Origin of the sequence: Rubrivivax sp. JA1026, assembly GCF_011065555.1 — a bacterium.
In the GTDB taxonomy this organism is placed as follows: domain Bacteria; phylum Pseudomonadota; class Gammaproteobacteria; order Burkholderiales; family Burkholderiaceae_C; genus Rubrivivax; species Rubrivivax benzoatilyticus.
The window spans coordinates 220583-266475 of the sequence record NZ_JAALCQ010000006.1 but is presented as its reverse complement, the minus strand read 5'-3'; the positions used below and the strand labels follow the sequence as shown (position 1 = coordinate 266475).

49 protein-coding genes, 1 other RNA gene and 1 riboswitch (1 of these 51 cut by a window edge) are annotated in these 45893 nt (G+C 71.4%); of the genes, 35 read left to right on the top strand and 15 right to left on the bottom strand.

What is annotated here, in order from left to right:
* Positions 1 to 73: 73 nt before the first annotated feature.
* The 9 genes from G5B56_RS12575 to G5B56_RS12535 all read right to left on the bottom strand — a co-directional run bounded on the left by G5B56_RS12575 (position 74) and on the right by G5B56_RS12535 (position 7277).
* On the bottom strand, positions 74 to 868 hold the full coding sequence (locus G5B56_RS12575; RefSeq protein ID WP_164963406.1) for a lysozyme inhibitor LprI family protein: 795 nt from the start codon (positions 866 to 868) through the stop codon (positions 74 to 76).
* A gap of 64 nt (positions 869 to 932) precedes the next feature.
* On the bottom strand, positions 933 to 2222 hold the full coding sequence (locus G5B56_RS12570) for an NYN domain-containing protein (protein ID WP_164963405.1): 1290 nt from the start codon (positions 2220 to 2222) through the stop codon (positions 933 to 935).
* Positions 2223 to 2289: 67 nt separating this feature from the next.
* Positions 2290 to 2451 (bottom strand): VOC family protein, encoded by a 162-nt coding sequence (locus G5B56_RS12565; protein WP_164963404.1) that lies wholly within the window; start codon positions 2449 to 2451, stop codon positions 2290 to 2292.
* A 135-nt stretch (positions 2452 to 2586) separates the two neighbouring features.
* Positions 2587 to 2913: a GNAT family N-acetyltransferase gene (locus G5B56_RS12560; protein WP_164963403.1), complete on the bottom strand. Its 327-nt coding sequence runs from the start codon at positions 2911 to 2913 to the stop codon at positions 2587 to 2589.
* A gap of 18 nt (positions 2914 to 2931) precedes the next feature.
* Complete coding sequence (locus G5B56_RS12555) at positions 2932 to 3309, bottom strand: GFA family protein (RefSeq protein ID WP_240920807.1); 378 nt, start codon at positions 3307 to 3309, stop codon at positions 2932 to 2934.
* 97 nt (positions 3310 to 3406) lie between these two features.
* Entirely contained in the window at positions 3407 to 4135 is a 729-nt protein-coding gene (locus G5B56_RS12550) for an anti-sigma factor domain-containing protein (RefSeq protein WP_164963402.1), read from the bottom strand.
* Complete coding sequence (locus G5B56_RS12545; protein ID WP_164963401.1) at positions 4132 to 4674, bottom strand: sigma-70 family RNA polymerase sigma factor; 543 nt, start codon at positions 4672 to 4674, stop codon at positions 4132 to 4134. The genes G5B56_RS12550 and G5B56_RS12545 overlap by 4 nt, the downstream gene beginning before the upstream one ends.
* A gap of 73 nt (positions 4675 to 4747) precedes the next feature.
* Positions 4748 to 5296 (bottom strand): DUF3455 domain-containing protein, encoded by a 549-nt coding sequence (locus tag G5B56_RS12540; protein WP_164963400.1) that lies wholly within the window; start codon positions 5294 to 5296, stop codon positions 4748 to 4750.
* Between the two features lie 256 nt (positions 5297 to 5552).
* Positions 5553 to 7277, bottom strand: a complete 1725-nt coding sequence (locus G5B56_RS12535) for a methyl-accepting chemotaxis protein (protein WP_164963399.1) — start codon at positions 7275 to 7277, stop codon at positions 5553 to 5555.
* Positions 7278 to 7597: 320 nt separating this feature from the next.
* On the opposite strand from G5B56_RS12535, the gene G5B56_RS12530 reads away from it, so the two are divergent.
* Positions 7598 to 8170, top strand: a complete 573-nt coding sequence (locus G5B56_RS12530; protein WP_009858335.1) for a CBS domain-containing protein — start codon at positions 7598 to 7600, stop codon at positions 8168 to 8170.
* Between the two features lie 18 nt (positions 8171 to 8188).
* Here G5B56_RS12530 and G5B56_RS12525 read toward each other — a convergent pair whose 3' ends face one another.
* Positions 8189 to 8656 (bottom strand): glycine zipper 2TM domain-containing protein, encoded by a 468-nt coding sequence (locus G5B56_RS12525; protein WP_009858336.1) that lies wholly within the window; start codon positions 8654 to 8656, stop codon positions 8189 to 8191.
* Positions 8657 to 8803: 147 nt separating this feature from the next.
* Positions 8804 to 9361 carry an HNH endonuclease gene (locus G5B56_RS12520; RefSeq protein WP_164963398.1) on the bottom strand — a complete coding sequence of 186 codons (558 nt, stop codon included), beginning with the start codon at positions 9359 to 9361 and terminating at the stop codon, positions 8804 to 8806.
* Positions 9362 to 9532: 171 nt separating this feature from the next.
* Here G5B56_RS12520 and G5B56_RS12515 point away from each other — a divergent pair, with 171 nt between their 5' ends.
* The 8 genes from G5B56_RS12515 to G5B56_RS12480 all read left to right on the top strand — a co-directional run bounded on the left by G5B56_RS12515 (position 9533) and on the right by G5B56_RS12480 (position 18883).
* Positions 9533 to 10186 carry a TetR/AcrR family transcriptional regulator gene (locus tag G5B56_RS12515; protein ID WP_164963397.1) on the top strand — a complete coding sequence of 218 codons (654 nt, stop codon included), beginning with the start codon at positions 9533 to 9535 and terminating at the stop codon, positions 10184 to 10186.
* Between the two features lie 33 nt (positions 10187 to 10219).
* Entirely contained in the window at positions 10220 to 12007 is a 1788-nt protein-coding gene (locus G5B56_RS12510; protein ID WP_164963396.1) for an acyl-CoA dehydrogenase C-terminal domain-containing protein, read from the top strand.
* A gap of 47 nt (positions 12008 to 12054) precedes the next feature.
* On the top strand, positions 12055 to 12489 hold the full coding sequence (locus G5B56_RS12505; protein WP_164963395.1) for a DUF2147 domain-containing protein: 435 nt from the start codon (positions 12055 to 12057) through the stop codon (positions 12487 to 12489).
* A gap of 20 nt (positions 12490 to 12509) precedes the next feature.
* Positions 12510 to 14906, top strand: coding sequence for a 3-hydroxyacyl-CoA dehydrogenase/enoyl-CoA hydratase family protein (locus tag G5B56_RS12500; protein WP_164963394.1), 2397 nt, complete (start codon positions 12510 to 12512; stop codon positions 14904 to 14906).
* Positions 14907 to 15012: 106 nt separating this feature from the next.
* On the top strand, positions 15013 to 16212 hold the full coding sequence (locus G5B56_RS12495; RefSeq protein WP_043813667.1) for an acetyl-CoA C-acyltransferase: 1200 nt from the start codon (positions 15013 to 15015) through the stop codon (positions 16210 to 16212).
* A gap of 151 nt (positions 16213 to 16363) precedes the next feature.
* Positions 16364 to 17137: an enoyl-CoA hydratase gene (locus G5B56_RS12490; RefSeq protein WP_164963393.1), complete on the top strand. Its 774-nt coding sequence runs from the start codon at positions 16364 to 16366 to the stop codon at positions 17135 to 17137.
* Positions 17138 to 17303: 166 nt separating this feature from the next.
* Positions 17304 to 18044 carry an SGNH/GDSL hydrolase family protein gene (locus G5B56_RS12485; protein WP_164963392.1) on the top strand — a complete coding sequence of 247 codons (741 nt, stop codon included), beginning with the start codon at positions 17304 to 17306 and terminating at the stop codon, positions 18042 to 18044.
* Positions 18041 to 18883 (top strand): NAD(P)-dependent oxidoreductase, encoded by an 843-nt coding sequence (locus G5B56_RS12480; protein WP_164963391.1) that lies wholly within the window; start codon positions 18041 to 18043, stop codon positions 18881 to 18883. The genes G5B56_RS12485 and G5B56_RS12480 overlap by 4 nt, the downstream gene beginning before the upstream one ends.
* 261 nt (positions 18884 to 19144) lie before the next feature.
* On the opposite strand, the gene G5B56_RS12475 is transcribed toward G5B56_RS12480, so the two are convergent.
* Positions 19145 to 19714, bottom strand: a complete 570-nt coding sequence (locus G5B56_RS12475) for a TMEM165/GDT1 family protein (RefSeq protein WP_009858347.1) — start codon at positions 19712 to 19714, stop codon at positions 19145 to 19147.
* Positions 19715 to 19720: 6 nt separating this feature from the next.
* A riboswitch (yybP-ykoY riboswitch) is annotated at positions 19721 to 19901 on the bottom strand.
* A 93-nt stretch (positions 19902 to 19994) separates the two neighbouring features.
* Here G5B56_RS12475 and G5B56_RS12470 point away from each other — a divergent pair.
* Genes G5B56_RS12470 through G5B56_RS12450 form a run of 5 tightly spaced genes read left to right on the top strand, consistent with a single transcriptional unit; the run spans position 19995 to position 23863 of the window.
* Positions 19995 to 20426 carry a DUF1924 domain-containing protein gene (locus G5B56_RS12470; RefSeq protein WP_164963390.1) on the top strand — a complete coding sequence of 144 codons (432 nt, stop codon included), beginning with the start codon at positions 19995 to 19997 and terminating at the stop codon, positions 20424 to 20426.
* 7 nt (positions 20427 to 20433) lie between these two features.
* The gene (locus tag G5B56_RS12465; RefSeq protein WP_164963389.1) at positions 20434 to 20958 is read left to right on the top strand and encodes a diheme cytochrome c; all 525 of its coding nucleotides are present in this window, start codon (positions 20434 to 20436) and stop codon (positions 20956 to 20958) included.
* Positions 20955 to 21671, top strand: a complete 717-nt coding sequence (locus G5B56_RS12460; RefSeq protein ID WP_164963388.1) for a cytochrome b/b6 domain-containing protein — start codon at positions 20955 to 20957, stop codon at positions 21669 to 21671. The genes G5B56_RS12465 and G5B56_RS12460 overlap by 4 nt, the downstream gene beginning before the upstream one ends.
* 30 nt (positions 21672 to 21701) lie before the next feature.
* The gene (locus G5B56_RS12455) at positions 21702 to 22361 is read left to right on the top strand and encodes a winged helix-turn-helix domain-containing protein (RefSeq protein WP_164963387.1); all 660 of its coding nucleotides are present in this window, start codon (positions 21702 to 21704) and stop codon (positions 22359 to 22361) included.
* A complete protein-coding gene (locus G5B56_RS12450; protein WP_164963386.1) occupies positions 22358 to 23863 on the top strand; it encodes an ATP-binding protein in 1506 nt (501 codons plus the stop codon). Before G5B56_RS12455 ends, G5B56_RS12450 begins: the two co-directional genes overlap by 4 nt.
* 40 nt (positions 23864 to 23903) lie before the next feature.
* On the opposite strand, the gene G5B56_RS12445 is transcribed toward G5B56_RS12450, so the two are convergent.
* Positions 23904 to 24326, bottom strand: coding sequence for an acyl-CoA thioesterase (locus G5B56_RS12445; RefSeq protein ID WP_009858353.1), 423 nt, complete (start codon positions 24324 to 24326; stop codon positions 23904 to 23906).
* A 93-nt stretch (positions 24327 to 24419) separates the two neighbouring features.
* Here G5B56_RS12445 and G5B56_RS12440 point away from each other — a divergent pair, with 93 nt between their 5' ends.
* The 12 genes from G5B56_RS12440 to G5B56_RS12385 all read left to right on the top strand — a co-directional run bounded on the left by G5B56_RS12440 (position 24420) and on the right by G5B56_RS12385 (position 36477).
* Positions 24420 to 26261 (top strand): ABC transporter ATP-binding protein/permease, encoded by a 1842-nt coding sequence (locus G5B56_RS12440; RefSeq protein WP_009858354.1) that lies wholly within the window; start codon positions 24420 to 24422, stop codon positions 26259 to 26261.
* Between the two features lie 24 nt (positions 26262 to 26285).
* Positions 26286 to 27194: a LysR family transcriptional regulator gene (locus tag G5B56_RS12435; RefSeq protein WP_009858355.1), complete on the top strand. Its 909-nt coding sequence runs from the start codon at positions 26286 to 26288 to the stop codon at positions 27192 to 27194.
* 131 nt (positions 27195 to 27325) lie between these two features.
* Positions 27326 to 28213: an amino acid ABC transporter substrate-binding protein gene (locus tag G5B56_RS12430; protein WP_009858356.1), complete on the top strand. Its 888-nt coding sequence runs from the start codon at positions 27326 to 27328 to the stop codon at positions 28211 to 28213.
* Between the two features lie 65 nt (positions 28214 to 28278).
* Positions 28279 to 29016 (top strand): amino acid ABC transporter permease, encoded by a 738-nt coding sequence (locus G5B56_RS12425; protein ID WP_009858357.1) that lies wholly within the window; start codon positions 28279 to 28281, stop codon positions 29014 to 29016.
* A gap of 4 nt (positions 29017 to 29020) precedes the next feature.
* Complete coding sequence (locus G5B56_RS12420; protein ID WP_009858358.1) at positions 29021 to 29686, top strand: amino acid ABC transporter permease; 666 nt, start codon at positions 29021 to 29023, stop codon at positions 29684 to 29686.
* Between the two features lie 12 nt (positions 29687 to 29698).
* Positions 29699 to 30433: an amino acid ABC transporter ATP-binding protein gene (locus tag G5B56_RS12415; RefSeq protein ID WP_009858359.1), complete on the top strand. Its 735-nt coding sequence runs from the start codon at positions 29699 to 29701 to the stop codon at positions 30431 to 30433.
* A 69-nt stretch (positions 30434 to 30502) separates the two neighbouring features.
* Entirely contained in the window at positions 30503 to 31675 is a 1173-nt protein-coding gene (locus G5B56_RS12410) for a diguanylate cyclase (protein WP_164963385.1), read from the top strand.
* 185 nt (positions 31676 to 31860) lie between these two features.
* The gene (locus G5B56_RS12405; protein ID WP_164963384.1) at positions 31861 to 33033 is read left to right on the top strand and encodes a diguanylate cyclase; all 1173 of its coding nucleotides are present in this window, start codon (positions 31861 to 31863) and stop codon (positions 33031 to 33033) included.
* Positions 33030 to 34070: a dihydroorotase gene (gene pyrC, locus G5B56_RS12400; RefSeq protein WP_164963383.1), complete on the top strand. Its 1041-nt coding sequence runs from the start codon at positions 33030 to 33032 to the stop codon at positions 34068 to 34070. Before G5B56_RS12405 ends, pyrC begins: the two co-directional genes overlap by 4 nt.
* Entirely contained in the window at positions 34067 to 35269 is a 1203-nt protein-coding gene (locus tag G5B56_RS12395) for an NYN domain-containing protein (RefSeq protein WP_240920803.1), read from the top strand. The genes pyrC and G5B56_RS12395 overlap by 4 nt, the downstream gene beginning before the upstream one ends.
* Positions 35270 to 35382: 113 nt before the next feature.
* Positions 35383 to 36258, top strand: coding sequence for a protease HtpX (gene htpX / locus G5B56_RS12390; protein WP_029718672.1), 876 nt, complete (start codon positions 35383 to 35385; stop codon positions 36256 to 36258).
* Positions 36259 to 36300: 42 nt separating this feature from the next.
* Positions 36301 to 36477, top strand: coding sequence for a hypothetical protein (locus G5B56_RS12385; protein ID WP_164963382.1), 177 nt, complete (start codon positions 36301 to 36303; stop codon positions 36475 to 36477).
* Positions 36478 to 36530: 53 nt separating this feature from the next.
* On the opposite strand, the gene cysK is transcribed toward G5B56_RS12385, so the two are convergent.
* Entirely contained in the window at positions 36531 to 37448 is a 918-nt protein-coding gene (gene cysK / locus G5B56_RS12380) for a cysteine synthase A (RefSeq protein WP_164963381.1), read from the bottom strand.
* A gap of 28 nt (positions 37449 to 37476) precedes the next feature.
* Between cysK and rnpB the strand changes: the two genes are divergently transcribed.
* The 3 genes from rnpB (at position 37477) to G5B56_RS12365 (ending at position 40181) form a co-directional block, all read left to right on the top strand.
* An RNA gene (rnpB, locus tag G5B56_RS12375) (RNase P RNA component class A) lies at positions 37477 to 37812 on the top strand.
* Positions 37813 to 37914: 102 nt separating this feature from the next.
* Positions 37915 to 39120 carry a multidrug effflux MFS transporter gene (locus G5B56_RS12370; RefSeq protein WP_009858077.1) on the top strand — a complete coding sequence of 402 codons (1206 nt, stop codon included), beginning with the start codon at positions 37915 to 37917 and terminating at the stop codon, positions 39118 to 39120.
* Positions 39121 to 39167: 47 nt separating this feature from the next.
* Positions 39168 to 40181, top strand: coding sequence for a carbonic anhydrase (locus tag G5B56_RS12365; RefSeq protein WP_310733806.1), 1014 nt, complete (start codon positions 39168 to 39170; stop codon positions 40179 to 40181).
* Here G5B56_RS12365 and G5B56_RS12360 read toward each other — a convergent pair.
* Positions 40165 to 40500 (bottom strand): hypothetical protein, encoded by a 336-nt coding sequence (locus G5B56_RS12360; RefSeq protein ID WP_009858075.1) that lies wholly within the window; start codon positions 40498 to 40500, stop codon positions 40165 to 40167. The genes G5B56_RS12365 and G5B56_RS12360 overlap by 17 nt on opposite strands.
* A 402-nt stretch (positions 40501 to 40902) precedes the next feature.
* Between G5B56_RS12360 and mraZ the strand changes: the two genes are divergently transcribed.
* The 6 genes in view from mraZ to murF are tightly spaced (at most 43 nt apart) and all read left to right on the top strand, a layout consistent with a single transcriptional unit that may run on beyond the window.
* Positions 40903 to 41346: a division/cell wall cluster transcriptional repressor MraZ gene (gene mraZ, locus G5B56_RS12355; RefSeq protein WP_029718671.1), complete on the top strand. Its 444-nt coding sequence runs from the start codon at positions 40903 to 40905 to the stop codon at positions 41344 to 41346.
* Positions 41343 to 42284, top strand: coding sequence for a 16S rRNA (cytosine(1402)-N(4))-methyltransferase RsmH (rsmH, locus tag G5B56_RS12350; RefSeq protein ID WP_009858073.1), 942 nt, complete (start codon positions 41343 to 41345; stop codon positions 42282 to 42284). Before mraZ ends, rsmH begins: the two co-directional genes overlap by 4 nt.
* Positions 42281 to 42577, top strand: a complete 297-nt coding sequence (gene ftsL, locus G5B56_RS12345) for a cell division protein FtsL (protein WP_009858072.1) — start codon at positions 42281 to 42283, stop codon at positions 42575 to 42577. The genes rsmH and ftsL overlap by 4 nt, the downstream gene beginning before the upstream one ends.
* Complete coding sequence (locus tag G5B56_RS12340) at positions 42574 to 44340, top strand: penicillin-binding protein 2 (RefSeq protein WP_009858071.1); 1767 nt, start codon at positions 42574 to 42576, stop codon at positions 44338 to 44340. Before ftsL ends, G5B56_RS12340 begins: the two co-directional genes overlap by 4 nt.
* A gap of 43 nt (positions 44341 to 44383) precedes the next feature.
* Entirely contained in the window at positions 44384 to 45859 is a 1476-nt protein-coding gene (locus tag G5B56_RS12335; protein ID WP_164963380.1) for a UDP-N-acetylmuramoyl-L-alanyl-D-glutamate--2,6-diaminopimelate ligase, read from the top strand.
* Positions 45856 to 45893: the beginning of a UDP-N-acetylmuramoyl-tripeptide--D-alanyl-D-alanine ligase gene (gene murF, locus G5B56_RS12330; protein ID WP_164963379.1), read on the top strand. It continues 1309 nt past the right edge of the window; 38 of the gene's 1347 nt are visible here — the first part of the coding sequence; its start codon is at positions 45856 to 45858; its stop codon lies beyond the right edge, outside the window. Before G5B56_RS12335 ends, murF begins: the two co-directional genes overlap by 4 nt.

Genomic DNA, 45893 nt, shown 5'->3' with positions numbered 1-45893 from the left:
GGGGTTCGAGCCCCCGACGGCCTACCAACACCTGCCGGCTGCAGGGCCGCGGCCTCGGCACAGGGCACAGGTCTCACCTCGCCGCCGTCGCGCCGACCGGCACCAGGTACAGCTCGCTCGGTTTGTCCAGCAGCCAGCTGCTGAAGACGAAGCTGCAGCGGATCTCCTCGCCCAGCGGCAGGTCTTGGCCCAGCGTCATGCGCATCAGGCGGAAGCCCTGCCGTTCACCCCGCCGGATCGGCGCGATCGCCGGCCCGGCCTTGCGCTGCTGGAAGCTGAAGCGCGGCGCGTAGCCTTCGCGCGCGTCGGGCGGGCGGCACACGACCTCGGTGAGCGGCCCGCCGGTGAACAGGTGCCGGTGGTCGTCCGGGTCGGGATAGAACTCCCACTGCAGGGTTTGGCGCTGCGTCGCTGCCGGGATCGTCATGCGCAGCACCCGCGTGTCGTCGATGCGCTCGATGCGCCAGGTGCTGCTCGCCGGTGGCGTCGTCCACGGGAAGGGGCCCAGGTCCGGCACCTGCGCCAGCGCTCGTGCCAGCACCGCGTTGCGGGCCGCATAGGCCGCGGTCACGCACGCGGTGTCGGCGCCGCAGGCGTTGCGCTCGCGCAGCCAGCGGCGCTGCGTGCGGCGCAGGCTGCGGTCTTCCTCCCAGCGTTGGGTCAGCGCGCTGTAGGCCGCCGCCATGCGCGCATCCGCCCGGGCCAGGTCGGGGTCGGCGCAGACCAGGCGCTCGACGGGCGTGCGCGCGCGCTGGCAGTCGAAGCCGGGTTGCGCGTCGGCGCGCGGGCCGGCGTCTTGGGCCCGGGCCGTCGCCGACAGCAGCAACAGGCCGAAGAGAGCAAGCAGCGAAGAGGGCGTGGAGTTCATCAGGGTGTGGTGTTGCGAGTGTTCGAGCTTCTTGCCGAATCAGCGGCCAGCCAAGGGGCGCCGGTCAGGCCGCTTCTTCGACCGCTTCCACCCCCACCCACGCCCGGATCTGCGCCAGCTCGTCGGCGTCCAGCACCTTCTGCTCGCGCTCGCACAGGAACTGCACCTGGTTCACCAGCCGCGAGCCCAGCGTCGGCACGCTGTCCTGGCCCTGGCCGAAGACGTGGCCGTTGAGCTGCATGCCGCGCACCAGGAAGCTGACGTCGCGCTGGCGCACGCGCATGCCGGCCGTCTCGTGGCAGCGGCGGCAGACCTGGTGCGCGGTGGCCGCGGCCTCGAAGCCGCGTTCGGCCAGCAGCTCCGACAGCGTGCGCAACACGAGCTGCAGGTCCGGCGGCGCCAGCATCGGCGCGCCGGTCAGCGCGCACACCTCGCGCACCACGGCGAAGGTGGCGCCGCGGCCGTGCCAGGGCGACTCCGGGTCCTGCTCGACGGCCGCGGCCTCGACCTCGTGGCGCGCCGGGTCGACGATGCGCCCGCCCGAGCCGCTCACCCACAGCAGCCGCGCCAGCCCGAGCGAACGGAAGAAGGCCTTGAACGTGCCGCCGCCGTTCCAGTTCTCCATGATGTCCGGGTGCTCCTGGCGCAGCCGCGACGCCAGCATGCCGGCGCTCACCGGCAGCGCCGACTCGTCGACCGTGGCCCAGATGCGCGTGGCGATCAGGCCCAGTTCGTCGTCGGTGGCCGGGCGTGGCGTCTCGCGCGCCGGCTCGGGCCGCGGCGCGGCGGCGGCACGCGCTTCGCCCGCTTCGGCCACGGCCTCGGGCGCCGGCTGCGCCAGCGCCAGCGCGTCGCGCAGGAACACCCGTTCGTCGATCAGCAGGTCGGCCGAGGCCTGGTAGGCCGCCGACGGGAAACCGATCGCCAGCACCGTGGTGCGGCGGTCGTAGCGGCGCAGCTTGCGCAGCACCGGCGTGAAGTCGGCATCGGCCGAGAAGACGATGAACTCGTCGCAGCGTGTCTCGTGCTGCAGCAGGTCGACGATGTCCAGCACCATGTGGATGTCGGTGCTGGTCTTGCCCTGGCTGGTCACCGGCGGGCAGTCGACGATCTCGAAGCCGGCGCGCAGGAAGGCGTGGCGGTAGGTCTGGTACCAGTTCGGGTTCAGGTAGCAGCGGCGCACCAGCAGCCGGCGGCGCTCGCCGTCCTCGTGCGGCTCGGGCAGCGCCAGCGCGCTGGTCAGCCAGCCGATCCACTCGGAGGGATGCCGCGCGAAACGTTCGGCGGCGTCGGGCTGCAGCTGGCGCAGCTGCGAGAACACGTTGTCGAAGTCGACGAACAGGGCGCTCTTCATGGCGGTGGGGGCTCCCGGATGCGCGGGCGGCCGGCAGGTTAGCCGATCCGCCGCCGCCTGAGGCGCCTCACGGCCCGGGCGGCGGCTCCCAGAGCTCGATCTTGTTGCCTTCGGGGTCCAACACCCAGCCGAACTTGCCGTACTCGGAGTCGTCGGTCTTCTCCGGCACCTGGCAACCTTCGGCACGCAGGGCCTGCAGCAGCGCGGCCAGGTCGGCGACGCGTTTCATCCTGGCCTCTGATCGATTGCCCCGCAGACGCCGCGCAGGGTGGGCAGCGGGTGCCGGTCTGCCATCCCCGAGGTCGGTGCGGGGACACGGGCCGGGGCACCACCACGGCTGCGCCTCGCGACGCGGCGTGCGGCCTCAGCGCGGGGTGTGCCGCAACGCCCACTCGCGCCGCAGCAGCCCGTAGATCGCGCTGTCCGACACCTCGCCGCCGACGATCCAGCGCCCGCGCAGCCGGCCTTCGAGGCGGAAGCCCAGGCGCAGATGCCGGCCGCTGTGCAGCGCTTGCAGGTCGCTGTCGATCGCCTCCTCCGCCTGCGCCGTCGAGGTCCACGGCGGCGTGCTCCAGAAGCGCATCACCTGCGGGTCCGAGAAGATCGTGAAGACCGCCTCGGCGTCGTCGTGGCGGTAGGGGCGCAGCGTCAGGCGCTCGGTCTGCAGCGGCAGCGCCGGAAAGCGCGTCATGGCTGCGTCATCGGCAGCTCAGGGTTTGCGGTCCGCCGGGTGGTGCACGCCGTTGCTGACCGGCACGTTCTCGATCAGGAACGGGTCGATGCCTTCCAGGCAGCCGACGTTGTAGCCGTACTGGTCGGGGCGCGAGCGCCGCTGGTGGTGGGTGTAGATGCCGCAGCGCGAGCAGAAGTAGTGCTTCGCGACACGGGTGTTGAACTGGTAGAGCGTCAGCGCGTCTTCGCCCTGCACGATGCGGATGCCGGCCAGCGGCACCGAGCCGACGACGGCGCTCTTGCGCCGGCAGATCGAGCAGTTGCAGCGCCGCGGGTCGACGATGCCGTCGGGCAGATGCAGCTCGAGCACCACGGCGCCGCAATGGCAGGACAGCCGATGGCGGGTTTGCACCAGCACGCCGCCGACGGACTGGATCGTTCTGAGCTGGCTCACGGCGCCTCGCGAAATGAGGGGAAGGCGCGCTGATCACAGGCGCCGGCGGGCCGCGGTCTCAGGTCGTCAGCTGCACGGCTCGCCCGATGAACAGCACCGGGCCGGTCGGGCGGTCCAGCGGCGAGCCGCCTTCGGGTTCGAGCGTGATCTCGAACAACTGCTCGGCGCGCATGCCGGGCAGGCGTTCCAGCGGCAGCGCCACTTCACCGCCGGCCCGCAGCAGGCCCAGCGAGCGCGGGCCTGGCGCGCCCGGCGCCTTGGTCCAGAACTGCAGGCTGCGGCCTTGCGGCGGCGTGTCGCCCGGTGCGACCGGCTGCAGCCGCAGCTGGCCGCGGCCTTGCGCGTCGACACGCACGTCGACGAGCCAGCCGTTGCCGCCGCCTTGCGGCGCCTGCAGCACCGCGACGTAGCGTTCCGCGGGGGCCGTCGGCCGCGTCAGCAGGGTGCCCCCCAGCAGCACGCTGGCTGCCAGTGCTGCGCCGCTGAGCGACTGCCAGAACACCAGCCGCTGCCACCAGCCGGGCGCGCCCGCGGGCCTTGGCCGGGCGGCGGGCGCCGCCGGGCCCAGCCGGGCCTCGATGGCTGGCCACAGACCGGGCGGCGGCTCCACCGGCGGGGCGTGCCGTGCCAGCGGCAGCAGCCGGTCCTGCCACCCGGCGACCTCGGCGCGCAAGGCCTGATCGCCTGCCAGCGCAGTCTCGAAGGCGCGCCGCTCGTCCGGCGCGAGCGTGCCGAGCACGTACTCGCCGGCGGCGGCACTGCGTTCGTCGGGTGTGTCGAGCTTCATGCCAGGCACTCCCGCAGCGACAGCAGGCTGCGCCGGATCCAGGACTTGATCGTGCCCAGCGGTGCGCTCAGCTGGCGCGCGATCTGCTCGTGCGTGTAGCCGTCGACGAAGGCGTGCAGCACGCAGGCGCGGCGCTCGGCGTCCAGGCGGTCCAGGCAGCGCTCCAGGCTCGCTGCGTCCAGCGCCGGCTCGTCGGTGGCAGGCAGGCGTTCGGCCAGCCCGGCGAGCTCGTCCGGCTCCAGGGCTTCCACCGGCTCGCCGCTGCGCACGACCTTGATCGCCTGGTGGCGCACGACGGTGTAGACCCAGCCGCGGCCGGAGCCGAGCGCCGGGTCGAAGGTCGCCGCGCGCTGCCAGATCTGCAGGAACGCGTCCTGCAGCACGTCTTCGGCCACAGCCGCGTCGCGCACGATGCGCCGCGCCACGCCCAGCAGCCATCGCCCCTCGCGCTCGTACAGCGCCCGCAGCGCAAAACGTTCACCGCGCGCGCAGGCCTGCAGCGCGGCGTCGTGGTCGAAGGCGTCTGAACGGACGGGCATCGGCGACCTCGTGCCCGGGCCGGGAACCCGGGTCGAGGCGATTCCAGGCAGCGGTTCCGAGCGCGTGCAGCGCTCAGACCGGCTTCCAGAAGATGTAGTCGGCCTGGTAGCCGACGACTTCACGCTGGCCGGCCGTGGTGGCGTCGCAGGTCCTGGCCGGGGCGACGCCGCCGCGCGTGGCGACACGCTGCACGTGGCTGACGCCGGCCAGCGGGCCTTGCATCGGCGCCGTGGCCTTGACGAGCTGCAGCGGGATCGAGCCTGCGGCCGCCGGTGCCACGGCGAGCTGGCTGCCGGTCAGGCGCTGGCCGTCCGCCGTCTCCCAGGTGGCCGGCGGGCCGTAGTAGCGGCCCACGGCCTTGCCGTCGCGCGCGCGCAGTTCGGCGTCGGGGCCGACGAACGCCCATTCGTTGCCGGCTCCGCCGGTCTTGGCGCGGCACTCGTAGGTGATGCGGCCGACGCCCACCGTCTCCCAGACGACGCGGTGGCCGGCCGGCACCTGCACGGCCGCGGGCAGCATGCCCTGGTCGAAAGCAGGTGCGGCGGTCCTGGCCATGCCGCCGCAGGCGGCAAGCGTGAGGGTCAGACCCAGGGCGGTGATGGCGGTCAAGGCGGTGTGCATGCAGGAGTCTCCGGTGCTTGGTCCAGGTGGGGCCGGTGCCTTGGGGCGCCGGCCGAGGCCGATCGTTTCGGCTCTCGTCAGGGACTAGCCGCCGGATGCACGCTTGGATGCAGCGGAGAAAGAAATATTTACGCCAGGGGCCATGCGGCGTGCGGTCAGGCGCGCACGCCGGCCCTGCGGCGCGGTGCCGCACCGCAGTGGCCGCCGCCGGCGGCTGCAGGCCGAGCGTGCCGCAGCGTCACACGGCCGACCGGCCTCAGAAGGTCTGCCAGTCGTCGTCGGCGGTCTCGGCCTTGGCGGTCGTGACCGGCGCTGCCGCGGCGACCGGCGCCGGGCGCGCCGCGGCCGGACGGGGCGCCGCCGGGCGTTGTGCGGGGGGCGCCGTCGGCGTCGTCACCGCCGGGGCCGCGGTCGGCGCCGCCGCCACCGCGGGCGCCGCGGCCGTTCGGCCGGCGACGCGGAACACCGCCACGGCGTCGACCAGCTGGCGTGCCTGGGTGCGCAGGCTCTCGGCGGCGGCGGCGCTCTCCTCGACCAGCGCGGCGTTCTGCTGCGTCGCCTGGTCCATCTGCGCCACGGCTTCGCCGACCTGGGCGACACCGTCGCTCTGCTCGGCGCTGGCGCTGCTGATCTCGCCGACGATGTCGGCCACGCGGCGGATCGACGCCAGCACGTCCTGCATCTTCGCGCCGGCCTGATGGACCAGCGCATTGCCGCTGTCCACGCGTTCGACGCTGGTGCCGATCAGCGACTTGATCTCGCGTGCCGCCTCGGCCGAGCGCTGCGCCAGGATGCGCACCTCGCCGGCGACGACGGCGAAGCCGCGGCCCTGCTCGCCGGCACGCGCCGCCTCGACGGCGGCGTTGAGCGCCAGGATGTTGGTCTGGAACGCGATGCCGTCGATGACGTTGATGATCTCGGTGATGCGGCGCGAACTCTCGCTGATGCCGTCCATCGTCTGCACGACCTGGCCGACCATCTGCCCGCCTTCGGTGGCGACGGCGCTGGCCGCGGCGGCCAGCTGGTTGGCCTGCATCGCGTTGTCGGCGTTCTGGCGCACCGTGGCGTTGAGCTCCTCCATCGACGCGGCGGTCTGCTGCAGCGCGCTGGCCTGCTGCTCGGTGCGCGCCGACAGGTCGGCGTTGCCGTGCGCGATCTGGTGGCTGGCGGTGGCCACGCCGTCGGCCGACTCGCGCACCTCGGCGACGATGCGTGCCAGGCTGGCCTGCATGCCGGCCAGGGCCTGCAGCAGGCGGGCGGTCTCGTCGCGGCCCTCGGCGACGATGGTCGCCGACAGGTCGCCGGCGCCGATCGCTTCGGCGGTGCGCACGGCGCGTTCGATCGGCCGCGTGATCGACCGCGTCGCGACGATGGCGAAGCCGGCGCCCAGCAGCGTGGCCAGCAGCGCGCCGATGGCGATCGTCCACTGGCTGCGTTCGGTCGCCGCGGCGAGCCCGGCCTGGCTGGCCTCCAGCAGCTCCTGCGAATGCGCGGCCACCGCGTCCAGCGCCTTCTGGTAGTCCTGGGCCACCGGCAGCAGCAGGGTGTCGACGTCGGCATACACCGACTCGCCGCGTTCGACCCGCTCGTTGAGCTCGCGGCGCACGTCGGTGTAGCGCACGCGCACGTCGGCGACCTTGGCGATCAGCGCCTTGCCTTCGGCGTCGTCGACCATCGCCACCAGCGCCTTGTGCACCACCGCGGTCTCGGTCGAGATCTGCTCGACGTCCTGCTTCATCTGGGCCTGCAGCGCCGGGTCGGAGCTCTTCAGCGAGGCCGAGACCTTGGTCCAGCTGATGCGGAGGTTGGTCGCCCACTGGCTGGCGAGCTTGCTGCGCTGCTCGTCCTTCTGCACGATGGCCTCGCTGGCGGCGCGCAGCTCGCCGAGTTGCCAGATGGCCGCCGCCGCGACGGCGACGGTGATCGTCAACACGAGCCCGAAGGCCAGTCCCAGGCGGGCGCCGATGCGCAATTGGTTCATGCTGCTCCAGAAATGCTCGGTGAACGGCGTGAGCGTCGACTGGCGGACGCCGCAACCACTGCCTTCGGTATCGGCGCCGCCTTGACGCACTTCATGCGCGCGGACCGAAGTGGGGGTCGAGCGTGAATTCCTGCACGCCCGAAATCCACGAAAAGCATGCAGTCAATGAAAACGCAATTGCTTGCGGTGGCGTTGTGGCTCGCGATGCTTGAGCAATGTCATGCGATGCAAGCGGGAATCCATGATGTCCTCGGCGCAGCCGAGCGCGTACCGTGTCCGCGTTGGAACCTGCGGAGGTGCCCATGAGCCTGGAGACCCCCTTGTCCACCCGCAGCCTGGAGGCCGGCGCCGTGCTGGCGCAGGCCCAGCCGTGGCAGAGCTTCCCGGTGACGCTCGATTCGGCGGCGGTGTCGGTGATGACCGACCTCACGCAGGTCAAGGCGGCCACCGTCGCGCCCGGCGCGACGCTGCGCCAGGCCGAGCAGACGATGATCTACCAGGGGGTCCGGCTGCTGTTCGTCGTCGCCGAGTGGCCGGCGATCGAGGGCCTGATCACGAGCACCGACCTGCGCGGCGAACGTGCGCTGCGTCTGGTGCAGGAACGCGGCCTGCGCTGGGCCGAGATCACCGTCGGTGACGCGATGACGCCGCGTTCGCGGCTCGACGCCATCGAGCATTCCCGGCTGCAGGGCGCGCGGGTGGGCCATCTGGTGGCCACGCTCAAGCGCCTGGGGCGCAACCACCTGCTGGTGGTCGACGGCGGCGGCCCGGGCGTGCCGCCGCGGCTGCGGGGGATCGTCTCGCGCTCGCAGATCGAGCGCCAGCTGGGCCGGCCGGTCGACGTGGTGCCGGTGGCGACCAGCTTCGCCGACCTGCCGCAGATGCTGGCCTGAGCCGGCCGCGCCCGCGTGTTACTGGGCGCGCGTGACCTGCGGCGCCTTGCTCACGCGCACCTTGCCGCCGGTGGTCACGATGATGACCGCGTCGCCGGGCTGGAGGTTCTCGTTGCCCTTGGCCTGCACGATGGCGCGGCGTTCGCCGCTGCGCAGCTGCACGAGGATCTCGACCGCGTCCTCGCGCGTGCCCATGCGCTCGACGGCGTTGCCGACGACGGCGCCGGCCACCGCGCCGAGCACGCCGACGGCGACGCTCTCGCGCCGGCCACCGACGCTGGAGCCGGCGATGCCGCCGATCACGCCGCCGCTGACGCCGCCGATGCCGCTCTGCGAGCCTTCGACGACGACCGGCCGGGTCGACAGCACGGTGGCGTCGATGACGGTGCTCATGCGCTGCGCGTCACCGGGGCTGATGACGTCGGGGCTGGTGGTGGAACAGGCCGCCAGTGCCAGCACGGCGGCGGCGGCGATCAGGCGCTTCATCGCGGGGAACCTCCTCATGACAGTGCAACGTCCCCGGCCGGGGCGCGTTGACACGCCGATGGTGCCGCAAAGCCGCGCCGTGGAAGGCGCGGCTGAAGACCGGAGGCGGTAAAGATACGTTGCGCGCCGCGGCGTCGCGGCGGCCGTTCAGCCGTGCAGCCGGCTGCTGCGCGGCACCGAGGCCAGCAGGAAGTCCATCTGGTCGGCGACGATGCGCCGGCCGCGCAGGATCATGTCCTCATGCAGGCTGGGCACGTAGGGCAGGTACAGCAGCGTCATGTGCGCCTCTTCGGGCAGGCGGTCGGCCTTGTGGCCGTTGCAGCCGCGGCAGGCGGTGATGCAGTTCATCCAGCTGTCGGCACCGCCGCGCGAGACCGGCACGATGTGCTCGCGCGTCAGGTCGTCGAACGCGAAGTGGCCGCCGCAGTAGGCGCAGATGCCGCGGTCGCGCACGAACAGCTTGTGGTTGGTGATCGCCGGCGTGTGCCGCCAGGCGCGGCTGGGGATCGCGCCGCGCACCGCGATGATCGGGTGCACCTCGATGCGCGACTGCAGCCCGGTGGCGCGCTGGATGCCGCCGCGCAGCACCTGGAAAGCCTTGCCCAGCGTCCAGGCGATGCCGTCGCTGGCATAAAGGACCGCGGCCTCGCGAGGCGTGATCCACGCCTGTGGCCGACCCGACACATCGAGTTGCAGCACATCCATGAACGGGCAGCGTAAACAAGATCCGTGCCCGTCGCAACCACGCTTTGATGACAGGCAGGGGGGGCTCGCGACCCTCTAGGGACTTTCCCGGGGCAATGCCCCCAATGGCTGGTCGGCGCAAGCCCGAATCGGCAAAATAGAACGATCGTTCGATTTTTTGCCCATCGAAACTTGGCCTCTTCCACCACCTCCCGCCAGCCGTCGGCGAAATCGCTGCAGAAGGGCCAGCAGACCCGCGCCGCGATCCTCGACGCGGCGCTGGGCCTGGCCTCGCACATGGGGCTGGAGGGGCTGTCGATCGGCACGCTCGCCGAGATGATGCAGATGAGCAAGTCGGGCGTCTTCGCCCACTTCGGCTCGCGCGAGGAGCTGCAGATCTCGGTCATCCGCGAGTACCACGCGCGTTTCGAGGAAGAGGTCTTCTTCCCGGCGATGGCCGAGGCGCGCGGCCTGCCGCGGCTGCGGGCGCTGTTCGAGCGCTGGATCCGCCGCGTCTCGGTCGAGCTGGACTCGGGCTGCATCTACATCAGCGGCGCGGTCGAGTTCGACGACCGGCCCGGCCCGGTGCGCGATGCGCTCGTCTCGATGGTGCGCGCCTGGCACCTGGCGCTGCAGCGCGCGATCGCGATGGCCGTCGAGGAAGGCCATCTTCGTCCCGAAACCGACCCGTCGCAGCTGCTGTTCGAGATGCACGGGCTGATCCTCGCGCTGCACCACGATGCCCGGCTGCTGCGCAACACCGGGGTGCTCGACCGCGCGCGGCGCGGCTTCGAGCGCCTCGTCGCCGACTGGCAGCCGCCGGCGGCCCCCGAAACGCGGACCTGAACTCCGTCTCACATCCTCTCCAGGAGCGCTTCCATGTCTTACACCCCGCCGCTTCGCGACCTGCAGTTCGTCATGCACGAGGTGCTCGACGTCGCCTCGACGCTCAAGCAGCTGCCGCGTCACGCCGAGATCGACGCCGACACGATCAACGCCGTCATCGAGGAAGCCGGCAAGTTCGCCGCCGGCGTGGCCGCGCCGATCAACGCCAGCGGCGACGCCGAAGGCTGCACGCTGGATCCCGCGACGCACGCGGTGCGCACGCCCAAGGGTTTCAAGCAGGCCTACGAGCAGTACGTCGAAGGCGGCTGGCCCGCGCTGAGCTGCGACCCGGCCTTCGGCGGCCAGGGCCTGCCGGTGCTGCTGAACCAGTGCCTCTACGAGATGCTGAACTCGGCCAACCAGGCCTGGACGATGTACCCCGGCCTGTCGCACGGCGCCTACGAGTGCCTCAGCGCGCACGGCACCGAGTGGCAGAAGAACACCTTCCTGCCCAAGCTGACCAGCGGCGAGTGGACCGGCACGATGTGCCTGACCGAGCCGCACTGCGGCACCGACCTCGGCATGCTGCGCACCAAGGCCGAGCCGCAGCCCGACGGCACCTACAAGATCACCGGCCAGAAGATCTTCATCTCCGCCGGCGAGCACGACATCACGCCGAACATCGTGCACCTGGTGCTGGCGCGCCTGCCGGACGCGCCGGCCGGCAGCAAGGGCATCTCGCTGTTCGTCGTGCCCAAGTTCCAGGTCGCGGCCGACGGCTCGATCGGCGAGCGCAACGGCATCTACTGCACCGCCGTCGAGCACAAGATGGGCATCCACGGCAACGCCACCTGCCAGCTGTCGCTGGAAGGCGCCGTCGGCACGCTGGTCGGCGAGCCCAACCGCGGCCTGCAGGCGATGTTCGTGATGATGAACGCCGCCCGCCTGGGCGTTGGCTGCCAGGCCCTGGGCCTGACCGAGACCGCCTACCAGATGGCCGTGGCCTACGCCAAGGACCGCATCCAGATGCGCAGCCTGACCGGCCCGAAGGCGCCGGACAAGCCGGCCGATCCGATCATCGTGCACCCCGACGTGCGCAAGATGCTGCTGACCGCGCGTGCCTACGCCGAAGGCGGCCGCGCGCTGGCGCTGTACACCGCGCTGCTGCTGGACCGCGAGATCGCCTCGGACGACGAGGACGAACGCGCCGAGTGCGCCGACCTCGTCGCGCTGCTGACGCCGATCGTCAAGGCCTTCATGACCGACAACGCCTGGATCGCGACCTCGCACTGCATGCAGGTCTTCGGCGGCAGCGGCTACATCCGCGGCACCGGCATCGAGCAGTTCGTGCGCGACGCGCGCATCAACATGATCTACGAAGGCACGAACACCGTGCAGTCGCTGGACCTGCTGGGCCGCAAGGTGCTGGGCGACAACGGCAAGAAGCTGAAGAAGTTCGGCAAGATCGTCGCCGAGTTCATCGAGGAGGAAGGCGTCAACGAATCGATGCAGGAGTTCGTCAATCCGCTGGCCGACCTGGGCGACAAGGTGACCAAGCTGACGACCGAGCTCGGCATGAAGGCGATGCGCAACACCGACGAGGTCGGCGCCGCCGCGGTCGACTACCTGCGTGTCTGCGGCCACCTCGTGTTCGCCTACTTCTGGGCGCGCATGGCCAAGGTGGCGCTGGAGAAGCAGGGCTCGGGCGACCCGTTCTACACCGCCAAGCTGCACACCGCGCGCTTCTACTTCGCCAAGCTGCTGCCCGAGACCGCCGGCCTGATCCGCACGGCGCGTTCGGGTTCCGACGCGCTGATGGCGATGGACGAATCGCTGTTCTGACCCCCGACGGGCCCGCCCGAGTCCCGCGACAACGAAGGAGACAAAGCATGCACAAGCGCAACTGGATCGCTCTCGCACTCGCCGCCGCGTCGTCGGTGGCGATGGCCCAGGCCACGCCGCAAGGCCTGTGGCGCACGATCGACGACGAGACCGGCAAGGAGAAGTCGCTGGTGCGCATCGTCGACAACGGCGGTGTCTTCGGTGGCCGTATCGAGAAGCTGCTCGACCCGGCCAAGCAGGACAGCAAGTGCGACAAGTGCAGCGACGCCCGCAAGGGCCAGCCGGTGCTGGGCATGACCATCCTCGAGAACGTGCGCAAGAACGCCGACGAGCCCTACTGGGACGGCGGCACGATCCTCGACCCGAACAACGGCAAGAGCTACCGCGTGCGCCTGACGCCCAAGGATGGCGGCAAGACGCTCGAGGTGCGCGGCTTCATCGGGCCCTTCTATCGCAACCAGACCTGGCAGCGGGTCGAATGAACACCAACCAGGAGCAATCCGTGAATCGATTCCACGTCCGCAAGGTCGCCGTGCTCGGCGCCGGCGTGATGGGCGCGCAGATCGCCGCCCATCTGGTCAACGTCAACGTGCCGGTCGTGCTGTTCGACCTGCCGGCGAAAGAGGGCCCGAAGAACGGCGTCGTGACCAAGGCCGTCGACGGCCTGAAGAAGCTGAAGCCCGCGCCGCTGGGCGTGCCCGAGGACGCCGCGCGCATCGTCCAGGCCAACTACGAGGAGCACCTGCACCTGCTCGCCGAGTGCGACCTCGTCATCGAGGCCATCGCCGAGCGCATGGACTGGAAGCTGGCGCTGTACGAGCGAATCGCCGGCTCGCTGGCGCCGCACGCCATCGTCGCCAGCAACACCTCGGGCCTGTCGATCACCAAGCTCGCCGAGGCGTTGCCGGAAGCCATCCGCCCGCGCTTCTGCGGCATCCACTTCTTCAACCCGCCGCGCTACATGTACCTCGTCGAGCTGATCGCCACCCCGGCGACGCAGCCCGAGGTGCTGGACCAGCTCGAGGCCTTCGTCACCACCGCGGTCGGCAAGGGCGTCGTGCGTGCCAAGGACACGCCGAACTTCATCGCCAACCGCGTCGGCATCGCCGGCATGCTGGCGACGATCCACGAGGCGCAGCAGTTCGGCCTGACGGTCGAGGTCGTCGACGACCTGACCGGCAAGAAGCTCGGCCGCGCCAGCTCGGGCACCTTCCGCACCGCGGACGTGGTCGGCCTGGACACGATGGCGCACGTCATCAAGACGCTGCAGGACAACCTCGCCGACGACCCTTTCTACCCCAGCTACGCCACGCCGCCGGTCCTGAAGGCGCTGATCGACAAGGGCGCGCTGGGGCAGAAGTCGGGCGCCGGCTTCTACCGCAAGGACGGCAAGACCATCCTGCGGCTGGACTTCGCCAGCGGCGAGTACGTGCCCTCGACCGGCAAGGCCGACGAGATCGTCGCGCGCATGCTGAAGAAGGCGCCGGCCGACCGCCTGAAGCTGCTGCGCGAGAGCAGCAACGCGCAGGCGCAGTTCCTGTGGGCCATCCTGCGCGACGCCTTCCACTACGCCGCGGTGCACCTGGAGGCGATCGCCGACAACGCGCGCGACGTCGACTTCGCGATGCGCTGGGGCTTCGGCATGCAGCAGGGCCCGTTCGAGCTCTGGCAGGCCGCCGGCTGGAAGCAGGTCGCGGAATGGGTCAAGGCCGACATAGCCGCCGGCAAGGCGCTGTCGTCGGCGCCGCTGCCGGCCTGGGTCTTCGAGGGCCCGGTCGCCGAGGCCGGCGGCGTGCACACCGCCGCCGGGTCGTGGAGCCCGTCGCGCCAGGCCTTCGTGCCGCGCAGCGCGCTGGCGGTCTACGGCCGTCAGCACTTCCCGGAGAACGTGCTCGGCTCGGGCGCCAAGGGCGCGCTCGAATCCGGCACCGAGGTCTTCCGCAATGAAGACGTGCGCGTCTGGACGCTCGACGGCGAGGTGCTGATCCTCAGCATCACCTGCAAGCTGCACCTGATCAGCCAGCAGGTCACCGAAGGCCTGGTGAAGGCCATCGAACTCGCCGAAGCCGGCTACAAGGCGCTGGTGATCTGGTCGCCGGACGACGTGTTCTCGGCCGGCGCCAACCTCGAGTCGATGCTGCCGGTGTTCATGAAGTCCGGCTCCAAGGGCATCGCGCCCGAGGTCAAGAAGCTGCAGGACGCGGTGTTGAAAATGCGCTACGCGCAGGTGCCGGTGGTCGCGGCGATGCGCGGCCTGGCGCTGGGCGGCGGCTGCGAGCTGTCGGTCTACGCCTCGCGCCGTGTCGCGGCGATGGAAACCTACGTCGGCCTCGTCGAGGTCGGCGTCGGCCTGCTGCCGGCGGGCGGCGGGCTGACCTACATCGCGCGCCGCGCCGCGCAGATGGCGGCGGCCGGCAACGCCAACGCCGACATCCTGAAGTTCCTGACCGACGGCTTCACCAACGCCGCGATGGCCAAGGTGGGCACCAGCGCCATCGAGTCGCGCAAGCTCGGCTACCTGATCGACGGTGACGTCATCGTGCCGAACAAGGACGAGCTGCTGTACGTCGCCACGGCCCAGGCCAAGGCGATGGCCGACAGCGGCTGGCGCCCGCCGGCGAAGGTGGCCTTCCCGGCGGCCGGCCGCAACGCGCTGGCGACGATCAAGGGCCAGCTCGCCAACATGCGCGACGGCGGCTTCATCAGCGCGCACGACTTCCACATCGCGACGCTGATCGCCGAGGTCTGCTGCGGCGGCGACATCGACGCCGGCTCGCTGGTGACCGAGGAGTACCTGATGACGATGGAGCGCGAGCGCTTCTGCTCGCTGCTGGACAACCCCAAGACCCAGGAACGCATCATGGGCATGCTGCAGACCGGCAAGCCGGTGAGGAACTGACCCACCCCCGTAGCGGCTTCGCCGCTCCCCCTCAAGGGGGCGCCGCCAGCGGCCCGGCAGAGCCGGAACCGCGGCGGCCACTTGGTAAAGCAATACGGAGCTTCAAATGAGCAAGCAAGTGCAAGACGCCTACATCGTCGCCGCCACGCGCACCCCGATCGGCAAGTCCGGCCGCGGCTATTTCAAGAACACGCGGCCCGACGACCTGCTCGTCGCCGCGGTGCGCCACGCGCTGTCGCAGGTGCCGTCGCTGGACCCGAAGGCCATCGAGGACGCGGTCATCGGCTGCAGCTTCCCCGAAGGCGAGCAGGGCATGAACATGGCGCGTGCCGCGATGGTGCTCGCCGGCCTGCCGCATTCGGTGGGCGGCGTCACCGTCAACCGCTTCTGCGCCAGCGGCATCACCGCGCTGCAGATGGCCGCCGACCGCATCCGCGTCGGCGAGGCCGACGTGATGATCGCCGGCGGCGCCGAGAGCATGAGCCTGGTGCCGATGGGCGGCAACAAGCCCAGTTTCAACCCCGAGGTCTTCGCCAAGGACGAGAACATCGGCATCGCCTACGGCATGGGCCTGACGGCGGAGAAGGTCGCCCAGCAGTGGAAGGTCGGCCGCGAGGCCCAGGACGCGTTCGCGCTCGAGTCGCACCAGCGCGCGATCCGCGCGATGGACGCTGGCGAGTTCGCCGACGAGATGACCCCGGTCACCGTCTACGACCGCCAGCCCGACCTCGCCACCGGCCAGGTGATCACGAAGACGCGCACCGTCGCTTTGGACGAAGGCGCGCGCCGCGACACCTCGCTCGAAGGCCTGGCCAAGCTGAAGCCGGTGTTCGCCGCCAAGGGCAGCGTCACCGCTGGCAACAGCTCGCAGACCAGCGACGGCGCCGGCGCGCTGATCGTCTGCAGCGAGAAGGCGCTGAAGACCTTCGACCTGAAGCCGCTGGCGCGTTTCGTCAGCTTCGCGGTGCGCGGCGTGCCGCCGGAGATCATGGGCATCGGCCCGATCGAGGCCATCCCGGCGGCGCTGCGTGCGGCCGGCATCAGCCAGGACGACCTGGACTGGATCGAGCTGAACGAAGCCTTCGCCGCGCAGTCGCTGGCGGTGATCGATTCGCTGAAGCTCGACCGCGCCAAGGTCAACCCGATGGGCGGCGCGATCGCGCTGGGCCACCCGCTGGGCGCCACCGGCGCGATCCGCGCCGCCACCGTCGTGCACGCGCTGCGCCGCAAGCAGCTCAAGTACGGCATGGTGACGATGTGCATCGGCATGGGGCAGGGCGCCGCCGGTATCCTGGAGCGCTGCTGAGCCGGGACGCAACCGGTCCGGTGGACCGGTTGCGCCAGGCGAAGGGCCGGGCCACTGGCCCGGCGCGGCCTGCAAGGCTGAGTCCGCGCCCACGCCCACGCCCGCGCCGCGGCGGCCCGGCGCGGGCCCCCCAACCCCGGAGGAGACACGCATGAGCATCAAGACCGCCACGCTCGCGGGCGTCGCGACGATCGAGATCGCGCGCCCCGAGAAGAAGAACGCGCTGACGATCGCGATGTACGAGACGATGGCCGCGGCGCTGGAAGCCGCGGTCGCCGACCCGGCCGTGCGCGCGGTGCTGATCACCGGCCAGCCCGGGATCTTCACCTCGGGCAACGACATCGAGGACTTCATGGCGCGGCCGCCGGCCGAAGGCCCCGAGGCGATGGACTCGCCGGTCTTCCGCTTCATGCGCGCGCTGCTGAACTGCGACAAGCCCGTCGTCGCCGCCGTCACCGGCGCGGCCATCGGCATCGGCACGACGATGCTGCTGCACTGCGACTTCGTCTACGTCAGCGACGAGGCGCGGCTGGCGATGCCGTTCACCAGCCTGGGGCTGGTGCCGGAGTTCGCGTCCAGCCTGCTGGTGCCGCAGCTGATGGGCCACGCCCGTGCCGCCGAGAAGCTGCTGCTCGGTGACGCCTTCACGCCCGAGCAGGCGGTGGAGTGCGGCATCGCCAATGCCGTGCTGCCGGCCGGCGAAGTGGTCGCTCACGCGCGCCGCGTCGCGGAGCGTTTCAACGCGTTGCCGCCGGGCGCGGTGCGCGAGAGCAAGCAGCTGCTGCGCGGCCCGACGCGCGCCGCGGTGCTGGAGGCGATGCGCACCGAAGGCGAACGTTTCACGCGCCGGCTGCGCAGCCCCGAGGCGATGGAGGCCTTCCAGGCCTTCTTCCAGAAGCGCAAGCCCGACTTCAGCAAGTTCTGACCCGCGGGGTGGCGTCACGCCGCCCCCCTCGAACCGAATCCCGGTCTGGCACGCGCCTCGCATCGCATGACCCGACCGAACCGGCGCCCGCGTGGCGCCCTGCCAGGAGTGTTTGCCCGCCGCGAATCCCCGCGTTGACCCCACCGTCCTTCGGAAGGAGCCGACCATGTCCCGTGCCGTGACGCTGATGCTGACCCCGCTGCTGCTGGCCCAGGCCGTGCACACCCGCCAGCGAATGCCCAAGCTGCCCGAGGCCGACGGGGAACGACACGGAAGCTGCGGCGAAGGCCCGCGGCTGCGGCTGCTGATCGCCGGCGACTCGTCGGCCGCCGGCGTCGGCGTGCTGCACCAGCGGGCGGCGCTGGCGCACCCGATGGCCGAGCTGATCGCCGAACGTGCCCAGGCGCGGGTCGAATGGCGCCTCGTCGCGCGCTCCGGCATGACGACGGCGCAGACGCTGCACCTGCTGCAGCGCGAGGACCTGCCGAGCTTCGACGTTGCCGTCATCGTCACCGGCGTCAACGACATCGTCGACCGCGTGCCGCTGCACCACGCGATCGCCGCGCGCGAGCGCCTGGCGGACTGGCTGCGCGGTGCGCTGCACGTGCGCCACGTTGCCTTCGCCGCGCTGCCGCCGGTGCACCAGTTTCCCGGCCTGCCGCAACCGCTGCGCTGGTGCGCCGGCAGCGAGGCGGTGCGCCACGACCGGGCGCTGGACCGCTGGGCTGCGGCCTACCCGGGTGTGTCGCGTGTCGACATGGGGCTGCAGCTCGAGCCCCAGGTCATGGCCGTCGACGGTTTCCATCCCGGCGAGCCGGCGTACCGCTACTGCGCCGCCGTCATCGCCGAACACGTCGCCGGCCAGGTCTGGCCGGCCATCAGAAAGAAAGAGGAGACGACCGCATGAGCGATACCCGCAGCCTGCAGGGCCGCACGCTGTTCATCACCGGCGCGAGCCGCGGCATCGGCCTGGCGATCGCGCTGCGCGCGGCGCGCGACGGCGCCAACGTCGTGCTGGTGGCCAAGACCAGCGACCCGAACCCCAAGCTGCCCGGCACCGTGCACGAGGCCGCCGAGCAGGTGCGTGCCGCCGGCGGCCAGGCGCTGGCCGTGCCGACCGACATCCGCGACGACGCCGCCGTCGCCGCCGCGGTGGCCGCAGCCGTCGAGCGTTTCGGTGGCATCGACATCCTCGTCAACAACGCCAGCGCGATCAGCCTGACGCCGACCGCGGCGACGCCGATGAAGCGTTTCGACCTGATGTTCGGCGTCAACGTGCGCGGCACCTACGCCTGCACCCAGGCCTGTCTGCCGGCGCTGACCGCCAGCGCGCGCGCCGGGCGCAACCCGCACGTGCTGAACATGAGCCCGCCGCTGGCCATGCGCGAGCACTGGTTCAAGGGCCACGTCGCCTACACGATGGCCAAGTACGGCATGAGCGAATGCACGCTGGGCCATGCCGGCGAGTTCCGCCCGCTGGGCATCGCCGTCAACAGCCTGTGGCCGCGCACCGCGATCGCCACCGCGGCGCTGCAGATGATCCCGGGTGTCGACGTCAAGCTCTGCCGCAAGCCCGAGATCCTGGCCGACGCCGCCTGGTTCATCCTGACCAGCGATGCCCGGGCGACGACCGGCAACTTCTTCATCGACGACGAGCTGCTGGCCGCGAACGGCGTGACCGACCTCGACCCTTACGCCGTCGTCCCGGGGACGAAGAACTTCATCCCCGACTTCTTCATTGATTGAGCCCCCAAGCTCGCATTCGCTCGCTACGCCCGAGGGGCCGGGCCATGTGGCCCCGCGCGGCCTGCAAGGCCGTCCGCCGACGCCCCAGAAGACGGGGTCAGGTCTCACGAGACCTGACCCCAGCGGCGCCCGGCGCGGCCTGCAAGGCCGTCCGCCGACGCCTCAGAAGACGGGGTCAGGTCTCGTGAGACCTGACCCCCAGTGGCGCGTGACCCCAGCGGCGGCTGAAGGCCCGCCCGGTGCGGGCCGCGCCCGGGCGTCTCAGAACAAGCTGCCGACGTTCAGCAGCGTCAGCACGCCCAGCACCGCGAAGATCGCGGCGCTGACGGCGTGCACGACACGCATCGGCACCAGGCGGCTGACGCGGTCGCCGAAGAAGACCGCCGGCACGTTGGCCAGCATCATGCCGAAGGTGGTGCCGGCGACCACCGCCCACAGGTCGCTGAACCGGGCCGCCAGCGCGACGGTGGCGATCTGCGTCTTGTCGCCCATCTCGGCGAGGAAGAACGCGATCACCGTCGTGCCGAAGACGCCGAAGCGCCCGGTGCCGCCCTCGACCTCGTCGGCCTCGTCGGGGATCAGCATCCACACCGCCATCGCGAGGAAGCTGCCGCCGATCACCCAGCGCAGCAGGTCCGGGCCCATCCAGCGTGCGACGGTGTCGCCGACGATGCCGGCCAGCGCGTGGTTGACGAGGGTGGCGACGAGCACGCCGAGGATGATGGGCACCGGGCGCTTGAAACGCGCGGCCAGCAGCATCGCCAGCAACTGCGTCTTGTCGCCCATTTCGCCGAGCGCGACGAGGCCGGTGGAGATCAGGAAGGCTTCCAAGAGACGAATCCGATACGGGCCGGCATGACCGGAGCTTGACCACGCCGCGACCCCGGCCCATTCGGAGGCGGCGCAGTCAGCGGTCTTGCCAGGCTGGGGGCTGTCCGGACCATGGCCCCTGAGGGCCAAGCGTGTTGGTGCGGACCCCTGCCGGGCGGCAGGGCGGCTACTCCCCGATGACGAGTGCGGGCGCGATTCTAGGCGCAAGCCGCGGCGCGGCCGCGAGCTTAAGAGGACCCTAAGACGCCCCCGGCAGCATCCCGTGCCAAGGAGAGCTGCCATGAACCACCCGTCACCATCCCGCCGATTCCGCCTGCCCTCGCGCGCCGTCGTCGCCACCACCGCGGTCGCCGTTGTCGCCGTGCTCGCCGCCTGCCCGACGCTGGCCGCCCCCAACGACCTGCTCGCGCGCTACGCCGCCGAAGCCGGCCGCGCGCCCGACGCCGCGCGTGGCCAGCAGTGGTACGCCGCGCGCCACGCCAACGACTGGAGCTGCGCGTCCTGCCACGCCGAGCGCCCCACCGCCGAAGGCCGACACGCCAGCACGAACCGCACGATCGCGCCGCTGGCGCCCGCCGCGAACCCGAAGCGTTTCAGCGACGAGGCCAAGGTCGAGAAGTGGTTCCGCCGCAACTGCAAGGACGTGCTCGAACGCGCCTGCACCCCGGCCGAGAAGGCCGACGTGCTGGCCTGGCTGCTGACGCTGAAGTGAGGCCACGATGAAGAAGCTGTTTGCGACCCGCAGCCTCGCGCTGGCCAGTGCCGCACTGCTCGTCGCCGGTCTGGCCGGCGCCGCCGCCGCCTGGGCTCACCGCCACGGCGACGACGAGCACGAACGCCACGAGCGCCGCGACCGCCGCGCCGCCGTCGCCCCGCTGCCGGCCTACGAGCAGGAATGCGGCGGCTCCTGCCACATCGCCTACCCGGCCGGCATGCTGCCGGCGGAGTCCTGGAAGCGCCTGATGGCCGGCCTGGACCAGCACTACGGCAGCGACGCCTCGATCGACGCCGCGACGCGGGCGAGCATCGCCGCCTGGCTGGACGCCAACGCCAGCCGCCGCGCGCGCACCGCGCCGCCCGAGGACCGCATCACGCGCAGCGCCTGGTTCGAGCGCAAGCACGACGAGGTGCGCGCCGCGGTCTGGAAGCGCAAGGCCGTCGGCAGCCCGGCCAACTGCGCCGCCTGCCATCCGCGCGCCGAACAAGGCGATTTCGAAGAAGACGACGTGAAGATCCCGAAATGAACGCTTCCAACGACCGCCAGCGCCGTCTGGTCTGGGACCTGCCGGTGCGCCTGTTCCACGGCCTCATCGTCGTCTGCTTCGCCGGTGCCTGGCTGACGTCAGAGAGCGAGCGCCATGCGCTGCTGCACGAGACGCTGGGCTACACGCTGGCCGGGCTGATCGTCTGGCGCCTGGTCTGGGGCCTGGTCGGCACGCGCCACGCGCGTTTCGGCGACTTCGTCACCGGCCCGGGCGCGGTGCTGCGCTACCTGAAGAACGTCGCCCGGCGCACACCCGAGCACCACGTCGGCCACAACCCGGCCAGCGCGCTGGCGATCGTCGTGCTGCTGGTGATGGGCCTGGTGCTCGGCGCCAGCGGCTGGGCGCTGCAGCAGGACGTCGGCGGCGAATGGGTCGAGGAGCTGCACGAGCTGGCCGCCAACGTCTTCCTGCTGACCGCCATCGGCCACGTCGTCGGCGTGCTGCTGGCCAGCCGCATGACCGGCGAGAACCTGCCGCGCAGCATGGTCGACGGGCTGAAGATCGCGCCGCCGGAGCAGGCCATCCGCTCGTCGTGGCGCAGCGTCGCGGCACTGCTGCTGGCTGCGGTGCTGGGCTTCTGGGTGCTGCAGTGGCGCGATGCCGGCGCCGCGGACGCCGACGCTGCGGTGGCCTCGGCCGGCCACCACGGCCCGGCGCGCCAGGGTGGCGCGCCCGACGGCGACGACGACTGAACCGGCCCCGTCCGCCTTAGCATCCCCACCATGCGCATCCTGCTCGTCGAAGACGATCCGCTGCTCGGTGACGGCCTTCGCGCCGGGCTCACGCAAGCCGGCTTCCAGGTCGACTGGGTGCGCGACGGCGAGGCCGCGTCGCGCGAGCTGCGCTCGGCGGTGCACGCCGCCGCGGTGCTGGACCTGGGCCTGCCGCGCAAGGACGGCCTGGAGGTGCTGGCCGAGACCCGCCGGGCCGGCGTGCGCCTGCCGGTGCTGGTGCTGACCGCGCGCGACGCCGTCAGCGACCGCGTCATCGGCCTGGACGGCGGCGCCGACGACTACGTCGTCAAGCCGGTGGACCTGGACGAGCTGGCTGCGCGGCTGCGTGCGCTGATCCGTCGCGCCCACGGCCAGACGCAGGACCTGCTGGCCGCCGGCGAGGTCGTGCTCGACCCGGCGGCGCGCACCGTCACGCGCGCCGGCGAGCCGGTCGTGCTGTCGCAGCGCGAGTTCGACCTGCTGCACGCGCTGATGCTCAACGCCGGGCGCGTGCTGACGCGCGAGCAGCTCGAGCAGCATCTGTACCGCTGGGGCCGCGAGGTCGAGAGCAACGCCGTCGAGGTGCACGTGCACCACCTGCGGCGCAAGCTCGGCGCCGAGCTCGTGCAGACGGTGCGCGGCGTCGGCTACCTGCTGCCCGGCGAATGAGGCGCCTCGTGCCGCGTTCGCTGCAGGGCCGGCTGCTGCTGCTGGTGCTCGGCCTGGTGGCCGTGCTCTGGCTGGCGACGCTGGCCATCACCTTCCGCGACACGCGGCGCGAACTGAGCGAACTGCTCGACGCCCATCTCGCGCAGGCCGCGACGCTGCTCGTCGCCCAGCAGGTGCGCACGATCGAGGACGCGGACGACGACGATGACGACGACGATCATCGCGACCGCGCCGCCGAGCAGCGCCGGCGCGAAGCGCGCGACGCCGCGCACGCCGCGCGTCACGCCGCCAAACGCGAGGCCAAGCGCCAGCGCCACGACCACGAGGACGACGACCGTTTCGGCATCGCCGCGCTGCGCCACTATTCGCCGCGGGTGGCCTTCCAGGTCTGGCACGAAGGGCGGCTGGTGCAGCGTTCGGCCAACGCGCCCGAGGCCCGGCTCGACGGTCTGGGGCCGGGCGGGCGGCCGCTGCGCCAGGACCGCGACGGTTTCGGCCTGGTGCGCATCGACGGCGAGGTCTGGCGCCTGTTCAGCGCCCGCGGCGCCGAGCGCGACGTGCAGGTCTTCGTCGCCGAGCACCTGGACTCGCGCCGCTCGATCCTCGGCGCGCTGCTGTGGGGCACGCTGTGGCCGCTGGCGCTGGGCCTGCCGTTGCTCGGCCTGGGCGTCTGGTGGGCGGTGCGTGCCGGCACCGCGCCGCTGCGCCGCCTGGGCGCGACGCTGGCCGAACGCGAGCCGCAGGCGCTGCAGCCGGTCGAGGTGACCGACGCGCCCAGCGAGATGCGGCCGATGCTCGACGAGCTCAACAGCCTGTTCGAGCGCATCGCGCGCATGGTCGAGACCGAGCGCCGTTTCACCGCCGACGCCGCGCACGAGCTGCGCACGCCGATCGCCGCGATCCGCACCCAGGCCCAGGTGGCGCTGGGCGAGGCCGACGGCGAACGCCGCCGCCACGCGCTGCAATCGACGATCGAAGGCTGCGACCGCGCCGTGCGCCTCGTCGAGCAGCTGCTGACGCTGGCCCGGCTGGACGCCGGCGGCCAGGCGCCGGCCGTGGCGCCGGTGGCGCTGGACGCGGTCGCGCGGCGTGTCGCCGCCGCGCTGGCGCCGCAGGCGCTGGCGCGCCGTCAGCAGCTTGAGCTGGACGCCGACGGCGATCTGCGTGTCGACGGCGTCGAGGCGCTGCTGTCGGTGCTGATCCGCAACCTCGTCGAGAACGCGCTGCGCTACAGCCCGGCCGGCGCGACGGTGCGCGCCACGGTCGCGCGCCACGGCAGCACCGTCGTGCTGACCGTCGAGGACAGCGGCCCCGGCATGGCCGAGGCCGACATCGCGCGCCTGGGCGAACGATTCTTCCGTGTGCTCGGCCAGGAGGCCAGCGGCAGCGGCCTGGGCTGGTCCATCGTGCGGCGCATCGTCGCGCTGCACCACGCGCAGTGCGAAGTCACGCGTTCGGCCACGCTCGGCGGGCTGGCGGTGAGGGTGTTGCTGCCGGCGTGATGCCGTCCCCGGCGCCCGCCAGGCGGCCGGAGGGCCACGGTCAGCGGGGGATCGTGCGCGGCTTGCCGTCGTCGGTGATCGCGACGTAGGTCAGGTTGGCCTCGGTCACCTTGACGATCTGCGGGTCGGCCGGGTTGCGCTCGGCCCAGACCTGCACGTGCACGGTGACCGAGGTGTTGCCGATGCGCTCGACGTGGGCATAGAAGCTCAGCAGGTCGCCGATCGACACCGGCTGCTTGAAGACGAACTGGTTGACGGCCACCGTCGCGATGCGGCCGCGCGCCACGCGCGCCGGCAGCACGGCGCCGGCCAGATCCACCTGCGCCATGATCCAGCCGCCGAACACGTCGCCGTTGGCGTTGGCGTCGGCGGGCATCGGCATCACGCGCATCACGAGTTCGGCACCGTCGGGCAGCGTGGCCGGGGGCATGTGCGGGACGGCCGAGGCTGCGGGGGCGTTCATACGGGACAGGCTCCAGGAAAGACGACGGCCGGCATTGTGGCCTGCCGGGCCGCGGCCGGCGCCGCGCCGGCTGCGCGGCGACAATCCCGGCCCATGCGTTCCGCCTCCCGTTCCATGCGAGCTCCCCCGGCGCCGGCCCCCGAACCGGGCGCGCCGCGCTCGGACTGGCGGACGCTCGCGCGCCTGCTGCCCTTCCTCTGGGTCTACCGCTGGCGGGTGTCGATCGCGCTGGCCTGCCTGGTCGCGGCCAAGGTCGCCAACGTCGGCGTGCCGGTGCTGCTGAAGGAGCTGGTCGACGCGATGTCGATCAAGCCCGGCGACACGATGGCGCTGCTGGTCGTGCCGGTCGGGCTGATCGTCGCCTACGGCGCGCTGCGCCTGTCGACCTCGGTGTTCACCGAGCTGCGCGAGCTGATCTTCGCGCGCGCCACCGAAGGCGCCTCGCGCAGCATCTCGCTGAAGGTGTTCCGCCACCTGCATGCGCTGTCGATGCGTTTCCACCTGGAGCGCCAGACCGGCGGCATGACACGCGACATCGAGCGCGGCACGCGCGCCGTGCAGGCGCTGATCTCGTACTCGCTCTACAGCATCCTGCCGACGCTGATCGAGGTCGGCCTGGTGCTCGGCCTGCTGGCGCTGAAGTTCGACGCGCTGTTCGCCTGGATCACCGCCGGCGCGCTGCTTTTCTACATCGTCTTCACGATCGTCGTCACCGAGTGGCGCACGCAGTTCCGGCGGCAGATGAACGAGCTGGACTCGAGCGCGCACTCGCGCGCCGTCGACGCGCTGCTGAACTACGAGACCGTCAAGTACTTCAACAACGAGGAGTTCGAGGCCCGGCGCTACGACGAGAGCCTGGAGCGGCTGCAGCGCGCCAAGATCAAGAGCCAGGGCACGCTGAGCCTGCTCAACACCGGGCAGCAGCTGATCATCGCCGCGGCGCTGGTGGGCATCCTGTGGCGCGCCACCGCCGGCGTCGCCGAGGGCCGGCTGACGCTGGGCGACCTGGTGATGATCAACGCCTTCATGATCCAGCTGTACATCCCGCTGAACTTCCTCGGCGTGATCTACCGCGAGATCAAGCAGGCGCTGACCGACCTGGACAAGATGTTCAACCTGCTCGAGCGCGAGCGCGAGGTCGCCGACGCGCCCGGTGCCGCCGAGCTGAAGGTCGCCACCGGCACGGTGCGCTTCGAGGGCGTGGACTTCGCCTACGACCCGGCGCGGCCGATCCTGCACGGCGTCAGCTTCGAGATCCCGGCCGGGTGCACGGTGGCCGTGGTCGGCGCCTCGGGCGCCGGCAAGTCGACGCTGGCGCGGCTGCTCTACCGCTTCTACGACGTCACCGGCGGGCGCATCACGGTCGACGGCCAGGACATCCGCGCCGTCACGCAGCAGAGCCTGCGCCGCGCGATCGGCATCGTCCCGCAGGACACGGTGCTGTTCAACGACACGGTCGAGTTCAACATCGCCTACGGCCGCCCCGGCGCCACGCGCGAGGAGGTCGAGGCGGCGGCGAGGTCGGCGCACATCCACGATTTCATCGCCGCCACGCCCAAGGGCTACGAGACGATGGTCGGCGAGCGCGGCCTGAAGCTCTCCGGCGGCGAGAAGCAGCGTGTGGCGATCGCGCGCACGCTGCTGAAGAACCCGCCGATCCTGATCTTCGACGAGGCGACCTCGGCGCTGGACTCGGCCAATGAGCGTGCGATCCAGGCCGAGCTGAAGAGCGCGGCGCAGGGCAAGACGGCGCTGGTCATCGCCCACCGGCTGTCGACGGTGGTCGACGCGCACGAGATCGTCGTGCTCGACCACGGCCGCGTCGTCGAGCGCGGCGCCCACGCCGAGCTGCTGGCGCGCGACGGCCGCTACGCCGAGATGTGGCGGCTGCAGCAGGCCGCGCGCGACGATGCCGGCGAGCCGGCCGGCGCCTGACGCCGCACTGCATACACTGGCCCGATGGAAACCAAGTGGCTCGAGGACTTCGTGAGCCTCGCCGAGACCCGCAGCTTCTCGCGTTCGGCGCAGCTGCGCCACGTCACGCAGCCGGCGTTCTCGCGCCGCATCCAGGCGCTGGAGGCCTGGGCCGGCATCGACCTCGTCGACCGTTCGTCGTACCCGACGCGGCTCACGCCCGCCGGCGAGACCTTCCACGCCCAGTCGCTGGAGATCCTGGGTTCGCTGGCCTCGGCGCGCAACATGATGCGCTCGTACCAGGCCGCGGGCCTGGACATGATCGAGTTCGCGGCGCCGCACACGCTGGCCTTCACCTTCTTCCCGCACTGGCTGATGGACCTGCGCCAGCGCTTCGGCAACATCAAGAGCCGGCTCACCGGCCTGAACGTGCACGATGCGGTGCTGCGCCTGACCGAAGGCGGTTGCGACCTGCTGATCGCCTACCACCACCCGTCGCAGCCGCTGCAGCTGTCCACCGACCGCTACGAGATGCTGAGCCTGGGCACCGAGACGCTGGCCGCCTATGCCAAGCCCGACGCCGACGGCCAGCCGCTGTTCCGCCTGCCCGGCCACGAGCGTGTGCCCTGGCTGAACTACGCCTCGGGCGCCTACATGGCGCGCCTCGTCGAGCTGATCCTCAAGCAGGCGCCGGTGCCGGCGCAGCTCGAGCCGATCTACGTCACCGACATGGCCGAGGGCCTGAAGGCGATGGCGCTCGAAGGCCACGGCCTGGCCTTCCTGCCGGCCAGCTCGGTGCACAAGGAGCTCGAGGCGCGGCGCCTGGTGCCGGCGGCGGCGCCCGGCAGCTTCGAGCTGACGATGGACGTGCGCATCTACCGCGAACGTCCCGAGTTCGCCCGCCATCCCAAGCCCGGCGTGCAGGCCTTGTGGGACTTCCTGCAGCGAGGCTGAAGCGCGACGATCGGGGGGCACGGTGGCCCGATTCATGCATTCCACGGGGTTGCACGCTTCGTTCGTCCGTGTGCTATCCCTAAAATGAGCGATTCCGCCTTTCCCCTGCTTCTCACTGCGAAGGAGAGTTCATGAAGAAGACGCTGCTGGCTGCAGCCACGCTGCTGGCCGTCGGTGCCGTCCAGGCCGACACCCTGTCCAAGATCAAGGAGACCGGCACGGTCACGATGGGTGTGCGCGAGTCCTCGGGCCTGTCGTACACGCTGGGTGACGGCAAGTTCGTCGGCTATCACATCGACGTCTGCCAGAAGGTGCTCTCCGACATCCGCAAGAAGCTCGGCCTGTCGAGCCTGACCATCAAGTACCAGCCGGTCACCTCGCAGAACCGCATTCCGCTGGTGCAGAACGGCACCGTCGACATCGAGTGCGGCTCGACGACGAACAACGTCGCGCGCCAGAAGGACGTGGCCTTCGCCGTCACGACCTTCGTCGAGGAAGTGCGCATCGCCGTCAAGGCCGACTCGGGCATCAACTCGATCGCCCAGCTCGTCGGCAAGACCGTCGCCACGACCACCGGCACGACCTCGGTGCAGACGCTGCGCAAGCACGAGCGCGCCAACGGCGTCGACTTCAAGGAGGTCTACGGCAAGGACCACGCCGACAGTTTCCTGCTGCTCGAGTCGGGCCGCGCCGACGCCTTCGTGATGGACGGCTCGATCCTGGCGAAGAACATCGCCACGTCGAAGAACCCGGCCGGCTTCAAGATCGTCGGCGAAGTGCTGTCGGTCGAGCCGATCGCGATCATGCTGCGCAAGGACGACGCCGCCTTCAAGGCCGCCGTCGACGAGAGCATCAAGGCGCAGATCAAGAGCGGCGACCTGGCCAAGACCTACGACAAGTGGTTCCTGCAGCCGATCCCGCCGACCAACGCCAAGATCGGCATGCCGCTCAACGACGCCACCAAGGCCGCGTGGGCGACCCCGAACGACAAGCCGATGGAAGAGTACGCCAAGCGCTGACGCGTCTTGCGCCGGGCCCGCTCCCGTCTCGGGGCGGGCCCTCGTTTCGTTTTTGAGGAGAGCGCGTGACCTGGGACTGGCAGATCTTCTGCACCGAGACCGTCACCGGTGAAGTGCTGCCGGGCTGCTTCGGCCGCGGCGGCGACATCACCTACCTGAACTGGCTGATGTCGGCCTGGGGCTGGACGCTGTCGGTGTCGGCGCTGGCGCTGATCGTCGCGCTGGTCTTCGGCTCGCTGATGGGCATCCTGCGCACGACGCCCGACCGGCGGCTCGTGTGGTTCGGCAACGCCTGGACCGAGCTGTTCCGCAACATCCCGCTGCTGGTGCAGATCTTCCTCTGGTACCACGCGCTGCCGGCGCTGTTCAAGCCGCTGCAGGCCTTCCCGAGCTTCGTGCTGGTGGTCTTCGCGCTCGGCTTCTTCACTTCGGCGCGCATCTCCGAGCAGGTGCGTGCGGGCATCCAGAGCCTGCCACGCGGCCAGCGCTACGCCGGCCTGGCGATGGGCCTGACGCTGCCCCAGACCTACCGCTACGTGCTGCTGCCGATGGCCTTCCGCATCATCGTGCCGCCGCTGACCAGCGAGGCGATGAACATCATCAAGAACTCGTCGGTGGCCTTCGCGGTCAGCATCGCCGAGCTGACGATGTTCGCGCTGCAGGCCGGCGAGGAGACCTCGCGCAACATCGAGATGTACCTCGCGGTGACGGTGCTCTACTTCTTCTCGGCCTTCGCGATCAACCGCGTCGCGCTGGTCATCGAGAACCGTGTCCGCGTGCCGGGCATGATCGGCGGGAAGTGAAGCGATGAATCTCGACTTCAGCTTCTTCAGCGCCGACGTCATCTCGGGCTTCATCGTCAAGGGCCTGCTGTTCTCGCTGCAGCTGACGCTGGTGGCGATGATCGGCGGCATCATCCTGGGCACGCTGCTGGCGCTGATGCGCCTGTCCGGCAAACCCTGGCTGGTGACGCCCGCGGCGGCCTACGTCAACACCATGCGCAGCATCCCGCTGGTCATGGTGATCCTGTGGTTCTTCCTGCTGATCCCGCTGCTGCTGGGCAAGCCGATGGGCGCCGAGCTCTCGGCCTTCGTGACCTTCACGCTGTTCGAGGCCGCGTACTACTCGGAGATCATGCGCGCGGGCATCCAGAGCGTGCCCAAGGGCCAGGTCTACGCCGGCTACGCGATGGGCATGAGCTACCGCCAGACGATGCAGCTGGTGGTGCTGCCGCAGGCCTTCCGCAACATGCTGCCGGTGCTGCTGACGCAGACCATCATCCTCTTCCAGGACACCTCGCTGGTCTACGCGATCGGCGCCTACGACCTGCTGAAGGGCTTCGAGATCGCCGGCAAGAACTTCAACCGGCCGGTCGAGACCTATCTCGTCGCCGCCGTCGTCTATTTCGTGATCTGCTTCGGCCTGTCGATGCTCGTGCGGCGGCTGCAGGCGCGCATCGCCATCATCCGCTGAGGAACCTTCCGAATGATCCAGATCCAGAACGTGAGCAAGTGGTACGGCTCCTTCCAGGTGCTGACCGACTGCACCACGTCCATCCAGAAGGGCGAGGTCGTCGTCGTCTGCGGCCCGTCGGGCTCGGGCAAGAGCACGCTGATCAAGACCGTCAACGCGCTCGAGCCTTTCCAGAAGGGCGACATCGTCGTCGACGGCATCAGCCTCAGCGACCCGAAGACCAACCTGCCCAAGCTGCGCGCGCGTGTCGGCATGGTGTTCCAGCATTTCGAGCTGTTCCCGCACCTGTCGGTGACCGAGAACCTGACGCTGGCGCAGATCAAGGTGCTCGGCCGCTCGGTCGACGAGGCCAAGACGCGCGGGCTGAAGATGCTCGAGCGCGTCGGCCTGATGGTCCACAAGGACAAGTACCCGGGCCAGCTCTCCGGCGGCCAGCAGCAGCGTGTGGCGATCGCGCGTGCGCTGTCGATGGACCCGATCGTCATGCTGTTCGACGAGCCGACCTCGGCGCTGGACCCGGAGATGGTCGGCGAGGTGCTCGACGTGATGGTGCAGCTCGCCAACGAGGGCATGACGATGATGTGCGTCACCCACGAGATGGGCTTCGCCAAGAAGGTCAGCCACCGCGTGATCTTCATGGACCACGGCAAGATCGTGGAGGACTGCACGAAGGACGAGTTCTTCGGCAATCCGGACGCGCGTTCGGTGCGCGCCAAGGACTTCCTTTCGAAGATCCTGTCGCACTGAGTTCCCGCGGCCACGCCCGCCGGCGTGCCTTCCTGATCCTCCCCGCCCGGGTGCGCGGGCCCCCGTCCGATGACGCTGCACCCGCCGACCATCCTCGTCTTGCTGCTGCTGGGCTACGTGATGCTCGGCCTGCAGCTGGCGATGGTGCGCCGGCGCCTCAACGAGGTCGAGGCGCTGCGGCGCTGGAGCTGGGGCAACAGCCTGCTGCTCGCCGGCCACCTGATGCTGCTGGCGCGCATCGTCGTGCCGTTGCCGGTGTCGGTGATCGCCGGCAACACCCTGATCCTGCTCGGCGAGTGCGCCTACGTCGCGGCGCTGCAGCAGTTCATCGATGACCGGCCGCTGCCGCGCTGGGTGCGCCGGACCTGCGGCTTCTGCGTCGCGGCGATGGTGCCGCTGGCGCTGTTCGACACGCCGACGCGCGTGTTCGTCGCCTCGGTGCTGACGCCGCTGCCGGCGATCTGGGGCGCCTGGCTGGTCTGGCGTGCGCGCCATCGTGTCGAGCGCTCGCTGTGGCCGGTCGGCGCCGGCCTGGCGCTGATCGCGCTGGCGCTGCTGGCACGAGGCGGCCACGCGGCGCTGAACCCGTCCTACTACACCGACCCGATGCTGCCCGGCGGCATGCAGGCGGCCTTGCTGCTGACGAGCTTCGTCGCGCTGCTCGGCTCGGGTTTCGGCTTCGTGCTCGCCTGCACCGAGCGCGCGACACGTTCGCTGGAGCACCTGGCCTCGCACGACCACCTCACCGGGGCGCTGAACCGCCAGCCCGCCGAGCTGCTGCTGACCAACGCGCTGCAGCGCGCGCGCCGCGACCGCAGCACCGTCGCCTACGTGCTGATCGACCTGGACCGCTTCAAGTCGATCAACGACCGCCACGGCCACGTCTTCGGCGACGAGGTGCTGCGCCGCTTCGCCCAGACCGTCGACGCGCGCCTGCGTGCGACCGACGTCTTCTCGCGCTGCGGCGGCGAGGAGTTCGGTCTGGTGCTGCCCGACAGCGACGCGGCCGGCGCGCTGGGCGTGGTCGAGGAACTGCGCCAGGCCTGCGCCGCGATGGGGCTGATGACCGACGACGGCCGCCCCTTCGTGCTGACCTTCTCGGCCGGTGTCGCCCTCAGCCCGTCCGGGCGCGTCGGGGCCGAGGCGCTGTACCGCAATGCCGACCGCGCGCTCTACGAGGCCAAACACGCCGGCCGCGACCGGGTGGTGCTCGCGCAGCCGGAGGCGCCGCAGACCACCTGAGTCCCGCGCCCGGCGGCGGCCCGGCCGCCGCGGCGTGCAGGATTGCGCGGATGCACGGCTAGCGAAGCCGCTGCGGTTGATCGGCGGCACTCCGCGTGCGGGCGCTCGGGGCGATCCTGCTGGCCTGTGCCGGCATCCTCTGTCCGGTGGATGCGACTGGGCTCGCCAGCCGGCGGGCCGTCCCGATGACCCTGCACGAGCCGACCCTCTTCGTCCTGCTGCTGCTCGGCTACGCCATGCTGGGCCTGCAGCTGGTGACCGCCAGCCGCCGGCTCTTCGGCGGCGAGGCGCTGCGGGGCTGGGGTCTGGGCAACAGCCTGATGCTGGCCGGCTACCTGTTCCTGCTGGTCGACGTCGTGGCCCCGCAGCCGGTCTGGGTGGTCGCCAGCAACGGGCTGATCGTGCTCGGCGAGTTCGTGTTCGTCGCCGCGCTCCAGCGTTTCGTCGACCAGGCGCCGCCGCCGCGATGGCTGGTGATGGGCGGATTGGCCTGCGCGCTGTCGATGGCGCCGCTGATGATGCTGGCGACGCCGACCCGCATGGCCATCATGTCGCTGATCGCCGCGGCACCGCTGGCCTGGGGTGGTTGGCTGGTGGTGCGGCAGTGGCGCGAGGCCGAACGTTCGCTGCGTCCGGTCGGCGCGATGCTCGCGCTGGTGGCCGCGACGCTGCTGATCCGCTGCGTGCACGCCGTGCTTCAGCCCTCGGCCTACGTCGACATGACGCAGCCCAACCCGGTGCAGACACTGGTCGCGGGGGCGGCCTACGTCGCGCTGCTCGGCGCCGGCTTCGGCTTCGTGCTCGCCTGCACCGAGCGGGCCTCGCGCTCGCTGGAGCGCCTGGCTTCGCACGACCACCTGACCGGCGCGCTGAACCGCCAGGCGGCCGAGCCGCTGCTCGCCCAGGCCCTGCGGCGCGCGCGCCGCGGCGGCGCCTGCGTCGCCTTCGTGCTGATCGACCTCGACCGCTTCAAGCAGGTCAACGACCGCCACGGCCACGTCTTCGGCGACGAGGTGCTGCGCCGCTTCGCGCAGACGGTGCGCACCCGGCTGCGCGCCAGCGATCTGCTGGTGCGCCTGGGCGGCGAGGAGTTCGCCCTCGTGCTGCCCGACAGCGACGCGGCCGGTGCGCGGCGCGTGCTCGAGCAGCTGCGCGGCGACTGCCGGGAGATGGGGCTGCACACCGAAGCCGGCCAGGCCTGCCCGGTGAGCTTCTCGGCCGGCATCGCGCTCAGCCCGCAGGGCCGCGTCGACGGCGAGGCCCTGTACCGCGCCGCCGACGGCGCGCTGTACGCGGCCAAGCGCGGCGGCCGCGACCGTGCGGTGCTCGCCGGGGCCGATGAGACAATTCCGGCATGAGCGCTGCGCCGACCACCCTGACGATCACCCGCCCCGACGACTGGCACCTGCATCTGCGCGACGGCGCTGCGATGGCCGCCGTGCTGCCGTACACGGCGCGCGAGTTCGCGCGGGCGATCGTCATGCCCAACCTGCGCCCGCCGGTGACCACCGCGGCCCAGGCCACGGCCTATCGCGAACGCATCCTCGCCGCCGGCCTCGAAGGCACCGACTTCGAGCCGCTGATGACGCTGTACCTGACCGACAACACGCCGCCCGACGAGATCGTGCGCGCCCGGGAGGCCGGCGTCGTCGCGCTCAAGCTCTACCCGGCCGGCGCCACGACCAACAGCGATGCCGGCGTCACCGACATCCGCCGCTGCTACCCGACGCTGGAGGCGATGCAGCGCGCCGGCCTGCCGCTGCTGGTGCACGGCGAGGTCACCGACCCGGAGATCGACGTCTTCGACCGCGAGGCGGTCTTCATCGAGCGCGTGATGCGCCCGCTGCGCGCCGACTTTCCCGAGCTGAAGGTCGTCTTCGAGCACATCACGACGAAGGAGGCGGCCGAGTACGTCGCCGCCGCCGACGACTTCACCGCCGCCACCGTCACCGCCCATCACCTGCTGTACGACCGCAACGCGCTGTTCGTCGGCGGCCTGCGCCCGCACTACTACTGCCTGCCGGTGTTGAAGCGTGCCGTGCACCGCCACGCGCTGCTGGCCGCGGTGGCCTCGGGCAGCCGCAAGTTCTTCCTCGGCACCGACAGCGCCCCGCACGCCGCGGCGCTGAAGGAGCAGTCGGTCTGCGGCGCCGGCTGCTTCACCGCGCCGGCGGCGCTGGCGCTGTACGCCGAGGCCTTCGAGCTGGCCGGCGCGCTGGACAAGCTGGAAGCCTTCGCCGCCTTCAACGGCCCCGACTTCTACGGCCTGCCGCGCAACACCGGCACCGTGACGCTGCGTCGCGAGCCGTTCACGCTGCCCGAGGCGCTGCCGTTCGGCGACGCCACGATCAAGCCGCTGCGTGCCGGCGAAACCCTGCCCTGGAGCCTGCAATGAACGCTGGCGTGATGCTGCTGATCGACGCCGACAACGTCTCGCTGGACGTGATGGAGCAGGCTGTCGAGCTGATGATCGAGCGCCACGGCGCGCTGCACGTGCGCCGCGCCTACTGCACCGCCGAGAGCGCGCTGAAGCACCAGGCGGCGTTCAAGCGCCTGGGCATCAAGCCGATGGTCAACCTCGCCGCCGGCAAGAACTCCACCGACATCGCGATGGCCGTCGACGCCATCGACCTGGTGCTCGCGCTGCGGCCGGCGGTCGTCGCGATCGCTTCGTCGGACTCCGATTTCGCGCCGCTGGTGCAGCGCCTGCGCGAGAAGGGCTGCCGCGTCGTCGGCCTCGGCCAGGACGGCAAGACCGGCGACGAGACGATCTCGGTCTACGACGAGTTCACCGTGCTGTCGCATCGCCGCGGCGGCGTGGCCACGACGCCGTCGCGCGGGCGCGGTGGCCGCACCGGCACCTCCTCCCGAGCCGCCGCCGACGGCGGCGCCCGCACCGCGGCCCGCGGCAGCGCCCGCCGCGAGCCGCCGGCGCCGCAGCGCCCGGCCCCGGCGGCCGCACCTGCGCCGCTGGTCGATGCCGCGCCGGCCGAGCCGGCCCTCGCGCCGGCGGCCGAGGCCGCGCCGGCCACCGAGGCCGCGACGCCCGAGCGGGCACCGCGCCGCCGCCGCGGGCGCCGCGATGCCGAGGCCGCCGTGCCCGCTGTGGCGGATACCTCCGCGGCACCGGCCCCCGCGCCGGTGCCCGAGCCCGCAGCGGCCGAGCCCGTGCCGTCCGCTGCCGACGAGCCGGTGGCCGAGGTGCCCGCTGCCGAAGCGCCGGCCCCGCGCCGCGCGCCGCGCCGGCGCAAGACCGTCGAGCCCGCGGCCGAGCCTGCCGGAGAACCCGCTGCCGCGGCGGCTCCAGCTTCCGCGCCCGAGCCGGCGCCGAAGCCGGCGCCCCGGCCTCCGCGGGCGGCGCCCGCGCCGGCTGCGGCCTACCCCGACGAGATCCGCCAGATCCTCGCCGCGCTGCCCGAACTGCTGCGCGGCGACGCGGTGGAACTGCGCCTGGCCGCCGAACGCCTGCGCGACGCCGAGCTGCTGGGCCCGCGCGCGTCGTCGACACGCTTCTTCGCGCCGCATGCCGAGCGCTTCGAGCTGCTGCCGGCCGGCCAGCCGAACAAGGTGCGGCTGCGCCCGATCGAAGGCTGATCCCCCGGCCAAGCCCCCGGTCCTCCGGGGGCAAGTCTTGAATCGCAGGGCCGCGCCCTAACATGCGCGGCTGTTTGGACTATTCCCGCCAACGCGGAAAAGGCGCTACGACGATGAAACGAGTGATGCTGTTCGTTCTGACCAACCTGGCGGTGATGCTGGTGCTGGGCATCACGGCCAGCGTGCTGGGCGTCAACCGCTTCATGACGGCCAACGGCCTGAACCTGGGCTCGCTGCTCGCGTTCGCGGCCATCTTCGGTTTCGGCGGCGCGATCATCTCGCTGCTGATGAGCAAGCCGATGGCCAAGATGAGCACCGGCGCCCAGGTCATCAACAACTCCCAGGACCCGACGCACCGCTGGATCGTCGGCACCGTCGAGCGTTTCGCCCAGAAAGCCGGCATCGGCATGCCCGAGGTCGCGATCTACCCGGGCGAGCCCAACGCCTTCGCCACCGGCGCGTTCAAGAACTCGGCGCTGGTCGCGGTGTCGACCGGGCTGCTGCAGAGCATGACGCGCGAGGAGGCCGAGGCCGTGATCGGCCACGAGGTCGCGCACATCGCCAACGGCGACATGGTCACGATGACGCTGATCCAGGGCGTGATGAACACCTTCGTCGTGTTCCTGTCGCGTGTCGTCGGCTACTTCGTCGACCGCGTGATCCTGAAGAACGACCGCGAAGGCCCGGGCATCGGCTACTACGCGACGACCATCGTGCTCGACATCGCGCTGGGTGTGCTGGCGGCGATCATCGTGGCCTGGTTCTCGCGCGCCCGCGAGTTCCGCGCCGACGCCGGCGCCGCCCAGCTGATGGGCCGCAAGCAGCCGATGATCAACGCGCTGGCGCGTCTGGGCGGCCTCGAGCCGGGCCAACTGCCGCAGCAGGTGCAGGCGATGGGCATCAACGGCAAGCCGGGCGGCTTCATGGCGCTGTTCTCCAGCCACCCGCCGATCGAGGAGCGCATCCGCGCGCTGCAGCAGGCCCAGTAAGCCGCCTTGCCCGGGCGCCGCGCGCCGCCGCATACTGCCGCCATGAGGATGCGCTGGTGGGTGCTGGGCTGGATCGCGGCGGTGGCCGCCGGCGTCGGCCTCGCGCACTGGTGGGCCCCCAAGGTCGTGCTGGTGCCGGCCGCGGCGCAGCCCGAGGACATGGTGCCGCTGCCGGTGCCGCCGATCCAGGCGGCCGCCGCGCCGGCCCTCGAGGCCTAGAAACAAGAAAGCCCCCGCACGCGGGGGCTTCGTCATTCAGCGGGGCAGGGCGCTCAGGCGGGCAGGAAACCGTCGATCGACAGGTAGCGCTCGCCGGTGTCGTAGTTGAAGCCGAGCACGCGGGCGCCGGCCGGCAGCTCGGGCAGCTTCTGCGCGATCGCCGCCAGCGTCGCGCCGCTGGAGATGCCGACCAGCAGGCCCTCCTCGCGTGCGCTGCGCCGCGCCATCTCGCGCGCCGCCTCGGCCTCGACCTGGATCACGCCGTCGAGCAGTTCGGTCCTCAGGTTCTTCGGCACGAAGCCGGCGCCGATGCCCTGGATCGGGTGCGGCGAGGGCTGGCCGCCGCTGATCACCGGGCTGGCGCTCGGCTCGACGGCGAAGACCTTCAGCTTCGGCCAGCGCGCCTTCAGCACCTGGGCGCAGCCGCTCAGGTGGCCGCCGGTGCCGACGCCGGTGATCAGCGCGTCCAGACCTTCGGGGAAGTCGCGTGCGATCTCCTCGGCCGTGGTGCGCACGTGCACGTCGATGTTGGCCGGGTTCTCGAACTGCTGCGGCATCCAGGCGCCGGGGATCTCGGCGACGAGCTCCTGGGCGCGCGCGATCGAGCCCTTCATGCCCTTCTCGCGCGGCGTCAGCTCGAAGCTGGCGCCGTAGGCCAGCATCAGGCGGCGGCGCTCGACGCTCATGCTGTCGGGCATCACCAGGATCAGCTTGTAGCCCTTGACCGCGGCGACCATCGCCAGGCCGATGCCGGTGTTGCCCGAGGTCGGCTCGACGATCGTGCCGCCGGCCTTCAGCGCACCCGAGCGCTCGGCGTCCTCGACCATCGCCAGCGCGATGCGGTCCTTGACCGAGCCGCCGGGGTTGGCGCGCTCGCACTTGACCCACACCTCGTGCGTGCCGCCGAACAGGCGGTTGATGCGGACGTGCGGCGTGTTGCCGATGGTGGCCAGGACGTTGTCGGCTCTCATTCTTGCTCTCCGGGGATAATGGCACGGTGAAGCGGACCAGACCGCCGCCGGTGCATCAGCGGAAACGCCGCACGGGAGGAAGGTCCGGACTGCACAAGGCAGCGTAGCAGCTAACGGCTGTCCACCGCGAGGTGAGGATTAGAGCAACAGAGACGAGTCGGTGCCGGCTTCGGCAGGTACCGGGTGAAACGGGCAATCTCTACGCGCAGCAACACCGAATAGGCCGGCGATGATGTCGCCTGCGGAGCCGGCGGGTAGGTGGCACCGAGCCGTGGAGCGATCCACGGCCAAGAGGAATGGCGGTCACGCCGCGCCTTGAAAGAGGCGCGGTGCACAGAATCCGGCCTATCGGTTCGCTTCACACTTTTTCCTTTCGCCCGGCGCGACGTCGCCGGGTGCCGTGCTTGCCCCTGGACGGGCAGGCTCACGACGCCGTCGATAGACTCGCCGGCTTTTCGCCGCCCCGATGAATCCCGACGCGCCCCGACTCTGGCGCGGCCCGCGCTGGGCGCTGGCCGTGCTGCTGGCCTGCCTGGGCATGCTGGGGCCATTCTCGATCGACACCTACCTGCCGGCCTTCGCCGGCATCGCGCGCTCGCTCGACGCGACGCCGGTGCAGATGCAGCAGACGCTGTCGGCCTACCTCGCCGGCTTCGCGCTGATGAACCTGTTCCACGGCGCGCTGGCTGACAGCTTCGGCCGCCGGCCAGTGGTGCTGGCCGGCCTGGGCCTGTTCACGCTGGCCTCGCTGGGCTGCGCGCTGTCGCCGTCGATCGGCTGGCTGGTGTTCTTCCGCGCGATCCAGGGCATGTCAGCCGGCGCCGGCGTCGTCGTCTCGCGCGCCATCATCCGCGACATGTTCCCGCCGGCCGACGCGCAGCGCGTGATGTCGCAGGTGACGATCTACTTCGGCGTCGCGCCGGCCATCGCGCCGATGATCGGCGGCTTCCTGTTCGTGCACGCCGACTGGCATTCGATCTTCTGGCTGCTGGTGCTGATCGGCGCGGCGCTGTGGGCGGCCAACTGGCGCTGGCTGCCCGAGACGCTGCATGCCGACGCGCGCCAGTCCTTCCACCCGGTGCCGCTGCTGCGCGGCTACTGGGACATGGTGCGCAGCGCACGTTTCATGGCGCTGGTCTTCGCCAGCGGCGTGCCGTTCAACGGCATGTTCCTGTACGTGCTGTCGGCGCCGGTGTTCGTCGGCGAGCACCTGGGGCTGGCGCCACAGCAGTTCTTCTGGTTTTTCCTGTTCACGATCGGCGGGATCATGGGCGGCGCCTGGGCCTCCGGGCGCGCCGCCGGCAAGCTCGGGCCGCATCGCCAGATCCGCTACGGTTTCACGATCATGGCCGTGGTGTCGGTGCTCAACGTCGGCCTGAACCTGGTGTTCAAGGCCGAGGCCTGGTGGGCGATGCCGCTGATCGGCGTCTTCTCGTTCGGCTGGGCGCTGATGGTGCCGGTGGTCACGCTGATGGTGCTGGACCTGGTGCCCGAGCGCCGCGGCATGGCGTCTTCGGTGCAGTCCTGCGTCGGCAGCGCCGCCAACGCGCTGGTCGCCGGCGTCGTGGCGCCGCTGGTGATGCACTCGACGGCGACGCTGGCGCTGGCCTCGTTCGCGCTGATGGCGGTGGGCATCGTCGCCTGGTTCTGGGTCCGGCCGCGCCTGGGGTGATTCAAGCGCGGCCCCGCGGCGGCCGATATCCGGGGCGGAGACCCCGCATGAACCGTTCCCGCCCCGCTGCCGTCCGCCCTGCCGCAAACCCTGCCTGGTACGCCTGGGCGGTGCTGCCCGTGGCCGCGGCGCTGCTGTTCGCGCCGCCGTCGCGGGCGTCCGAGCGGGGCGCGCCGCCCGCCAAGGCGGCGGCCAGCGCGGCCCCCGAGGCCGAGCCGCTGGACCCGCTGGATCGCGTGCGCGAGCGCCTGGCCGAGAAGCTCGGCGCGATGAAGGCGCCCGACACCCCGGGCAACGTGCTGCGCATCTCGTCGCGGGTGCCGGGCGACGCGCCGGCGGCGCGCAAGCCCGCGCCGCGCCCGCGCCCCGAGCCGGTGCCGGCCCCCGAGATCCACTGGAACTACACCGGCGAGGGCGGCCCGGCGCGCTGGGGCGCGCTGCGGCCCGAGTTCGGCCTGTGCGCGCGGGGCCAGCGCCAGAGCCCGATCGACATCCGCGGCGGCATCGCCGTCGACCTCGAGGAGATCGTCTTCGACTACCGGCCGGCCGGCTTCGCGGTGCTGGACAACGGCCACACGGTGCAGGTCAACGTCGGCCCGGGCAATGTCATCGCCGTCGGCGGGCGGCGCTACGAGCTGCAACAGTTCCACTTCCACCGCCCGTCGGAGGAGCGCATCGACGGCCGCCAGAGCGAGATGGTCGCGCACCTGGTGCACCGGGACCCGGAAGGCCGGCTGGCCGTCGTCGCGGTGCTGCTGCAGCGTGGCGAGGAGCAGCCGGTGGTCCAGTCGGTGTGGAACAACCTGCCGCTGGAGAAGCACGACGAGGCGCGGGCTTCCGGCGCGATCGACCTGGGCCAGCTGCTGCCCGCCGATCGTGGCTACTACACCTACATGGGCTCGCTGACGACGCCGCCGTGCACCGAAGGCGTGCTGTGGATCGTCATGCGCCAGCCGGTGGCGGTGTCGCAGGAGCAGATCGACATCTTCGCGCGGCTCTATCCGATGAACGCGCGGCCGGTGCAGCCGTCCTCGGGGCGGCTGATCAAGCAGTCCCGCTGAGGTCGCCGCCGCCGCGGCGGCGCAGCAGCAGCAAGGCCGGCCACAGCCACAGGCTGGCGAACCACAGCGCCACGCGCCCGGCCGACACCGGCCGCGTCTCGTGGCGCGCGACCTTCATGAACAGCACCACCGCCCCGGCGACGACGTAGGCCAGCAGCGCCGCGTAGGTGCCGGCGCGCCAGGCGTAGTCGTCGGCGACCAGGTCGCCGATCCAGCGCCCGAGCAGCGCCGCGGCGGGCACCGACAGCACGACGGCGATCGTCAGCCCGACGAGGGCATGGCGCAGGCGGTACAGCGGGTCTTGGTTCTGCCAGGTCATCGGTTCGGTGCGGTCACGGGCGGCGCGAGTATGGCCCCGGGGCGGTGGCCGCAGGCGCTTGGGCCCGCTCCGGCAGGGCTCTCCGGCGCCCGGCGGCGGCGGGTTGCCGCCCCACCACGCGGCCCTCGCGTCCCGGCGCCCGGCCCGGGCGGGTGTGGAATCGTGGGGGAGATCCACCTTCCCCCACTGCAGCGCTGCCGCGGCCGTCAAGCCCGGCGTCGCTCACAAACCACTTTCAGTGAGGCTTGCAAGTCCTTCATTCTGAAGCACTTTCCGGCTGCAAAAGTCCTTGCGAGAGCGTCGGTAAGTCCTTGATTCCACTGAATTTTTACGCTTCTGCGCCATTGACCCCGAGCCCGGCGCTCAGGTAGAGTGCAGAAAAGTAGATTTCTGTGGGGTTTCGTGGCTGCATTTGCCTTCCGAGGGGGTCCGGTGCTCACGCTGGACGCGAAGGGACGGGTCACCGTCCCGGCGCGTTGGCGTGACGTGCTGATGTCCACCGTCCAGGGGCAGATGGTGGTCGCGAAGAACCACGCCGGCTGCCTGACGCTGTACCCGCGTCCCGTCTGGGACGCGTTCGAGGCCGAGCTCGTGCGTCTGCCGCTGAAGTACGAAGGGTGGCGGCGCGTGTTCATCGGTTCGGCCACGGAAGTCGAGATCGACGCCGCCTCGCGCGTGCTGGTGCCGCCCGAACTTCGGGCCTGGGCCGGGCTGGAGCGCGAGGTCGTCTTCATGGGCGTCGGCGACAAGTTCGAATTGTGGGACAAGGCCCGCTACGAGGCGGCCGAGGCGCAGACGATCGCCAGCGGCATGCCCGAAGAGCTGCAGAACCAGGTCGCAGGATGACCGCCGTGACGCAGACGGGTCGCGCCCACACGACCGTCTTGCTCGCCGAGGCCGTCGAGGCCCTCGTGACGCAGGCGGACGGCCTCTACGTCGACGGCACCTTCGGCCGCGGCGGCCACACGCGTGCGCTGCTGGCCGCGCTGTCGCCGCGCGCGCGGGTGCTCGCCTTCGACCGCGACCCCGAGGCCATCGCTGCCGCGGCGGCGATCGACGACCCCCGTTTCACGATCTGCCACGCCAGCTTCGGCGCGATGCGCGAGGAACTCGCCGCGCGCGGCGTCGGGCAGGTGCAGGGTGTGCTGCTCGACCTGGGCGTCAGCTCGCCGCAGATCGACACGCCCGAGCGCGGCTTCAGCTTCCGCTTCGACGCGCCGCTGGACATGCGCATGGACACGACCCGCGGCGAGACCGCCGCGGACTTCCTGGCCCGCGCCGACGAGCGCCACATCGCACAGGTGATCCGCGACTATGGGGAAGAACGGTTTGCTCTACAGATTGCAAAGGCGGTTGTTGCTCGCCGGCAGGGCGGGGATCAGCTTCGAACCACCGGGGAGCTTTCCGCGCTCGTGGCTCGTGCAGTCAAAACCCGCGAGCCGGGCCAGGACCCTGCAACGCGCACATTTCAGGCTCTTCGGATTTTCGTCAACGCCGAGCTTGAGGCGCTCGAACAGGGACTGAGCGCCGCGCTGCAGCTGCTCGCGCCGGGCGGCCGTCTGGTCGTCATCAGCTTCCATTCGCTTGAAGACCGCATCGTCAAGAACTTCATCACGCGCGAGAGCCGTGACGAGTTCGACCGGCGTGCGCCGATGGCGCCGCCGCGGGCGCTCAAGCTCAAGGCCCTCGCCCGCGTCAAGCCGGGCGACGACGAAGTGCGCGCCAACCCGCGCGCGCGCTCGGCGGTGATGCGCGTGGCCGAACGCACCGAGGTGCCGGCATGAGCAAGCTGCTCAACGCCGTGCTGCTGGTGCTGCTGCTGGGCAGCGCCTTCGCGCTGGTGCGCAACGCCTACGAGAGCCGGCGCCTGTTCGCGGCGCTGGACCGGGCGAAGAACGAGCAGTTCCAGCTCGAGGCCGACTACAAGCGCCTGGACGCCGAGCGCCAGGCGCAGGCGACCAACCTGCGCGTCGAGCGTGTCGCACGCGAGAAGCTGGCGATGCGCCCGGCCACGCCGGCGGTGACGCAGTACGTCGGCGACGGCGCGGCGCCGGCCGCCTCCGGGGGCGCTCGATGATCGGGCGGCGCAAGAACGGCGGCGCCAGCGTGCGCAGCGTCAACTACGCCACCAGCCCGCTGCTGGCGAGCAAGACGCCGCCGTGGCGCTCGCGTTTCGTCGTCGCGATGGTCGCGCTGTCGTTCGCGCTGCTGCTCGGGCGCGCCGTCTGGGTGCAGGTCGTCGGCAACGACTTCTATCAGAAGCAGGGCGAGAAGCGTTACGCGCACACGCTGTCGCTGCAGGCCAGCCGCGGCCGCGTGCTCGACCGCAACGGCCTGGTGCTGGCGTCGAGCGTGCCGTCGCCGTCGATCTGGGCCATCCCCAAGGACTTCCAGGCCGACGGCGGCGAGCGCCGTGCGCTGGCACGTGCGCTGGGCATGTCGCCGACCGAGCTCGACACGCGGCTGGCCGGCAACCCCAACTTCGTCTGGCTGCGCCGCCAGGCCGACGACGCCACCTGGGACAAGGTCAAGGCCATGGGCCTGAAGGGCGTCTACCAGGTGCGCGAGTACAAGCGCAGCTACCCCGAGGGCGAGTCGGCGGCGCACGTCGTCGGCTTCACCAACGTCGAGGAGCGCGGCCAGGAAGGCATCGAGCTGCGTTTCGACAAGGAGCTGCAGGGCCGCGACGGCCTGCGCGCCGTGGTGCGCGACCGCCTCGGCCGCGTCGTCGAGGACATCGGCGACCAGACCGCCGCGCTCGACGGCCGCGACGTGCAGCTGGCGCTGGACTCCAAGGTCCAGTTCTACGCCTACCAGCGCGTGCGCGACGCCGTCGCCCAGCACGGCGCCAAGGCCGGCAGCGTCGTCGTGCTGGACGCGCTGACCGGCGAGGTGCTGGCGCTGGCCAACTACCCCAGCTACGACCCGGGGCAGCGCCGCAACCTCAGCGGCGCGCAGCTGCGCAACCGCGCGCTGACCGACACCTTCGAGCCCGGCTCGACGATGAAACCCTTCGTCGCCAGCCTGGCGATGGAGACCGGCCGCGTGTCGCCGTCGACCGTCATCGACACTGCGCCCGGCACGATCACGATCACCGGCTCGACGATCCGCGACTCGCACCCGCACGGCGCGCTGACCGTCGCCCAGGTGATCCAGAAGTCGAGCAACGTCGGCACCGTCAAGATGGCGATGCAGATGCAGCCGCGCGAGATGTGGGAGGTGTTCTCGGCGATCGGCCTGGGGCAGAAGCCGCAGATCGACTTCCCCGGCGCCGTCACCGGCCGGCTGCGCCCGTACAAGACCTGGCGCCCGATCGAGCAGGCGACGATGAGCTACGGCTACGGCCTGTCGGCGAGCCTGCTGCAGATCGCGCGCGCCTACACCGTCTACGCCCGCGACGGCGACATCGTGCCGGTGTCGATGCTGCGCCAGGACGGCCCGGTCGCCGGCGTCAAGGTGTTCGAGCCCGAGACCGCGCGCACGATGCGCGCGATGCTGGGCCTGGTGACCCAGCCCGGCGGCACCGCCACCGCCGCGGCGGCGATCGGCTACTCCACGGGGGGCAAGTCCGGCACCGCGCGCAAGCAGGAAGGCAAGGGCTACACCAACAAGTACCGCTCCTGGTTCGTCGGCATCGCGCCGATCTCCTCGCCGCGCATCGTCGTCGCGGTGATGGTCGACGAACCGAGCAAGGGCGTGTTCTACGGCGGCGCCGTCGCCGGACCGGTTTTCAGCCAGGTCGTGCAGAACACGCTGCGCATGATGGGCGTGCCGCCGGACATCCCGGTGCAGGCGCAGATCGTCGCCGATCCGGCCGCCGCCGAGCAGGAAAGCTTCTGATGCAGATCCCGTCCCAGCCCTTCGTCGTCACCGGGGAGGCCGCATGCCGCTGACGCGCCTGAAGTCCCCCGAGGCCGCCGCCCGCTGGCTCTCGTCCTGGGTCACCGGCACGCTGCGCACCGACAGCCGCCTCGTGCAGCCCGGCGACGCCTTCATCGCCTGGCCGGGTTACGCCAACGACGGCCGCCGCTTCGTCCAGCAGGCGCTGGACGCCGGCGCGTCGACCTGCCTGGTCGAGCTCGACGGCGTCGAGGCCTTCGGCTTCGAGGACGCGCGTGTCGCGACGCTGCCCGACCTGAAGGCCGTCACCGGCGACATCGCCCACGCCTATTTCGAGCATCCGAGCCAGCGGCTGAAGGTCATCGCGACCACCGGCACCAACGGCAAGACCTCGACCGCCTGGTGGACCGCGCAGGCGCTGACCCGCCTGGGGCAGCGCTGCGGCGTGATGGGCACGCTGGGTGTCGGCGAGCCCGGCGCGGTGCGCGCCACGGGCCTGACGACGCCCGACCCGGTGACGCTGCATGCCGCCTTCCGCGGCTTCGTCGACCAGGGTTTCGCCGCCTGCGCGCTGGAGGCCTCGTCGATCGGCATCGTCGAGCACCGCCTGGACGCCGCCGAGATCGACGTCGCGCTGTTCACCAACTTCACGCGCGACCACCTCGACTACCACGGCACGATGGCGTCCTACTGGGAGGCCAAGCGCCGCCTGTTCGCCTGGCCGGGGCTGAAGGCCGCGGTGATCAACGTCGACGACGAGCAGGGCGCGCGGCTGGCCGCCGAGCCGCTGGCGCTGGACGTCTGGACCTACGCCGTGAACGGCGCGGCGCGCCTCGTCGCGCGCGACGTGCGCTACGTCGACGGCGGCCTGGCCTTCACGCTGCACGAAGGCGACGCCGCCGTCGAGGTGCGCAGCACGCTGATCGGCGAGTACAACGTGCACAACCTGCTGGCCGTGCTCGGCGGCCTGCGCGCGCTGGGCGTGGCGCTGGCCGACGCCGCGGCCGTCGTGCCGGCGCTGACGCCGGTGCCCGGGCGCATGCAGCGCGTGCCCGGCGGGGACGTCGAGGTCGTCGTCGACTACGCGCACACGCCCGACGCGCTGGAGAAGGTGCTGCAGGCCCTGCGCCCGCTGGCCGCCGCACGCGGCGGCAAGCTGTGGTGCGTGTTCGGCTGCGGCGGCAACCGCGACGCCACCAAGCGGCCGCTGATGGGCGCCATCGCCGCGCGCCTGGCCGACCGCGTCGTCGCCACCAGCGACAACCCGCGCGACGAGGCGCCGTGCTTCATCCTGTCGCAGATCCTGGCCGGCGTCGCCGGCCACGACGAGGTCGACGTCATCGAGGACCGCCACGAGGCGATCGCCTATGCGGTCGCCAACGCCGCGCCGGGCGACGTCGTGCTGCTGGCCGGCAAGGGCCACGAGGACTACCAGGAGATCAAGGGCGTGCGCCGCCCGTTCTCCGACGAGACCGAGGCGCGTGCCGCGCTGGCGCGCCGCACGGAGGTGCGCGGATGAGGTCGACGCTGGCCCAGGCGCTGCCCTTCGTGCC

Coding starts and splice junctions, on each gene's coding strand:
- G5B56_RS12575 (WP_164963406.1), bottom strand. CDS start 868: ATGAACTCCACGCCCTCTTCGCTGCTTGCTCTCTTCGGCCTGTTGCTG.
- G5B56_RS12420 (WP_009858358.1), top strand. CDS start 29,021: ATGAATCTCGACTTCAGCTTCTTCAGCGCCGACGTCATCTCGGGCTTC.
- G5B56_RS12520 (WP_164963398.1), bottom strand. CDS start 9,361: ATGGATGTGCTGCAACTCGATGTGTCGGGTCGGCCACAGGCGTGGATC.
- G5B56_RS12570 (WP_164963405.1), bottom strand. CDS start 2,222: ATGAAGAGCGCCCTGTTCGTCGACTTCGACAACGTGTTCTCGCAGCTG.
- G5B56_RS12385 (WP_164963382.1), top strand. CDS start 36,301: ATGAGGATGCGCTGGTGGGTGCTGGGCTGGATCGCGGCGGTGGCCGCC.
- G5B56_RS12435 (WP_009858355.1), top strand. CDS start 26,286: ATGGAAACCAAGTGGCTCGAGGACTTCGTGAGCCTCGCCGAGACCCGC.
- G5B56_RS12505 (WP_164963395.1), top strand. CDS start 12,055: ATGCACAAGCGCAACTGGATCGCTCTCGCACTCGCCGCCGCGTCGTCG.
- G5B56_RS12525 (WP_009858336.1), bottom strand. CDS start 8,656: ATGAAGCGCCTGATCGCCGCCGCCGCCGTGCTGGCACTGGCGGCCTGT.
- G5B56_RS12395 (WP_240920803.1), top strand. CDS start 34,067: ATGAACGCTGGCGTGATGCTGCTGATCGACGCCGACAACGTCTCGCTG.
- G5B56_RS12485 (WP_164963392.1), top strand. CDS start 17,304: ATGTCCCGTGCCGTGACGCTGATGCTGACCCCGCTGCTGCTGGCCCAG.
- G5B56_RS12480 (WP_164963391.1), top strand. CDS start 18,041: ATGAGCGATACCCGCAGCCTGCAGGGCCGCACGCTGTTCATCACCGGC.
- G5B56_RS12440 (WP_009858354.1), top strand. CDS start 24,420: ATGCGTTCCGCCTCCCGTTCCATGCGAGCTCCCCCGGCGCCGGCCCCC.
- G5B56_RS12545 (WP_164963401.1), bottom strand. CDS start 4,674: ATGCCCGTCCGTTCAGACGCCTTCGACCACGACGCCGCGCTGCAGGCC.
- cysK (WP_164963381.1), bottom strand. CDS start 37,448: ATGAGAGCCGACAACGTCCTGGCCACCATCGGCAACACGCCGCACGTC.
- G5B56_RS12365 (WP_310733806.1), top strand. CDS start 39,168: ATGAACCGTTCCCGCCCCGCTGCCGTCCGCCCTGCCGCAAACCCTGCC.
- G5B56_RS12540 (WP_164963400.1), bottom strand. CDS start 5,296: ATGCACACCGCCTTGACCGCCATCACCGCCCTGGGTCTGACCCTCACG.
- G5B56_RS12450 (WP_164963386.1), top strand. CDS start 22,358: ATGAGGCGCCTCGTGCCGCGTTCGCTGCAGGGCCGGCTGCTGCTGCTG.
- G5B56_RS12430 (WP_009858356.1), top strand. CDS start 27,326: ATGAAGAAGACGCTGCTGGCTGCAGCCACGCTGCTGGCCGTCGGTGCC.
- G5B56_RS12510 (WP_164963396.1), top strand. CDS start 10,220: ATGTCTTACACCCCGCCGCTTCGCGACCTGCAGTTCGTCATGCACGAG.
- G5B56_RS12490 (WP_164963393.1), top strand. CDS start 16,364: ATGAGCATCAAGACCGCCACGCTCGCGGGCGTCGCGACGATCGAGATC.
- G5B56_RS12405 (WP_164963384.1), top strand. CDS start 31,861: ATGACCCTGCACGAGCCGACCCTCTTCGTCCTGCTGCTGCTCGGCTAC.
- G5B56_RS12360 (WP_009858075.1), bottom strand. CDS start 40,500: ATGACCTGGCAGAACCAAGACCCGCTGTACCGCCTGCGCCATGCCCTC.
- G5B56_RS12535 (WP_164963399.1), bottom strand. CDS start 7,277: ATGAACCAATTGCGCATCGGCGCCCGCCTGGGACTGGCCTTCGGGCTC.
- G5B56_RS12465 (WP_164963389.1), top strand. CDS start 20,434: ATGAAGAAGCTGTTTGCGACCCGCAGCCTCGCGCTGGCCAGTGCCGCA.
- G5B56_RS12560 (WP_164963403.1), bottom strand. CDS start 2,913: ATGACGCGCTTTCCGGCGCTGCCGCTGCAGACCGAGCGCCTGACGCTG.
- G5B56_RS12340 (WP_009858071.1), top strand. CDS start 42,574: ATGATCGGGCGGCGCAAGAACGGCGGCGCCAGCGTGCGCAGCGTCAAC.
- G5B56_RS12565 (WP_164963404.1), bottom strand. CDS start 2,451: ATGAAACGCGTCGCCGACCTGGCCGCGCTGCTGCAGGCCCTGCGTGCC.
- G5B56_RS12370 (WP_009858077.1), top strand. CDS start 37,915: ATGAATCCCGACGCGCCCCGACTCTGGCGCGGCCCGCGCTGGGCGCTG.
- htpX (WP_029718672.1), top strand. CDS start 35,383: ATGAAACGAGTGATGCTGTTCGTTCTGACCAACCTGGCGGTGATGCTG.
- G5B56_RS12410 (WP_164963385.1), top strand. CDS start 30,503: ATGACGCTGCACCCGCCGACCATCCTCGTCTTGCTGCTGCTGGGCTAC.
- G5B56_RS12455 (WP_164963387.1), top strand. CDS start 21,702: ATGCGCATCCTGCTCGTCGAAGACGATCCGCTGCTCGGTGACGGCCTT.
- G5B56_RS12550 (WP_164963402.1), bottom strand. CDS start 4,135: ATGAAGCTCGACACACCCGACGAACGCAGTGCCGCCGCCGGCGAGTAC.
- G5B56_RS12470 (WP_164963390.1), top strand. CDS start 19,995: ATGAACCACCCGTCACCATCCCGCCGATTCCGCCTGCCCTCGCGCGCC.
- rsmH (WP_009858073.1), top strand. CDS start 41,343: ATGACCGCCGTGACGCAGACGGGTCGCGCCCACACGACCGTCTTGCTC.
- G5B56_RS12415 (WP_009858359.1), top strand. CDS start 29,699: ATGATCCAGATCCAGAACGTGAGCAAGTGGTACGGCTCCTTCCAGGTG.
- G5B56_RS12445 (WP_009858353.1), bottom strand. CDS start 24,326: ATGAACGCCCCCGCAGCCTCGGCCGTCCCGCACATGCCCCCGGCCACG.
- G5B56_RS12335 (WP_164963380.1), top strand. CDS start 44,384: ATGCCGCTGACGCGCCTGAAGTCCCCCGAGGCCGCCGCCCGCTGGCTC.
- G5B56_RS12460 (WP_164963388.1), top strand. CDS start 20,955: ATGAACGCTTCCAACGACCGCCAGCGCCGTCTGGTCTGGGACCTGCCG.
- G5B56_RS12495 (WP_043813667.1), top strand. CDS start 15,013: ATGAGCAAGCAAGTGCAAGACGCCTACATCGTCGCCGCCACGCGCACC.
- ftsL (WP_009858072.1), top strand. CDS start 42,281: ATGAGCAAGCTGCTCAACGCCGTGCTGCTGGTGCTGCTGCTGGGCAGC.
- pyrC (WP_164963383.1), top strand. CDS start 33,030: ATGAGCGCTGCGCCGACCACCCTGACGATCACCCGCCCCGACGACTGG.